Source organism: Pelagicoccus sp. SDUM812002 (assembly GCF_031127835.1).
Classification (GTDB): Bacteria; Verrucomicrobiota; Verrucomicrobiia; order Opitutales; family Opitutaceae; genus Pelagicoccus.
The window spans coordinates 1-49,966 of record NZ_JARXHX010000026.1 but is presented as its reverse complement, the minus strand read 5'-3'; the positions used below and the strand labels follow the sequence as shown (position 1 = coordinate 49,966).

At 54.8% G+C, this 49,966-nt stretch carries 39 protein-coding genes and 1 tRNA gene; 16 read left to right on the top strand and 24 right to left on the bottom strand.

Features of this window, described 5'->3' with window-relative positions; genetic code table 11:
- The 5 genes from QEH53_RS21860 to QEH53_RS21840 form a co-directional block, all read left to right on the top strand.
- A partial coding sequence (locus tag QEH53_RS21860; protein ID WP_309025359.1) for a DUF5597 domain-containing protein occupies positions 1-737 on the top strand: 737 nt, incomplete at its 5' end.
- Between the two features lie 293 nt (positions 738-1,030).
- Entirely contained in the window at positions 1,031-1,282 is a 252-nt protein-coding gene (locus tag QEH53_RS21855; protein ID WP_309025358.1) for a VCBS repeat-containing protein, read from the top strand.
- A 333-nt stretch (positions 1,283-1,615) separates the two neighbouring features.
- Positions 1,616-1,873, top strand: coding sequence for a DUF6880 family protein (locus QEH53_RS24490; protein ID WP_369426451.1), 258 nt, complete (start codon positions 1,616-1,618; stop codon positions 1,871-1,873).
- Positions 1,874-2,298: 425 nt separating this feature from the next.
- Positions 2,299-2,535: a hypothetical protein gene (locus QEH53_RS21845; protein WP_309025356.1), complete on the top strand. Its 237-nt coding sequence runs from the start codon at positions 2,299-2,301 to the stop codon at positions 2,533-2,535.
- Between the two features lie 615 nt (positions 2,536-3,150).
- Complete coding sequence (locus QEH53_RS21840; protein WP_309025355.1) at positions 3,151-6,585, top strand: pyruvate carboxylase; 3,435 nt, start codon at positions 3,151-3,153, stop codon at positions 6,583-6,585.
- Between the two features lie 58 nt (positions 6,586-6,643).
- Here the strand turns inward: QEH53_RS21840 and QEH53_RS21835 are convergent, their stop codons facing one another.
- Together QEH53_RS21835 and QEH53_RS21830 are read right to left on the bottom strand one after the other, a co-directional pair.
- Positions 6,644-8,104 carry an MFS transporter gene (locus tag QEH53_RS21835; RefSeq protein WP_309025354.1) on the bottom strand — a complete coding sequence of 487 codons (1,461 nt, stop codon included), beginning with the start codon at positions 8,102-8,104 and terminating at the stop codon, positions 6,644-6,646.
- A 35-nt stretch (positions 8,105-8,139) separates the two neighbouring features.
- On the bottom strand, positions 8,140-8,391 hold the full coding sequence (locus QEH53_RS21830) for a hypothetical protein (protein WP_309025353.1): 252 nt from the start codon (positions 8,389-8,391) through the stop codon (positions 8,140-8,142).
- A gap of 183 nt (positions 8,392-8,574) precedes the next feature.
- Between QEH53_RS21830 and QEH53_RS21825 the strand changes: the two genes are divergently transcribed.
- Together QEH53_RS21825 and QEH53_RS21820 are read left to right on the top strand one after the other, a co-directional pair.
- Positions 8,575-9,222 carry an SGNH/GDSL hydrolase family protein gene (locus QEH53_RS21825; protein WP_309025352.1) on the top strand — a complete coding sequence of 216 codons (648 nt, stop codon included), beginning with the start codon at positions 8,575-8,577 and terminating at the stop codon, positions 9,220-9,222.
- A 27-nt stretch (positions 9,223-9,249) separates the two neighbouring features.
- On the top strand, positions 9,250-9,633 hold the full coding sequence (locus tag QEH53_RS21820) for a VOC family protein (protein ID WP_309025351.1): 384 nt from the start codon (positions 9,250-9,252) through the stop codon (positions 9,631-9,633).
- A gap of 70 nt (positions 9,634-9,703) precedes the next feature.
- On the opposite strand, the gene QEH53_RS21815 is transcribed toward QEH53_RS21820, so the two are convergent.
- The 6 genes from QEH53_RS21815 to QEH53_RS21790 all read right to left on the bottom strand — a co-directional run bounded on the left by QEH53_RS21815 (position 9,704) and on the right by QEH53_RS21790 (position 21,242).
- Positions 9,704-10,132 (bottom strand): response regulator, encoded by a 429-nt coding sequence (locus QEH53_RS21815; RefSeq protein ID WP_309025350.1) that lies wholly within the window; start codon positions 10,130-10,132, stop codon positions 9,704-9,706.
- Positions 10,133-10,647: 515 nt separating this feature from the next.
- Entirely contained in the window at positions 10,648-11,445 is a 798-nt protein-coding gene (locus QEH53_RS21810; RefSeq protein WP_309025349.1) for a glycerophosphodiester phosphodiesterase, read from the bottom strand.
- 29 nt (positions 11,446-11,474) lie between these two features.
- Positions 11,475-12,494, bottom strand: coding sequence for a LacI family DNA-binding transcriptional regulator (locus tag QEH53_RS21805; protein WP_309025348.1), 1,020 nt, complete (start codon positions 12,492-12,494; stop codon positions 11,475-11,477).
- A gap of 159 nt (positions 12,495-12,653) precedes the next feature.
- Positions 12,654-14,534: a metallophosphoesterase gene (locus QEH53_RS21800; RefSeq protein WP_309025347.1), complete on the bottom strand. Its 1,881-nt coding sequence runs from the start codon at positions 14,532-14,534 to the stop codon at positions 12,654-12,656.
- Between the two features lie 95 nt (positions 14,535-14,629).
- Positions 14,630-18,022 carry a lamin tail domain-containing protein gene (locus QEH53_RS21795; protein ID WP_309025346.1) on the bottom strand — a complete coding sequence of 1,131 codons (3,393 nt, stop codon included), beginning with the start codon at positions 18,020-18,022 and terminating at the stop codon, positions 14,630-14,632.
- Positions 18,023-18,047: 25 nt separating this feature from the next.
- On the bottom strand, positions 18,048-21,242 hold the full coding sequence (locus QEH53_RS21790; protein WP_309025345.1) for a TonB-dependent receptor: 3,195 nt from the start codon (positions 21,240-21,242) through the stop codon (positions 18,048-18,050).
- Between the two features lie 188 nt (positions 21,243-21,430).
- Here QEH53_RS21790 and QEH53_RS21785 point away from each other — a divergent pair, with 188 nt between their 5' ends.
- A complete protein-coding gene (locus tag QEH53_RS21785) occupies positions 21,431-23,209 on the top strand; it encodes a hypothetical protein (RefSeq protein ID WP_309025344.1) in 1,779 nt (592 codons plus the stop codon).
- Positions 23,210-23,347: 138 nt separating this feature from the next.
- Here QEH53_RS21785 and QEH53_RS21780 read toward each other — a convergent pair.
- Positions 23,348-23,419 (bottom strand) — tRNA-Arg (locus QEH53_RS21780).
- Positions 23,420-23,558: 139 nt separating this feature from the next.
- Between QEH53_RS21780 and rpsR the strand changes: the two genes are divergently transcribed.
- Both rpsR and QEH53_RS21770 read left to right on the top strand, forming a co-directional pair.
- Complete coding sequence (gene rpsR, locus QEH53_RS21775) at positions 23,559-23,750, top strand: 30S ribosomal protein S18 (RefSeq protein WP_309025343.1); 192 nt, start codon at positions 23,559-23,561, stop codon at positions 23,748-23,750.
- Between the two features lie 66 nt (positions 23,751-23,816).
- On the top strand, positions 23,817-24,800 hold the full coding sequence (locus QEH53_RS21770) for an L-threonylcarbamoyladenylate synthase (protein ID WP_309025342.1): 984 nt from the start codon (positions 23,817-23,819) through the stop codon (positions 24,798-24,800).
- 33 nt (positions 24,801-24,833) lie between these two features.
- On the opposite strand, the gene QEH53_RS21765 is transcribed toward QEH53_RS21770, so the two are convergent.
- From QEH53_RS21765 to QEH53_RS21745, 5 genes are all read right to left on the bottom strand, one after another.
- Positions 24,834-25,451 (bottom strand): HNH endonuclease, encoded by a 618-nt coding sequence (locus QEH53_RS21765; protein ID WP_309025341.1) that lies wholly within the window; start codon positions 25,449-25,451, stop codon positions 24,834-24,836.
- A gap of 181 nt (positions 25,452-25,632) precedes the next feature.
- Positions 25,633-25,932, bottom strand: a complete 300-nt coding sequence (locus QEH53_RS21760) for a Dabb family protein (RefSeq protein ID WP_309025340.1) — start codon at positions 25,930-25,932, stop codon at positions 25,633-25,635.
- A gap of 24 nt (positions 25,933-25,956) precedes the next feature.
- Positions 25,957-26,553 carry a hypothetical protein gene (locus QEH53_RS21755; protein WP_309025339.1) on the bottom strand — a complete coding sequence of 199 codons (597 nt, stop codon included), beginning with the start codon at positions 26,551-26,553 and terminating at the stop codon, positions 25,957-25,959.
- A gap of 202 nt (positions 26,554-26,755) precedes the next feature.
- Positions 26,756-27,838 carry a phosphoribosylformylglycinamidine cyclo-ligase gene (purM, locus tag QEH53_RS21750; protein WP_309025338.1) on the bottom strand — a complete coding sequence of 361 codons (1,083 nt, stop codon included), beginning with the start codon at positions 27,836-27,838 and terminating at the stop codon, positions 26,756-26,758.
- 39 nt (positions 27,839-27,877) lie between these two features.
- A complete protein-coding gene (locus tag QEH53_RS21745; RefSeq protein WP_309025337.1) occupies positions 27,878-29,794 on the bottom strand; it encodes an amidophosphoribosyltransferase in 1,917 nt (638 codons plus the stop codon).
- A 303-nt stretch (positions 29,795-30,097) separates the two neighbouring features.
- Here QEH53_RS21745 and QEH53_RS21740 point away from each other — a divergent pair, with 303 nt between their 5' ends.
- Positions 30,098-30,637, top strand: a complete 540-nt coding sequence (locus QEH53_RS21740) for a hypothetical protein (protein WP_309025336.1) — start codon at positions 30,098-30,100, stop codon at positions 30,635-30,637.
- 3 nt (positions 30,638-30,640) lie between these two features.
- On the opposite strand, the gene QEH53_RS21735 is transcribed toward QEH53_RS21740, so the two are convergent.
- The 3 genes from QEH53_RS21735 to QEH53_RS21725 all read right to left on the bottom strand — a co-directional run bounded on the left by QEH53_RS21735 (position 30,641) and on the right by QEH53_RS21725 (position 35,559).
- Positions 30,641-31,618, bottom strand: a complete 978-nt coding sequence (locus tag QEH53_RS21735; RefSeq protein WP_309025335.1) for a hypothetical protein — start codon at positions 31,616-31,618, stop codon at positions 30,641-30,643.
- A gap of 120 nt (positions 31,619-31,738) precedes the next feature.
- The gene (gene uvrA / locus QEH53_RS21730) at positions 31,739-34,576 is read right to left on the bottom strand and encodes an excinuclease ABC subunit UvrA (protein WP_309025334.1); all 2,838 of its coding nucleotides are present in this window, start codon (positions 34,574-34,576) and stop codon (positions 31,739-31,741) included.
- 86 nt (positions 34,577-34,662) lie between these two features.
- A complete protein-coding gene (locus QEH53_RS21725; RefSeq protein WP_309025333.1) occupies positions 34,663-35,559 on the bottom strand; it encodes a PfkB family carbohydrate kinase in 897 nt (298 codons plus the stop codon).
- A gap of 77 nt (positions 35,560-35,636) precedes the next feature.
- Between QEH53_RS21725 and QEH53_RS21720 the strand changes: the two genes are divergently transcribed.
- A complete protein-coding gene (locus tag QEH53_RS21720; RefSeq protein WP_309025332.1) occupies positions 35,637-36,161 on the top strand; it encodes a DNA-3-methyladenine glycosylase in 525 nt (174 codons plus the stop codon).
- A gap of 43 nt (positions 36,162-36,204) precedes the next feature.
- Here QEH53_RS21720 and QEH53_RS21715 read toward each other — a convergent pair whose 3' ends face one another.
- The 3 genes from QEH53_RS21715 to QEH53_RS21705 all read right to left on the bottom strand — a co-directional run bounded on the left by QEH53_RS21715 (position 36,205) and on the right by QEH53_RS21705 (position 39,218).
- The gene (locus QEH53_RS21715; RefSeq protein WP_309025331.1) at positions 36,205-36,822 is read right to left on the bottom strand and encodes a thioredoxin family protein; all 618 of its coding nucleotides are present in this window, start codon (positions 36,820-36,822) and stop codon (positions 36,205-36,207) included.
- Positions 36,823-36,911: 89 nt separating this feature from the next.
- Positions 36,912-39,038 (bottom strand): protein-disulfide reductase DsbD domain-containing protein, encoded by a 2,127-nt coding sequence (locus QEH53_RS21710; protein WP_309025330.1) that lies wholly within the window; start codon positions 39,036-39,038, stop codon positions 36,912-36,914.
- 27 nt (positions 39,039-39,065) lie between these two features.
- A complete protein-coding gene (locus QEH53_RS21705) occupies positions 39,066-39,218 on the bottom strand; it encodes a hypothetical protein (RefSeq protein WP_309025329.1) in 153 nt (50 codons plus the stop codon).
- 153 nt (positions 39,219-39,371) lie between these two features.
- On the opposite strand from QEH53_RS21705, the gene fabV reads away from it, so the two are divergent.
- The 3 genes from fabV to QEH53_RS21690 all read left to right on the top strand — a co-directional run bounded on the left by fabV (position 39,372) and on the right by QEH53_RS21690 (position 41,551).
- Entirely contained in the window at positions 39,372-40,559 is a 1,188-nt protein-coding gene (fabV, locus tag QEH53_RS21700; RefSeq protein ID WP_309025328.1) for an enoyl-ACP reductase FabV, read from the top strand.
- Between the two features lie 126 nt (positions 40,560-40,685).
- Positions 40,686-41,138 carry a D-aminoacyl-tRNA deacylase gene (dtd, locus tag QEH53_RS21695; protein WP_309025327.1) on the top strand — a complete coding sequence of 151 codons (453 nt, stop codon included), beginning with the start codon at positions 40,686-40,688 and terminating at the stop codon, positions 41,136-41,138.
- A gap of 2 nt (positions 41,139-41,140) precedes the next feature.
- Positions 41,141-41,551, top strand: coding sequence for a DUF5069 domain-containing protein (locus QEH53_RS21690; RefSeq protein ID WP_309025326.1), 411 nt, complete (start codon positions 41,141-41,143; stop codon positions 41,549-41,551).
- A gap of 79 nt (positions 41,552-41,630) precedes the next feature.
- On the opposite strand, the gene QEH53_RS21685 is transcribed toward QEH53_RS21690, so the two are convergent.
- The 4 genes from QEH53_RS21685 to smc form a co-directional block, all read right to left on the bottom strand.
- Positions 41,631-42,638, bottom strand: coding sequence for a glucose-6-phosphate dehydrogenase assembly protein OpcA (locus tag QEH53_RS21685; protein WP_309025325.1), 1,008 nt, complete (start codon positions 42,636-42,638; stop codon positions 41,631-41,633).
- Between the two features lie 30 nt (positions 42,639-42,668).
- On the bottom strand, positions 42,669-44,210 hold the full coding sequence (zwf, locus tag QEH53_RS21680; RefSeq protein WP_309025324.1) for a glucose-6-phosphate dehydrogenase: 1,542 nt from the start codon (positions 44,208-44,210) through the stop codon (positions 42,669-42,671).
- Positions 44,211-44,376: 166 nt separating this feature from the next.
- Complete coding sequence (locus QEH53_RS21675) at positions 44,377-44,799, bottom strand: YraN family protein (RefSeq protein WP_309025323.1); 423 nt, start codon at positions 44,797-44,799, stop codon at positions 44,377-44,379.
- 193 nt (positions 44,800-44,992) lie between these two features.
- Complete coding sequence (gene smc / locus QEH53_RS21670; protein WP_309025322.1) at positions 44,993-48,874, bottom strand: chromosome segregation protein SMC; 3,882 nt, start codon at positions 48,872-48,874, stop codon at positions 44,993-44,995.
- A gap of 238 nt (positions 48,875-49,112) precedes the next feature.
- On the opposite strand from smc, the gene QEH53_RS21665 reads away from it, so the two are divergent.
- Positions 49,113-49,907 carry a PaaX family transcriptional regulator C-terminal domain-containing protein gene (locus tag QEH53_RS21665; RefSeq protein WP_309025321.1) on the top strand — a complete coding sequence of 265 codons (795 nt, stop codon included), beginning with the start codon at positions 49,113-49,115 and terminating at the stop codon, positions 49,905-49,907.
- The last annotated feature ends 59 nt before the right edge of the window (positions 49,908-49,966 follow it).

Below are 49,966 nucleotides of genomic sequence, written 5' to 3'. Positions count from 1 at the left end.
GCCCGCTTCCTCACCTCATCGACGTCTGGAGAGCGGGAGCTCCTTCCATCGACTTCATCGCCCCCGACATCTACTTTCCAAACTTCACGGAATGGACCGAGCGCTACACCCAAAGCGGCAACCCGCTCTTCATCCCCGAAGCCCTGCGCAGCAACGAAGCCTCCGTCAACGCCCTCTACGCCTTCGCTGAGCACGACGCCATCGGCTTCTGCCCCTTTGGCATCGAGTCCATTTCCGGAACCGCCAAGAACCTGCTCACCGACAGCTACCACATTGCCGCACAGCTCGAGCCCCTAATCCTCGAGCACCAGGGGAAAGACAGCATGCGCGGATTCCTCCAAATCAGCGCCGCTCAGAAAAACCCCCAGCAAATCCGCCTCGGCGGCTATGAGATGCACGTGAAGTTTGAATACGCCGCCCCGCCCTCGCTCGCAGACGGCGTGATCAATGAATCAGGCGACGTCTCTCGCGGCCCCCGCGTCCCCGCGGGCGGATTGGTCATCCAAACGGGCGAGGACGAATTTATCTTTGCCGGTATCGGAATCACCATTACATTCGATTCTCTCGTCGCAGGCGAGGAAGCGGGCATCGTCTACGCAGAAAGCGGCGAATACGTCGACGGCGAATGGGAAAACCGACTCTGGAACAACGGCGACCAAACCCACCAAGGCCGCCACGTCCGCCTCGTCCCTGGCCAATTCGGTATCCAAAAAGTGAAACTCTACCGCTACAGATAAGCACACCACAAAATCGATGCGCAGTTTCACCCCCACGAAGTGCTTGCCTTGCAAGTTCCTTCTCCCTCTCGTACTAGCCGCCATTATACTCCGATCCCCTTTGAAACAACCAATTTGCCTTGCCAACGTCTTTCCCTTCTCAAAACCACCCCTACCCTGACCCTCGCAATAACGCTTGGCCCCCAATGCCAAGCGGGCTTCTGAGATAAAACCGCTATCGTCGGCATCGACGAGTTCGCACGGCACGAGCACCCCATCGACGATTTCGGAGTCCGAGGCGGCACCCAAACATCATGGACTTCGACCAAAATGGATGGCTCGATATCTACATCGTTCGTCACAAGCTCGAGGACCTCATCTACCTAAACGAATCGGAATCCTTCACGAAAATCATCAATCCCCTCGGCTTAGAAACCAACGACGGAGGAAACGTCACAGCTTGGGCGAACGTTGACAACGATAGCGACAAGGATATGATCGTGGGCGTCGCCGACGCACGAGAGCACTTGCTGTATCTGACCGATGTCCGACGGAACATCCACTGAAAACGCGGCCACGCGCGGCCTAGCCCTCCCTCGTTATGAGGGCCTCTCAGCAACCGCGGTAACAGTAGGCGACGTCCCTCGACGTCATCCTCGGCAGCTGGGGAATCGCATTGGAAGAAGAGTAGCAGTACGATCACTACGCACTTTTCCTCAACCGCGGCCCCGAGGAGCCGGGCTACTTCGACAACGTGACCAGCAAAACTACAACCCAAAAAACTTCTGCAAACCTCTCGCTCAAAGAAATAAAAGACCAGTAAAGTAGGGTCCACTTTCCAGCGGTAAGCCACTAGGTTAGAGAGTGACTGCAACACCTACACCGTCCTCAGCTTTCTAATACGGATCGACGAGACTGACCGCGCCGCCGCATTTGCGCAGAGCCACATCGATAAGATCAGCGGTCGCTACTGGGAAATACTGCCGCAATACGCCCGCACGTTCGAAGCGGAGCACCCCTTGGTCGCAACGCTTCTCTATCGGAAGCTGCTCGAGGACGTCCTCGACAATGCCCGCAGCAAAGCCTACCACCACGCGGCCGACTACTGGCACACCCTCGCAAAACTCGCCCCCGCATCGACTTCCCGGATACACTAGAAAGCGAATCCACCTACAAGGCCCGCCTTGCAGAAGGCCACAAGCGCAAGTCTGCCTTCCAAAAAGCCCTTACAGTTCACTTTCGCTGAGAGGAAGCTTCAAACAAAAAACGTAGCCCCCATGTCACGGCACAGCTGAAAGCGAAGACGGATCCATGAACGTCTCGACCGTCAGCATCTCCGGTACCGAGGTCAAAGACCCACACAAAACAATCCGTCCAAGCCTCTATGTCTCGGCGTAGTCCCAGACGGAGACGGATCCTTCCAATGGTCGCAGTAGCGGCGAAGCACGCCTTCGTACCGAGCCCGAAGGGCGACATCGCCCAACACTTGTACCGAGCGTAGCGACATCCCCCATCTATCGTACCGAAGCCGCAGGCTGACACTCGAGGAGGAAACTCGACGAGACATACCGAGGGATTGCCCTTGGACAGAATAGACAACTCAGCACTTTTTTCAGAAGACGATGTAGTTGAAGTCTTTATACGTGAAAATCCTGGTGGAACTCGCCAAGAAAACGGTGCGGGCGGAAAATGGGACACTCCTCCCGAAGACTGGTTTGCGGACAAAACCGAGGATTATCTCGATCTGCATCTAATCCCCAAGGATCCTGGCTTGTGGAAGCTAGATCGATTTGAAGATTTTATCGATGCTCGCAAGTAGTTGATCTTACAGTAATTCAAGACAATCCTGACCAACGAATAATTTTGTGCCAACAAAAGATAGCGGGACCGTTTCAATTCGCCCCGCCGTATGATGAGAGCTTAGAGCCCTATCTGTTTTTTGCCAATTCATAGCCAATCGCACCTTTAAGAAAGAGAATTTTGAACTGTTTTGGTCGGCAAAACGGGTATTGAGGGCTCGAATCACTCTCACTCTCTATTGCCAATTCATTGCCAATTTAAAGTTTTTTCGCTTCGTTTTTGGGCATTTATCGACATTTTCAAACCTTCATAAGTTCAAGTACAAAAACACTTTGTGAAGAGTAGTGAATCTGATTTTGCTGTTCGACTCCCCCTGGGCACCACACTCTGAAAGCCCTCGGCCTGACCTGATAGAGCTCTCGAGCGATGCTCTCCTCATTCATCGTTGAGGAAGGGAGGCCCTCCACTGGTACAGGCATGTGCGACTCGCTTTACTGTCAGTATTCAGTAGGACCGCGTTTTTATGAATTGCCGTTGTGCTACGCATTAGGAACGCTTCTATGAGAAGTTCCGGATCAAATTGGATTCCGCCAATCGCTAACCCCTGCCTGGAAAATACCCCGACTTTCCGCCTGTGAAAAAAATTCTAGTCGCAAATCGTAGCGAGATCGCCGTGCGCATCTTCCGCTCAGCCACCGAACTCGGACTACGCACCGTAGCCATCTACTCCCACGACGACCGATTTGGCGTCCACCGCTTCAAGGCCGACGAAGCGTACCTCGTAGGCGAAGGGAAAGGCCCCGTAGCTGCCTACCTCGACATCGAATCCATCATCAAAGTCGCCAAGGAAGCTAACGTTGACGCCATCCACCCCGGCTACGGATTTCTCTCTGAAAACCCCACCTTCGCCCGCGCTTGCCGCGACGCTGGTATCGTCTTCATCGGTCCCGACGCCGAGCTCATCGACAAGATGGGAGACAAGGTCGCCGCGCGCGCCGCTGCCGAAGCCGCCAATGTTCCCACCCTGCCAGGCACCCAAGACGCAATATCCAATCCCAGGCAGGCCGCTCGCCTCGCCAAAAAAATCGGCTTCCCGCTCATCATCAAAGCTGCCTTCGGCGGTGGCGGTCGCGGCATGCGCGTCGTTAAGAAAGAGAAGGACCTAATGCCTCTTCTCGAGGAAGCCCAAAACGAAGCCCACATCGCCTTCGGCAACAACGCCGTCTTCCTCGAGCGCTACATCGAACGAGCCAAGCACATCGAAGTGCAGGTGCTCGGCGACCGTCACGGCAACGTTGTCCATCTGTTCGAGCGCGACTGCTCCGTGCAACGCCGCCACCAGAAAGTTGTGGAGATAGCGCCTTCTATCGGTCTCGATCCAGAGATGCGCCAAGCCCTGTGCGACGCAGCCGTGCGCCTCGCCACAGAAATAGGCTATCAAAACGCCGGAACCGTGGAGTATCTTTACGACTGCGATACCGACGATTGGTTCTTCATCGAGATGAATCCACGTATTCAAGTTGAGCATACGGTCACTGAAATCGTAACCAGCGTCGACATCGTTCGCTCCCAAATCCTCGTCTCCCAAGGCAAAAAAATTCACGGCCCCGAGATCCACATACCGCAACAGGACCAGATCCAGTGCCATGGCTACGCTATCCAAAGCCGCATCACCACCGAGGATCCTGCAAACGGATTTACCCCTGACTACGGGCGCATCGTTAGCTATCGCTCCGCTGCCGGATTCGGCGTTCGCCTCGATGGTGCCATGGGTGACACCGGAGCCATTATCACGCCCTTCTTCGATTCCCTCTTGGTGAAGGTAACAGCCTTCGCTTCAACTTTCGAGAACGCTATCGCTCGCATGGATCGTGCCCTTCGGGAATTCCGTATCCGCGGAGTGAAGACAAACATCCCTTTCATCGAAAACGTAATCCTTCACGAGCAATTCAAGTCCGGCAAGGCAACTACTACGATGATCGACACATCGCCGGAACTTTTCGAATTCAAGCCTCGCAAGGACCGAGCTAGCAAATTGCTCAATTACCTTGGCGACACCATCGTAAATGGAAACGACCAGGTAAAAGGTCGCTCCGTTCCTGGCATGCAGCTTCCGCTGCTGCGCCCTAGCTACGATCCGAACAAACCGAAACCTCAAGGCACTCGAGACCAACTACTAAAGTTGGGAGCCGACGGTTTTTCCCAGTGGTTGCTAAAGCAAAAGCGTCTCATGGTGACGGATACCACTTTCCGCGACGCGCACCAGTCACTCTTCGCAGCTCGTATGCGCACGGTCGATATGCTGAACTGCGCCGACTCGGTTTCGCAAAACCTCTCCAACCTGTTCTCTTTGGAGATGTGGGGAGGCGCTACCTACGACACCTCCATGCGCTTCCTCAAAGAGTGTCCTTACGAGCGACTGCGAGCTTTCCGCGAAAAAACGCCCAACATTCTTTTCCAAATGCTGCTGCGGGGAGCTAACGCGGTCGGGTATTCAAACTATCCCGACAACGTCGTAAGTTCTTTCGTTAAGCACGCTGCTGAGGCAGGCATGGATCTCTTCCGTGTATTCGACTCCCTCAACTACCTTCCAAACCTGAAGGTCGCCATGCAAGCCGTCCGCAAAACTCACGCCCTCTGCGAAGGAACCATTTGCTACACCGGCGACATCGATGACCCAAAGCGAGACAAGTATTCACTCAAGTACTACGTCGATCTGGCAAAAGAACTAGAGAAGATGGGAGCCCACGTGTTGGCCATCAAGGATATGGCAGGGCTCTGCAAGCCTTTCGCAATCCCCAAGCTTGTCAAAGCTCTCAAGCAAGAAATCGGAATCCCAATCCACTTCCACACCCACGACTCCTCTGGTATCGCCTCCGCTTCCGTTATCAAGGCAGCCGAGGCAGGGGTCGACGTGGTGGACCTTGCCATTTCGTCCATGTCGGGACTGACCTCCCAGCCAAATCTCAACTCAATCGTCGCAGCACTCGACGGTCATCCACGTGACACGCAGCTCGACCAGCGAGCGCTCAACGAGCTCTCCCTCTACTGGGAGGCTGTTCGGCAATATTACGAGCCCTTCGACACCGGCCCGAAGTTCGGATCCGCAGAAGTCTACGAACACGAGATGCCCGGAGGACAATACACGAATCTCCGCGAACAAGCCTTCTCTCTCGGCCTCGGCCGACGTTGGCCCGAGGTCGTGCACGCCTACGAGGAAGTCAACCAACTCCTCGGTGACATCGTCAAGGTGACGCCCTCCAGCAAGTGCGTGGGCGACCTCGCCATCTTTCTAGTGACCCGCGGCATAAAGGTTTCCGACGTGGTCAACCTCGAGCCAGGTTCCAGTTTTCCCGCCTCCATCGTCGACATGCTCTCTGGTGGTCTCGGACAGCCCAAAGGCGGCTGGCCCAAAGCGGTGCAAAGGGTCGTGCTTGGCGACGTCAAACCTCGCGCAGGTCGACCCGGCAGCTACGCCAAGAAAATTGACCTCAAGGAAGAACAAACTGTCCTTAGCAAAAAGCTGGGCCGGCCCGCGACCGAGGACGATCTCTTCCGGCATCTGATGTACCCAGACGTTTTCGCCCAATTCTGCGACTTCGAGAAGAGCTACGGCGACGTATCCGTTTTGCCGACACCAGCTTACTTCTACGGACTCAAGCCCAACGAAGAAATAGAGGTCGAAATCGAAAAGGGAAAAGTCCTTTACATCAAGCTGATCAACGTCGGCGACGCCAACGACGAAGGATACCGCCACATAACTTTCGAACTGAATGGTCGCGCCCGCGACATATCCGTATTGGATAAATCTATACAATCAACAGCCAAACCAAAGGAGAAGGCCGCCGCGGGCGACGACAAACAAGTTGGAGCTCCTATCCCTGGGATGGTCTGTAGCATCTCCACTAACGTTGGAGCCAAGGTAAAGCCCGGAGACAAACTTCTCACTATCGAAGCGATGAAGATGCAAACCACCGTCTATGCGCAGACGAGCGGCATCGTAGATCGCATCACCGTCGAAGTCGGCGACAGTATCGACGCTAAGGACCTTCTCGTTTCTTTACGGTAATCCTTCGAGAAGAAAGCTAATTACCTTTCGAAGCCCCGAGCAGCGTTCCGCACTCCCTTCATCTGCTGCAATTTTTCACCCTGGTCGTACGACGCCTCTCGAGCTCGTTGCGCACCTCGAGGGCTTTTTCTTCCGTCAAACGATAGGTCGCGATAATCCAGATTGCGATTCCTGATGTTACCATCGGTACCAGAAAATCGAATACACGCATCAACAATAAAGCTCGCTCTGTTTGATCGCCTTCCAGCTCCACCTCGAAGCCTGTCGCGTTCAGCAAGATGCCTGACAATGCGAGAGCCAAGGCCATGCCCAGTTTCACCACCCACCAAAAGATGGAGCCGAACATCCCTTCCCGCCGCTCGCCCGTTGCAATCTCATCTAAATCGCAAACGTCTGCCACCATCGATCCCATTAAGGTAAATAAGCCCCCCAATCCAAACGCGATTAACGGAGCAGGAAGGAGCAGAAGATTGGGATGGTCTGGATTATAGCAAAACCATTTCAGACCGTAGCCCACGATGGATACGCCGGTCGCGAGAAAGAAGGTCTGTCGCTTTCCGATACGAGTGGAGATCCATGTCACTAGGAAAATAACGCAGAAAGTACTGATCGACGACACCGTGCCGAACCAACCGATGTACTCCGCTCCCAAGTCCTGATCGCCCGAGAATATGTAGTAGATAATTACATACGAAGAAAAAGCTGACACCAGCATGAATCCGTTAAAGACAAGGAAAGTCGCGCCGCAAAGTTTGAGAAACGGCGGAAAGCGGATTGTGATCAAAAAACCTTTCCCAAAATTGAGGGCATTTTTCGCCAAGCCCTCAAGGGGTGATTCTTTGGCAACCGCTCCACGCTCACTCGCTTCCTTGAAACGTTCTTTGCAAAAAAGTGCCGGCAGCACGCCAACAATGGCGACGAAGACTCCGATCGCGATCGCAAGCCCCCTAGCGCCCGCCACCGCATCCTCGAAGAGCGCATCATTCTCCATGATGGCGTAGAACCATGGTACCGCCACCCAAGCGAATTGCCCGATGAAGTTAGCAACCCCCATCAGGCGGGTGCGCTCGTTATAGTCCGGCGTGAGCTCATAGCCCATCGCCACCCATGGAGTGGCAAACACCGTGTAAGCTAGGTAGAAAAGAATCGACCCTCCCAGAAAGTACCAAAAGTAAAAGCTCTCGCTGTGGCCTGCAGGTAGTTGCCAGAGGAAGGCGAAAATCACCCCGGACAATATCGCTCCCGCAAAGATATAAGGCTTGCGGCGCCCCCACCGCGATTTGGTGTGGTCTGAAATGTAGCCCATCAAGGGATCCGTGAGGGCATCCGTGAGCCGTGGAATCGCCATCAACGCGCCAACCACCGCTGGATTCATTTTCAAGCCCGTAATGAGGACTATAGACATCATTCCAATCGCTGCCCCCAATAAGTTATTGGCGAGGGCCCCCATGCCGTAGGTTAGCTTGCGAGAGATGGGTATGCGGTCTTCGTGGGAAGTCTTTAGCGGGGGCTTGGACATCGGGATAAGTAGAATGAATGCTAAGGGCGAGAAGCCTAAACGAGGGGCGACTTCAGGTATCGCCAGGACGAAGTGTCACGTTGCGTCGCCATAATAGCGATACGCGCTTCGACCATCTTCGCAAGGCAGGTAGTCGCTCCTTCGTCGCGATCCGGATGCTGTCCATACCAGTGCCGAAATACGCGACCCCTTTCTGAAGTGCCGCCAGCAAACTGTCGCTGATCTGCTTTCGCCAAAGCTTGTGACGAATCCTCAAGGCCACTAGCGCCACCCAAGGAGAGTGACATCAAATTAGACGCTAGAAGGAAAGCTCGGGGTAAGTAATCCATTTTTCAAAAGCCAGAATTTATTTGATGCAATTTAATGCAACTTTAATGAGTGGAATAAAATTATTTCAAAGGAGCAAACCACGCCGCTCCTTTTACCTCGCTTGACCCTGCGTCTCGCCTCAAACAGTGAACTCCTAGCATATGAGACTACCTCAGCAAACAAAGCTTCTCTTCATCGGCGACTCTATCACCGATGCAGGACGAGACCAGAGCGGCGAGCCGACTCCTTGGTGCAACACCACTGGACTCGGCCATGGCTACGTAAATCTCGTCAACTCCCTGATCCAAAGCAGTGATCCCGCATCCAGAGTTCGGATACTGAACCTCGGCCTCAGCGGCAACACGATCCGCGACCTTGCCGCCCGTTGGAAAAGAGACGTCCTCGACCTAGCTCCTCAATGGCTCTCCGTTAAAATCGGGATCAACGATGTTTGGCGACAATTCGACCAACCGCATCGCATCGAAGCTCACGTCCTCCCGCTGGAATACGAGCAAACCTACCGGAGCCTTCTAGCAAAGACGCGCCCTGCCCTACAAGGGCTCGTCATCATTTCGCCCTATTTTATCGAACCCAACAAAGTAGACCCGATGCGAGCTCGCATGGACGAGTACGGAGCGATCGCTAGGAAAGTCGCCAAGGAATTCGACGCCCTTTTCGTCGACTCCCAAGCCGCTATGGATCAACTAACCGAGCAAACGCATCCCGCTGAAATTGCTTGGGACCGGGTCCACCCTTCCACTGTCGGCCACATGGCAATTGCTCAGGCCTTCATGAATGCAATTGACTGAAGGGCCCTTTCCCTCCCCTAAAGCCCTATGAAAATCGAGCACTTCGCCGTAAACGTCTCCGAGCCAAATGCCGTCGCCAACTGGTACGTCGAAAACTGCGGCATGAGCATCTCCCGCAAGCTGGACCAAGCGCCCTACACCCACTTTCTCAAAGATTCCTCCGGGGACGTGATGGTTGAGATCTATAACAATCCCGTCGACGAAGTTCCGGATTACCGCAGCATGAACGCCTTGATCCTGCATCTCGCTTTCGTCTCGGAAAATCCAGACGCTGACCGAACTCGCCTCGAAGCAGCTGGCGCCACATTCGCCGAAGAAGTTAAGACCGACGACGGATCCCACCTCGTCATGCTTCGCGACCCGTGGGGATTCTGCATCCAGCTCTGTAAACGCGGGATCCCAATGCTCTAAACCGACTAGAGCCCATCCAGGAACCTGATTTCCGCCGGGGCGTTTGCTCTTCGATTCGAGGATCTAAGCCTCAGAGATTCGACACCACGTCCGCCATTCGCTCGGAGACGATAGGTTTGCTGATATAGTGCCCAATTCCTGCCTTTTCACACTCATCGATCACCGAATCCGACAGGAACGCAGACAAGGCGATGAAACATGTATCAGTATTTTCAGGACACTCTTTCCGAATAGTTTCGACGGTCTCGATCCCACTCACAACAGGCATTCGAAGATCCATAAAAACCACATCGTAACGCGTCCCTCTCGCCTTCTCGATTGCCTCAACCCCGGACCCCGCTACGTCCACTTCGCAATTGAGCTCTTCGAGCATTCTGGCTGCAAGAACTCGATTTGCCTCGATATCGTCCACCACTAACGCCCTGCGCTTAACGAGTTTTTTGGGCCGTTCTAAAACGCTCGCCTTAGACTCCGGCTCGCCTTCCTCCGCATGAACCATGGGGAGTCATACCCAGAAGGTCGACCCTGCTATAGGGTTTTTCGTCAAGAACGTATGTGTATTATTTGTTTCAACACTTTTTGGTGTTTTCGAAAGTGTTCTTACAAGAGCCTTTTCGCGTCTTCTCCGCCGCAACGAGGCTGTCTCAAGTTCCGGGATTTGCTGTTACTCGTGTCTTCTCCTTGGAAGATCACACTGTGACGGATTCATTCGGTCACTTATGCTGGAGAAGCGAATACATGCCTCTGGCTGAGAACAATCGACATCATTAAAACACCAAACCAACTCAACGCACCGCAATGCATCCTCAAAAGGACCCAAAGGGCTCCTACATAAGTTGTCGTTTCACTTCTCGCAGACTACCAACGAGACTCGCTGCACTCCCTAAGCTACGATTTCTCCAGTCGCAGCGGAAATCAAGGATTCATCCGATGCCGGTACTCCAGTCGATCTTCCTCCCCGAAACACACGATGTATGAATAAAGAGAATACGACTAATCGCGGGGCTCCACCACTTAACGGCCCAGGGCCGAAAGGATCACATCCGGCTTATTCGTGGTGATCGTTTCCGCGCCTATTTCCAGGAGAGCCAAAGCGTATTGCGGGTCATCGACAGTCCAAACGTGATAGCCAAGTCCCTTCTTCTTGAACAGCGTCACAAAGGCTGAATCCACTACCTCGTTCGCTCGCGTGCTAATGCCATCTACCTTGCTCTTTCTGAGCACACGCATCAATTTCCCCATGCGCGGCTCCAAGCGGCCCCGCTCGTCCCGCTTTACGGACACAAGCCAATTAGCAGTGTGTTGCGGAGCCTCTTTCTTCAATCGCTTTACGACCTTCTCGTTGAAGGAAATAAACGTGACCTGATCTCCCTCTAGCCCGGAAGCCTTCACCTGCTCCAGTAACTCAGGCACGATCTCCGGGCCGCACTTTATTTCCACAAACATCGACTTCCCTGTCGGGACCGTTTCCAGTACCTCGCTCAACGTCGGAATGGAAGTATTGATCCACTTCTCGCCAACCCATTTCCCGAAGTCGTAGCCGCGTAATTCTGCAAGCGTCATGTCCTCCACCCGCTTATCTACGCCCGTATATTTCTTGATCGAGTAATCGTGGATACAAACGATCTCACCATCAGCGGTCAGGTGAAAGTCTCCTTCGATCGCATCGGCATCCAATTCCCAAGCCAACTTGAACGCGGGAAGCGTGTTCTCGGGGGCATACGCCGAGGCCCCTCGGTGAGCAATCACCAAAGCGTCCTTCGCTTGCAGGTTAGCTACAAGAAGCAGCAATAGAATTAATCCGTGTTTCATAATTTCAATACAAAGTGCTCACCTTCAAATCATGCTCCAGATAGGCAAAGAGACTTCTCCAGTTCCGCGGGAACACGCCAGTCCGGAACGATATGATGCAGCTCCATTCGACTTTTCGAACTCAGTGTTTTCGACAATTGCAACAGTTGGATTGCCCTCTCGACGACCAGCTGCTCTCCACAACAAAAGCCTGCGGTCATCCCACTACAATCTTCACCAGATGTTTCTAAGTAGACGACCGGGACGTCCTGAACCTTTAAGTCAGAGAGCAACTCTGAAGGCTGCGAACTCAAACAAACAATTCCATCCAACTTGTATTCGCAGTACCATGACAATATGTCACCCACGCCATTTCGACTTCCAATTCGCGAGCTACCTAGAACCGGAATACCACCCCCCCTTCCTGCAAACAGCTCTCCAAATCTGGAGTCCAAGATTCCTTGCTCCCGTTCTTCCGCACCTAACACGCTCAATCCTATTCGTTTTCTGCCATAGCCTTCCAAGTGCTCCACAGCTATATCAAGCATTCGCCTCCAATCCAAATCGATTGAGCAAACAGGCTGTTCCAAGATCGATCCACAATTGATCACCGCAAATCGTTCCAGTAGATTTGAATCCAGTAAATCGCCCTCTTTGAAACCAAACACCAAAATCTTCTTCGCCCCGCGATACTCCAACATGCGCACCAAGGAAGCATTACTCACGAAATCGTCGAAGAAAACTGCATCCATTTCGTATCCATAATTCATGGATATTTCGCGAGTCGTGTCGATTATTCTTAGCGCTCTCGGCGAACGTTCCCCCAAGAGCACAGTCAGGGTCTCGAGCTCCACCCGCCCTTCCTTCCGCCATCGCTGCGCCGCCAAGCGGGCAATCGTCGGATCCGGGCGATATTCAAGCTCCGCCGCCGCTTTCAGCACTCGATCACGGGTCGCTTTTCCCACATGGGAACAATCTCGCAAGGCCCGAGACACAGTCGACTTGTTCACGCCCGCTAGATGGGCGACATCCGCTAACGTCACGTTTCGATTGAAGGGGTCTGAGTTCATCAAGTGCGCAAACCCTACCCCTCGATATCCCCAACTCCAGAATAAGTGGCCGCCGTAATGGAATCGTAACAGGCCCCGGTACTACCGAAGAATCAGCATCGGACTACAAGGGATTCGCTCCCGAAAACATACCAAGAGCGAATCCCCAAGGACCTACTTCTACCTTCGATAAAAGCTTCCAGACCCTGGAACTGCATCGTCGCGATCCCAGCTCGGATTCCAAAAGATGCGAGCCACCGCGTCCTTCTCCAAATCCTTGTCGTTCAGCAATACGTTCAAGCGGATACCATCCCAATCTCCGCCGCCCTGTTCGTCGAGGTACGCAAGGGGGATGGAAATCTCAACAGCATAGCCGTATCCAGTCCGATTGGCCACGTACTCAGCACCCTCTGGATATCCGCGTGCGCCCCGCGCTCGAGTGGAACCATCGGGCCCGGGCGCCACATTTATCATGAGTGGACCGCGCCCAGACCGATTCGCCCCGCGTAGGGCCCGCGGTCTCGGATCGATCTGCACCGCCACGCTATCCTGAGCCCACAGAGCGTCATCTTCAGAGAGAGCAAGGCTATCGTCGAAAACGTTCACCGCCACAAGGAGCGACTCTCCGTCTTCCGCAACACCGAATTCGAACCGGCTGTCCTCTTCTCCTTCCCAACGACGGTGGTAGTGCCAATCCGCCAATTCTGGCGAGCGATACGGCAGCGATTTCCAGTCATCGAGCTCTCCGTCTACTGTTACCTTCTTTGCCTTTTGGATCGCTAGCTCGCGCACTACGGAGAGAGACTCGGAACCTTGGAAGCGGATCGGTTCTTCTCCCCGCTCAAACGCAAGTTTCCATTCCATCTCCGCCGCAATTCCTTCCGCGAAATCTGAGCTGGCATTCTCAACCTCGTAATCGAGCGTCAAAACCTCGTTGGGTGGGAGGCTCCAGCTTCCAGAGCGCTTCCCTTTGATTGCGATGTTTTCGAGCTGTTTGATCTGCATCTCGAATTCGACTGGATAGTCCGAGTCGTTAGTGAAGCGAAACGAAAGTTCTCCTGTATCGAACTTGTCATTACGAAAGAGAATAGGCTGCAACGCGAGCGACCCGTCATCGATCAACGCGTCTTGTACCTTACGAACTTCTTCATCGCGCACGTCTTCATCCCAAATTCCTTCCAGAATCAGATTCGCGAGAATCGGTCCGTCATCCGTCATAGTCACCCAAACCACATGGTCGAATTCGCCGAAGCGAGGGCCCCGCAAACCGCTATTACCGCCAGTGGTCGCTAGTGTGAAGAATTCCTTACCCTTGCGGCTGTGCTTGACGTACCGGTGATGGTGACCCGCGAAAACCGTGAAGTCGCGGCCCTGCAAAGCCTCCTCGATTTGCGGCCACTTCCCGGTCGGATCGTCCCGATCCCAAAGCGGCGTGTGGATGAAAATCATGGTCCAACGTGGGTCCGGATGCTTCTCGATTTCCTGCAGCGCCCAATCGACTTGCTCCTGCGTCATAGCGTGCGGACGCTCCTCGTCATTCGAGTTCAGTACCAAACAAAAGACGTCGTGGTAAACGAAAGAGTAGTAGCTCGCTCCGTACCGCTCTTTCCAAACCTCCGCCATCACGGGGTTCGTGTAGTCATGGTTTCCCGCCACATAGAAAAACGGCATCTGCAGCTTTTCCACAAAGCCTTCGAACTCATTCCACTCGTAGTCGAGTTGCTTACGGTCCGTGGTGTATCCTTGGATCAAATCCCCCACCGACATCACGAACTCCGGCTGCAGCCAGTTCAACTTGCGAAACGCATCCTCCAGCACTCCCTCACGTCCGCCAGTTGTATTATCGGTAATGATCGCGAACTGGAAATTGCTAGGATCGTTGTTCAGGTCGAGCCCCGTCCACGGGTTTACCGTATCCGACTCCTCGATGATCACCCGTGGAAGTTCTGAAGCCTGACTTGTATTCGAATGGTCGTGACCGGAATGAGCTGCCATTTGACCGACCCCAACAAGGGCGAGCATGCTGAAGACCGACACGTTAAATTGATTTCTAAGTTTCATTAAAATTGTGTTTTTATTCTGATACAGGGCAACCGACGAAGATTCTCCGCCGGTTGCCGTTAGATAAAAGAGACGATATTCTCGCTCTCGTCAGACTACTGCAGGAGGCTTTCCGAGGTCTCGCCTAAGTCAAACAGCTCGAGCAATACGCTTCCGCCAGCTTGAGCTTCGACCTCCGCTGAAAAGGCTCCGTCTTGCGACTCAACGTAGACCGCCGCATCCGCACTGCCCTCAACCAGAGGGCTGATCGCAGCATCGCTGGAGAGCCATGTGAAATCTCCACTCTGCCAATCGTCGTTGCGGGCAATCTCGACACCGGCGGAATCAAACACCGCGAGCTCCGGATCCTCCGCCACCGGATCAACGCGCCAAGTCGCTAGTCCCGGCCCGATGGCACGGACCATATAGCGGCTGTTGTTGCCGCCATCGGCAATGAAATCGAGCGTAGCCGGCTGACCATTGGCATCGATACGCGTCAGACTAGAGACATTACCTAGTCCATGGACGCCTTCACCAGCAGACGGCAAGTAGATCTCCCCGAGAACCTGCCCCGCCCCGACTTGGGTTGACACGACCGCCGTGTAAATGCCCGGCTCGAGCGAAGCCTGGGTCGCGGCATCCATGCTAGAATCGACCAGAGCAGACGCTCCCAGCTCGGCCATCGCCGGAGCCAAGGAGAGATCCCAATTATCGTTTGAGGAGATCGGCTCATAGCTTCCGTATTCTGTTTGTCGATACAGGTCGATCCTCGGGTCGATGTCGCTGGAGCTCTCGCTTACAGCTCTGAGCAAGACCGGAACTGCCTGTTCTCCTTGAAGCTCGAATCCTAATACCATCGATCCAGATGGCGTAGCGGAAACAGAGCCACCCGCGCCAGCGTAGACGAAACGAGCAGGCGTGAACGGTTCGGCCACCTTACTCTTGCTGCTGACAGCGTCAGCTTGTTTCTCGTCCGCTTCCGCTACTGGTTCCTCCGGAATCTCCGCGTCGCCATTTCCAGCATACGCCTCGCCCATGAACGTCAAGCCGGGCGAGTAGACGATGAATTCGCCTTGCGTCGCTTCTAGGTGGAGCGTCAATTCCCCATCCAATTCTGGAGCGCGCGTGATCGCCATCGCTTGGTTTCCAATATCCGACTCGTATTCAGCGATCGCGACTTGAAATCCTTCGGCGTTGAGCAACTCGATGGTCGTATCCTGATTTCTCTGGATCGACAAACCATTAGCCCGCACGGAACCGTCCGGATTGGCAGCTCCTTGGATCACCGCGTTTCCGAAAGTCGACACACGAGCCGCTAAGGTCTCTTCCGTCACGCGCCCGAACACCACCAAGGCTCCTTGATCGTTCAAGTAAGTCGCTTCTGGAAAGGTGTGAACAATTTCAGGAGCAGATGCGCCAGCCGTTTCGGATACGCGAATCTGCCAGCCAGACATATCTGTCACGAACCCTGACAAATTCACGAACTCGATAAACTTGTCGCCTACCGCTTCTTCCAAGACACCGTTGCGATTGATATCCGCTCCGGTGCCGAGAATCATCGGCATGACTTCGCTGATCACGATATTGAACGGATTCGGCTCGATGTCCTCCACCTTCAAGATAGCCAAGGCTGGCAATATGTCGGGTCCTGAGCGTACCACGATGCGAACATCGCGTACTCCGTCGAGCAGCTCGTCGTCGTACCCACTAATTGGAAACGTAGCAGTGCTCTGCCCTTCTGGAATCATCACCGTGGTGGACTCCAGCGTAATTTCATCCGGCACAATCGCACCGTCACCGTCTACCGTGTATCCATTACTCTCGATATTCACTAGCATCCCGCCAGCTGGAGCAGCCGATTCCAGCGAAACCGTAGCGATGGTAGCCTCGCCGGTTTCGTCTTCACGAATCGCAGTCTTGCTCAGCGAGATCGAAAGCAAGTTTTCCGGAGTGAAGTACGGCTGACCATTCGGCAAGGTTCCTGGAGAGAAGAGCGTATTGTTCGCCCCACTAATTTGCGAGTGGATCGTGAAGTCCGCACCAGCCACTCCTTGGGAGCGGTGTATTGAGCCGCCGTTCGGCTCGACGGGATAGATATCACCATCGATCAAAAGGTCGACCGTCTCCACCAAGCCTCCCAGTCGAGCTACCAAACTGGCGATCTCAGGGCGATTCGAATTGAAAGCCAAGAGGCCCGAGGACGACTTTTGGATGGTCGCTCCACCAAATACTCCCGTGGGATTTCCACCGCCAAAGACCACGATCGCACGGCCCGCTCCGATCACGGAACCTTCCTCGAATTGGTGGCGGATGCCCAAGTCGTCGGAAATCGTCCAGCCGCTGATATCGACCGGATAGTCCTCGAAGTTAACGATCTCCACGAAATCGTCACCGCTTCCGTCGCGGAAACCGTCTCCGTTCGAGTCGCCGATCAAGTCGAGCTCGGTCACTCCTGGATTAACATTCAGTAGTTCCATCATCACTACACGCGGCTGCGGTGTCGTGTTCTCAACTCTGAAGCGAAGCCGCTCGGTCGAGTAGCCTTCCGCTTCGAAATCGACTTCGATAATCTTCATACCCGTGAACTGTCCATCTTGGCGAATTTCAAACGGTAGAGCGACGGAAGTCTGACCTGCGGGGACCTGAAGCGTGTCAGGCAGGTTGACCGTATTGCGAGCGATCTCAGTTAAACCAAGAGAGACCTCCAGTCCACCCGCCGGAGCCGGAGTCGATAGTTGAATCTGCAGCGACGTCTCCAAGGCGGAATCGGCTGGTTCCTGGAAAGTCTCTTGCTCAAGGTTCAGGCCAAAGAAGGAAGCCGCGTTATCGCCGGTCACCCGAACGTTATCGAGATAGTAGTCCTCCGCATCGGCATTCGAGTTGAATGTGACACGCAGGTCCAAGGTGGAGCCGGACATGTTGATCGGCCAATCGAAGTCCACGAATTCAGGCACTAACCGCGGGCTGTCGACACCTGTTAGTGTCGAGGCGCCGCCAACAAAGTAGCGGGCTGGAGCATTGGTGCCACGGCTTCTAAAACCGCCGATGTTGATCCACTCGCCCGAGTCCACGCGAATTTCGATTAGAAGCGTGTTGTTAGGCTCAAAACCTTCTCCACCTTCAGCCACCGCCATGGTCAGCTGTAGATTCCCCAAACCGGAAATATCGATTCCGCTCCAGGTCAGGCGTCCCTCTTGAGCGAGCAAGTCTTGCACGCTCGAGGTGAAGTTAGTCGCATTATCGATGTCGCGGGCGCCGAAAAGCCAATCGCCATCGATGGTTCCACCGGCCGCAACTGTTCCGTTTGAGAACTCCTGACGACGGGCAAAGAAATCCGCGGCACCATCGTCTGCCCCGTTCTCCACGAGATAGCGCGATCCCGCCCCATCCGTTTCGAAACTTTCTTGCAAAGCGGAAACGGTCGCGCCGTTCGCCGCACTCGTCGCTGCCAATAAAGCAGTTCCCAGTAAGCAACGTCGGAAGTTTGAGAAATGTATTCTGTTTTTCATGACAAATGTGGTTTCGTGACCAAAATTAGTAGTTCAATTTCACGCCGAGCGTGTAGATGGGGTTGGAGTAGCGCACTGAGGTGACCCGCGTTTCGTTTCCGCGATACTGGATGAGTGGCTCGTTGGTCAGGTTTGTACCTTCGAAAAAGAGATTGAGCCCGTCGCGAAGCTGGTATCGGGCGATCAGGTCGAGGCGTTCGCTCTCGCCCACATAGGTATCGAGCGCGTAGGCTGGCTCGTCGAGCAACTCCAGCTCCTCGATCACGCCACCCCCCCGGACACTGTTCAAGTAAGCTCCCCGCAAGTTGTAGCTCGCACGAACGAAGAAGCGGTCAGTCTCGTAAGAGAGCGAGAAGTTCGCCGTCTCGTCAGGTTGTCGGAAGAGCGGAACTTCCTCGCCCAGACGCTCGAAAGTAACGAGCTCCACGCTTGAGTCGAAGGTCGCGTAGTTCGCGTCGACCGCCATGTTCTTGAGGAATCCAGGAAGCATGTTCAGGCTGCGGTTGAACGAAAACTCGATACCGCTCAGCTCACCCTCTCCACCGTTAACGCGACGCGTAAAGGTATACGGCGAAACGTTGCGCCCGGTGCTGTTGTAGAGCTCTGCGTAATAGGCGGTCTCATCGTTCGGCCCAATTTCATCGCGACGCTCAATATAGATCGGTCCATCGAGCTCCTTTTCGAAGATCCCGATCGAAGCAGTGCCCAAAGGCTCGAAGTAGTACTCCACCGAAAAGTCGTAGTTACGAGACTCCCACGGACGCAGCTCGAAGTTCGGCAACTCCATGACATTTGTGAACAACGCTCCGCTGATTCCTGGAACCTCGCGCGGTACGAGGTCAGTGAAAGTCGGACGGGAAATCGTTTCCGTAACCGAAGCACGCAAGACCAAGGAATCGCTCACGTCGTAACGCACATGCACTGCAGGGAGCCAATAGTCGTATTCACGCTCCGTCTCCACCACGTTCGAGTAGACCGACTCGTCAAGGAAGCGCCAGTACGCGGGCGAAATAAACTGCCCGTCAGCCGTGCGAGTCGCGATCGCCAAGTTCTCGAATGAGTTCTCCGTATTTTCATAACGCGCACCTGCGATGATCTGCAGATCCCCTCGGCGGATTGTCTGCATGAGGTAGCCGCCCATGATGTCTTCCGTAGCAACGTAATCCGTGGTGACGGAGTCGGTGAAATTCGCATTGATCTCGTTTGGCAGCTGACCGAACTCCGCCCCGAAACTACCGGGGTCGCGCAGGAAGGCCAAAGTGCTGTCCACATCGAAGGTTGGACCATAAAGGAAATTCTCACCGAAATTCTCGACAAAGCTGTCGCTCTCGCCTCCGAAAAAGACTTCATCCGACAGACGTATCCGATTAAGTGGATACATGGTGTCGTCAAAAGCACCTAGCGGACTGCTGTAGTTGTTGTTATTAACATTATAGGCCTTGTCCCGGAAATCGAACGACCCACCCACTTCCGTCTTCATACGAAATCCGAAGAAATCGTAGCTCGTAGATGCGTTCAGCTCGAATCCGTCACGCTTGTCTTCACTGTCCGCAAGGTTGTGGTAAGGCCCCGCCGCAGTATCCTCGGATATCTGGAAAAGCGTGGCATCGTAGAAGGCTCCCTCGGACAGAGATTCGATCAATGGGCGATTCGCATCGCCACCCGATAGAGACTCGACCTGCACTCCCGAACCGGCCAAAACGATGCCACGAGAAACGCGATCTTGCTCAGCATCGGACTGGTAATACTTCCACTCCAGGTCGACGTCATCGAAGAATGTGTGTTCTCCTCCCACTTGAAAGGTGAAGATCTTATCCTCGGTGAGGATGTTTCTAAACTCGTTCGACACCGTACCGCCCCAGCGAGAATAGGTATACTGCTTCAAGTCCGCATCGTAGACGATATCGCCCAACTGAATTGCTTCCGCATACGTCAGCGACCCCTGAGTCGGATCGATCGTGTTGATACGGTCCGCATTAAACGGATCGCTCAGGTCCAAGCCCAATTGCTCCGCGATCGCGGGAGTCAAGCGACGGGTACCGGCGTAAGTGTTGCTATCGCCCGTACGAGCGCCGCGGCCCGACTCGCGATTCGTTTCTTCGTCATCAAACTCGTTGTGCGAAAAGGCGAGGTAGACCTCGTGCGCCTCCGCTAGGTCCAACTCTACACGACCACTGAAGCCCTTGCGTTCTCTGGTGATCTTGAAGTCATTGAAGTTTGTCTCATTCAAAACGTATCCAAGAATCGGATCACCCTGCAGGAGCGGGGCCGGAGAAGGATCCCATCCGGCCGAGAGAGTTTCGGTTGCACGCTGGTCTTCCGACATATTTACCGAAAACTGCACGCCCACCATCTTGTTTCCCAGAAAAGGCAGGTCCTTGTTGCTCAAGACATCGCCAAAGGTGAGGTTGAAGCGATGACTCGCGTCGTCCGCCAAATCGTATTGCGTGAAGGCTGCCTCGACCGAGCCAAACCGTCCACCACGGTCCAAAGCGCTTCGCGTTATTAGATTAACCGTGCCGCCGATCACGCCACCTTTCTGATTTGGTAACCAGGTTTTGGAGACCTCCAAGCGCTCCAGCTGATCTACCGTCACAATATTCAAGCCGGTTTGCCGGCCGTTTTCTTCCGGAGTCGCCACCTCGATACCGTCCAACATGATGTTGCTCAGCTGCGGATCCGCACCGCGTATGATGACGAACTTTCCTTCGCCTTGGCTATCCTCCACTGTGACACCCGGTACACGCTGCAGAGCCTCTGCAGCGTTCCTGTCGACGAATTGCCCCAGGGCGTCCGATGACACTGCGTTTACCAGATTCTGAGAGGACTTTTGGATATTCTGGGCTTTGGCCTCGCCAATCAACGAACCCTTAACCGTGAAGCCCTCGAGTTCCACTACGTCGACGCGAAGTATGAAATTGGCGGTCGCCATATCGTCCGCGTCGTTTAAATCGACCTTCATAACTTCGAGAGGATAGCCCTGCGCTTTCATCTCAAGCGTGTAGGATCCCGCTGCTAAGTCGGATAGGACGAAACGCCCGCCTCTCTCAGTGTATACGGAATCGCCCGTTTCCTTGATCACGACATTAGCGCCCTCGATGAAGAGCGACTGATCATCATCTCGGACGTGACCTTCAATCGTCGCAGCTTGGGCGTTTACTCCCAGAAGGGAAAGCACGCTCACTCCTGCGAGCGACGTTAATTGTTTTGGTAAATTCATGTTGTTTCAGTTCCTTGTTCAAAAAACGAGAAGCCGCCAACGTTCCCCAATCTCCGGGACCTGACGAGAAACGATGTCCACAACACGTTGCAGTCACGTACTTGTCACAATGGCGCAAAACCGTATCATATTTTCAATTACATTTCTGATTGTAATCGAAAGCTAAGGTCCAAACCTTAACCATCTTCATGAGATTCGACTTTCCACCTCCACGCACGCGCCTCCCTTTGATGGCGGCGCTCCTTCTGCTAAACCTGCCGCACGCTCAAGCCGACTTGCACGATTGGTACCGAGCCAATGATCCCGCCAGCTTCCCATTCTCTGCGGGGTCAATCAGCTCCGAAGCCAGCGGCTACTCGCTTAACGCCTCCGCAACCTTTCGGAAGTCTGAGACGAATACGATCGAAAGCAGCTCGCACGCTCGGATCGACGCCTCCGGGAGACTCCTCTGGACCCTCACTTCCGCCACTCCCTCGATCGAGTTTCAAAGCGACTCAGCAAGCCCTGAGCACGCGTTCGCCTATCGCAGCGACGTGCAGCATCTAGAATTGGTGCGAATCAACAGCAGCGACCTCTCCTCATCCTACTCCATTAAATACCCCTTTGCCGCCGAGTCCGCACAAACCGAACTCACCTTTCTGCCAAACTCACGAGTGGGAATTCTGCAAAATCGCGGTAGTTCGCAGCAGTTCGCTGTCTTCGCCCCAGACGGATCCCTCGTATTCGAAAACAAATACACCTCTTCCGGATTCCTTTCCATCGCCCCAGATGCAGACTCCTCGCAATCCGCCAGGCTCCACAGCACCTCGGGAGGCGACCACTACTACCTGACCATCCACAAATCCCTGCGAAACCAAAGCAAGAGCACCTTCAACAACACATTCTTCGTCCTCAGCATCAACAACTCAGGAACCCTCAACTGGTCACGCGCATTCGCCATCGAAACCGTCAGCCGAACGATCGATCTCTCCTGCGTCGTCGACGACGACCTGCTCGTCGCCCTTCCTGACACTACCGTTGGCGTTCCCGGCCAACCCTTCAGCAGCGTTCCCTCCACTCACCTCGCTTGCCTTTCGAGCAGCGGCTCATTGAGCTTCACACAGACCCTGGAAGGCTTTTCCTACGGAGGCTCACCTGTCATCAGGGACGGCAACTCCCTTCTGCTCGCCGGCTCCAGCCCGAACTCCGGAGTCCTCTTCGCCACCGACGCAGCCCTCGCACGCCTTTCCACCGCCGACGGTTCCCTCACTCAGCAAGCAGGCTTCGACGCCCTCGAGACCGAAACACTGCAACTGGTAGGAATAAACGCGCAACGCTGCTTCGCCACGCTGACGAGCCAAGCCCAAGGTGCCGAGCCAAAGATCCATCTAAGCCTCGACTCCAGCCTGCAAGCCACCGCCGCCAAAAGCGCTTCCGGAAGCGTCCTTCAGCTCGATGCCCAGTCCCAAGCCTACCTCAGCACCTACCTCCCATCTCGCGCAGCCGTCGGAGCCATCGAGCTGGACTCCAGTCTCACGCCCCCTTCCGCGACCGAGATTGATCTCGCCGAAGCCACCATCACCCCCGTCGATCCAAATATCCACGCTGCCAACCTTGGCATCGACCTGCTCGAGCTGAACGTCAGCACCCAAGCGTCGACCACCGCCACCACGACTGCCAATCTCAACTACGCCCCGCTCTCGCTGGAGCACTACCGCGGCCATCCTGAAACCATTTCATCTCCAATCGCCGCCGCCATGACCGTCCACGAAGACTCGAGCCTATCACTGTCGTTCGATTCCGAATACGGATTCGATTATCATCTGCAAAGGGGCGACTCCCCAGACGGCAGCTTCAGCACCATCGATTCCCTTAGCGGAACTGGCGAACCCATCAGGTTCAGCACAACGACCCAATTTGATTCTCCCATTTTCTACCGCATTCTTAAAAGTGATCCCCACAACGAGATCAGATTTTCGACGGACTGACCCTAAGAATAAGCGATTGAGAGTGACCCTTCGCTGATTGGACGGATCGTAAACGAAAACTAACGCAACGACGAAGCCGCCGCAAAACGCCATTCCACATCCGGAACACCTATTTACGAAGCCCAAGCATCCCGCCACTAGGACCACCGGGAATCGAACCCAGATCTAAGGTTTAGGAAACCCTTGTTCTATCCGTTGAACTATGATCCCAGGGATGCCAGCCGTCGAAATGGCTGGAGAGGCAAATTTCTGCAGGAACTGACTCTTTCTGTAAAGAAATTGCTGCCAAGAAAATCTAGCTTTCCGTTATTGACAAGGGGTCGCGAAGGCCTAGTTTCCGCCGTTCCTTATGAGCACAGAGAAAAAATCACAGAGCCTCACGCCACAAGAGCTGGACCACCACCACGCTCACATCCTCGCACGCTACGTGACCGAGACTGGCAAGATCATCCCTGCCAAGATGAACCGCATCAACGCGAAGCAGCAGCGTAAGATCACCAAGGCAATCAAGCGCGCTCGCAACTTGTGCTTGATGAAGTAGCCGGCGTTTTAAGCGTTCTACTTTCACACACGCGGGACCCGGTTGGCCCGCTCGCTCTCTATACATATGGCGAACATACTCCAACCCACCGAAAAAAACTTACGCGAATTGCGTAAGTTTTTATTTTTAGGAGGCATCGTCGGCGTCCCGACTGAGACTGTCTATGGGCTCGCGGCAAACGCTTTCGACCCCGAAGCCTGCTCCAAGATCTTCGAAGCCAAGCGACGCCCGGCCAACGATCCGCTGATCTGCCACATATCCGGCGTCGAGGCTCTCGAACAGATTTGCCATTCCAACGCGTTGGCAATTCGGCTCGCAAATCGTTTCTGGCCAGGCCCTCTCACCTTCGTCCTACCCAAGAAGGAAAAAATCCCGGGCCTCGTAACTGCCGGACTCGATTCGGTAGGTGTACGCTGCTCGGCCCACCCGGTATTTCAGAAGCTGGTAGCCCTGTGCGACTTCCCTTTGGCAGCTCCAAGCGCCAACCCTTTCGCCTACATCAGTCCGACCACTGCACAGCACGTGAAAGCTGGACTCGGCTCGAAAATCGAGTACATTCTCGACGGTGGCCCCTGCGCTTACGGCGTGGAGTCAACCATCGTCGACCTGCGAGACGAAAGCCAACCCCGCATCCTCCGCTACGGCGCCCTCCCGACTGAGAAAATCGAAGCTGAACTCGGCCGCTCAATCGAAAAGCCAGTCGCCACTACAGCCGACGAGTCCGTGCAGCATTTGGCTCCTGGGGCCTTGCCAAAGCACTACAGCCCCCGCACTCCTCTCGATCTACGCGGAGGGATCGCACCCGAGGAAATCCAAAACCTTTCCCCAGACACCGCAGCCTTGCTCCTCTCCAAGCCAACCCAAAAAGTCTCAGCAAACGTGCACTGGCTATCAGAGAACGGAAAACTCGACGAAATCGCGGCCAATCTTTTCGCCAAACTCCGAGCCTTGGACGAGTCCGGCTACCACAGAATCATTGCAGAGGAGGCCCCCGAGCTAGGACTCGGGCTCGCGATCAACGACCGTCTCCGACGCGCCTCTTTCAGGTAAGAGCAAGCCGGAGCGCGAGCCAATCCGTACTAGCTACTTCTCAAGCTCTACATTCCAGTAGGCAATATCGAGAAAGTGCTTCCAGGCATCCTGCTTTTTCCCCCGAGCCACGAGGTTGATCACCGGACGCCACTTCGGAGTGCTGGGCTTGCGGATCAGGTGCATCTTGGCCTCGTGCGGCAGGCGGTTCGCCTTGCGTGAATTGCATGAGACGCAGGAGCAAACGATATTCTCCCAAGTCGTCTTTCCGCCGTAGTGACGCGGAATCACGTGGTCCAAATTCAACTCCTCAGATGGCATCTTCTTCGAACAATACTGGCAGGTATGCTTGTCGCGTTCGAAAACGTTGTGCCGCGTGAGTTTCACCTCCTTGCGTGGCATGCGATCAAAGACCGAGAGTAAGATGACGCGTGGAACGCGAACTGGGAACCTAACGGTGTGGACGAGCTCCAGCTCGCTAGCAGGTGGATTGTGCCGAGAAAAATCGACCCAGTCCATCATGTTGAAGACTTCGAAACTCTCGTCTTCCGCATGAACAATTTGAGCGTGTCCGCTTGCGAGAAGCGAAAAGGCACGCTTGGCGGCGATTACGTTCACCGCCTGCCATAACCGATTCAATACCAAAACCGGTTCCATAAGGGCAGCTTCCATGGAGAAGTACCTTCTACCCAAAGCGATCAAGCTGTCAAGGTACGAAGAAACGCTCCGGTTTCTTGTTACCAGAGCGTCACGTATTCAGTTTTTGGATTTTTCGCAGAGAGGAGCATAAGCCCCATCTCGAAGAATCGATCCTGCAATGCGAACGCCGACTTAAAGCACCGCACTACGGAATTTACTCGCCGTCGAAGACGCGTACTTGCCCGAAGAACTGCTTTTGGTTGGCGATAAAGGCATGGTGGGTTGGATGATCTTGGTAGATATCATGGTCCGCAACATTCTCAACAATCACCGTCAGCATATAGTCCCAGTCCGTCTGAACCACAGGGCGCTTGTTCGTACCTGCTACCTTGCCGATGTAACATGCCTTCGCCACGTCGATGGTGGCCAAGGTCCGAAGATCCTTTTCAAATGCAGCGACTTGTTCGTCGCTCATGCCGGGAGTGAGGTTAAAGAGAACTGTGTGAACGAGCATAATATATGGGTTATAAGTTAAAGACTATTGTTCGCCAATCGACGTGAACCGGTCAAGTGCCGCGTCGATACGAGCTCGGTTTTCCTCGTAAAAAGCGAAGGCACCGGCTTTTCGATTAATCGAAATAACTCCCAGAATCATGCGAATCGAATCCGCGGTTTCGAAGAGTTCCGGCTTCGCGTCGTCTCCCTGCAAGCGCTGCTCTAGCCACAAAAGATTCTCTCGCATGTCCTGCTCCATCCCTTCCTCCGCAGAAGCGAACTCGCTGAGAAAGGTGAGCTTGAGGTTCGCCGCAATGACATCGCGGCCCAGCAATCCAGCTTCGCTCCAAACCTTGCCCGGAGCTGCGACGACGGAGGGGTCTTCTTCGTAGGCAATCTCCGACCAAAGCTGAGAATGCTTTTCCGCAGCCGTCTCCAGCAATGGCAATGCTGATTCAAAATAGGCAAGCTCGTCTTCAGTTAGCGGATACGCGAGGACGTCGTACATGTTTCCGCCTTCCTCCGCAGCCAGCCATTTAGCTCCTGCTATTTGGCTTTCCGGTTCGGGGTCCGGCTTTGACGAACAAGCGAAAAGGAAGAGAAGCAGTAACGATAGCAATAGTTTGCGGTAGGTTTTCATCGGCTCCAAAAGAACATGCCTTCTATCACAGCGGACGCTACCACAATCTGGGCGAATTGGTACCATAGAGCCGCGCGTTGGCCCGCGACAACGCTGAAGGCACCCTACAACTGCGGCTGGTGGCTGAAGCTGAGCGATCTAAAATAACCGCAGCCCTTATGACTGCGGTCGTTTTAAAATCTAAAATCGGAATCGAGCCAGACTACTTTTTGAGCTGCACCTTGCCGGCGCCTTTCACGGCCTGACCGATCCTGACCGCCTTACAGCCGTTGGCGTGGCAGAAAGCGAGAACCTCGTCCGCCTGCTTACCGTCGACCATGAGCGTCATGCCGATACCCATATTGAAGACTTCGTACATTTCGTCGAAGTCGATGCCACCCTTCTCGCCGATTAGTTTGAAGATAGGAAGCGGCTCCCAAGCCGATGTCTCAATCTCGACGTCCACCGTCTCAGGAAGGATACGCGGAATGTTGCCGGTGAAACCGCCGCCCGTAATATGGGCGATGCCAAATACCGCGTTGTCCTTGCGGAACTTCGAAGAGCGACCTTGGTTAAACTTAGCAAGCAAAGGTTGCAGGAGCGGAGCATAGTTGGTGTGAGGAGCCATGAGGGCCTTCTCGATGCTTTGCTTGGTGCCGGGCACCTTGTCCTTCAAAGTGAGCTTTGCTTTATCGAAAATGACCTTGCGAGCGAGCGTGTACCCGTTGGTGTGCAATCCGCTGGAGGGAAGGCCAATCACCACATCTCCGGGACGAATGGTGGACCCAGAAAGCATCTTCTTCTTTTCGGCGATACCGACGATCACACCAGCAATATCGTACTCACCTTTTGTATACATATCCGGCAACTGAGCGGTCTCGCCCCCGATCAATGCGCAATTCGCGCCGGCACAGGCTTCCGAAATACCGGAAAGAATTTGCTTAAAAACCTTAGGCTCGAGCTTCCCGAGACCCAGGTAGTCGAGGAAAAACAGCGGCTCCGCTCCGATGACCGAGATATCGTCGATACAGTGGTTTACGATATCAAGTCCCACACTCTTATGCTTACCGGACTCGAAGGCGATTTTGAGCTTTGTACCCACTCCGTCGATACTGCTTACGAGGACTGGCTCCTTGTACCTAGACTTGGACAGATCGAACAAGCCGCCGAAACCGCCTACCGCTCCTAGAACTTCGGGCCGGGACGCGCTCTTGAGCGATTGCTTGAGGCCGCCTTTCATGCGGTCAGCCAGGTCGATGTTTACGCCTACTTCAGCGTACGCTTTTGTTTTTTTCTTAGCAGCCATCTTTGTGAGTGGGGATTTGAAACAGTTGGTCGGAGGTTCCTAGTAGGCACGGCCCTTGGCTTTTTCGTAGTAGTTGATGAAGGCCCGATTCACCACCTGGAAACCACCCGGGGTCGGGTAGTTGCCAGTGAAGTACCAATCCCCATCGTGGCCATCGAGAGCCTTGTGGAGGTTTTCCACCGTTTGATAGATCACCTGCAATTCGCCTTTCCAGTCCGTATCATATGGATACACGAGCTGGGCAATCTTGGCGGAGATCTCTTCGTCGGTGAAGGACTTGTAGATTTCCTGCACGTAATTGACCGTGTTGGGAGCCTCACCGCTCTCAGCGTCGAGACACTTGCGGTAGACTTCAGAAATCACCTCTTTCTTGCCGCGCTCCTTCAGCAGCTCGATGGCCGCTTCGAAAGCGATAAACTTGCCCAACTCAGACATATCGATGCCGTAACAATCCGGGAAGCGAATCTGCGGAGCGGTTGAAGCAATGATGATTTTTTTCGGCTCGAGACTGCCGAGGATCTTGAGGACGGACTTCCGAAGCGTGGTGCCGCGAACAATGGAGTCGTCAACGCAAACGAGGTTATCGTTTTCGGTCACGATCCCATAAGTCACGTCGTAGACGTGGGAAGCCATCTCGTTGCGCGAATCCTCGGAAGAGATAAAGGTACGAAGCTTCTGGTCCTTGTGGGCAATCTTTTCGCCACGCGGCCAATTCTTCATCACGAGCTCGTCCAGCTTCTCTGCATTGAGCTCGCCCTTCTCTGCAGCTTCTAGGATTTGCGTCTTCACTTCGCGGCGACGGATCAAGCGGAGTTGTTCCAACACCCCGAAGTAGGCAACCTCAGACGTGTTCGGCACAAAGCTGATCACCGTGTTCTCAAGATCGCGATCGATCCCTTCCATGATCTGCTCGCAAAGTCCCGCGCCAAGCGCCTTGCGCTCCTTATATATATCGGCGTCATTCCCGCGGGAGAAATAGATGCGCTCGAAGGAACATTGCTTCGGTTCGGCCGCTGGCTCGCGGAATACCTCTTGGGTAACTTCGCCTGCCTTGTTGATAACGATGATGTGGCCGGGCGGCACCTCGCTGATATCTTCGATCTTCTTATCGAAGATGGTCATCAGCGGAGCGCGCTCCGAAGCGGCCGCAAAGACTTCGTCGTCTTCGAAATAGTGGGCCGGCCGGATACCAAGCGGGTCCCGAAGGATGAAGCTGTCACCGTTTCCGATCCCGCCGATCAAGGCGTAGCCGCCGTCCCAAGACTCTGCCGACTTGCGGAAGACCTTGGCGAGATCGATGCCAGTGAGGATCTTTTGTGCAATCTCGTCGTTGGTATGCCCCTCGTCGCGCAAGTACCTGTAGAGGTTGTCGTGGGCCTCATCGAGATGGAAGCCGACCTTTTCGAGCAGAGCCTGAGTATCGGTAGCGAAAATCGGATGCTGACCCATGGCGATGAGGCTCTCGTTGAGCTCCGTCGTGTTGGTCATATTAAAATTGCCCGCCAAGATGAGGTTCTTGGTCGGCCAGCTGCTACGACGGAAAAAAGGATGGCAGACACTCAAGGAGTAACCGCCCGACGTCCCGTATCGAAGATGCCCCATGTAGAGCTCGGCCGCGAAGTCGAAGTTCTTCTTTATGGAAGGAACGTAGTCCGGAAGCACCTCTCCGTTTCGGATCAGTTTTTGATAGCCCTTGAGCGTTCCCTTGAAGATGCGGTCCAAGGCATTCGACTTAACGCTCCGCTCGCGAAACATATAAGGCTCACCCGCAGGCATATCGAATTTGACCGCTGCTACCCCGGCTCCATCTTGGCCGCGATTGCGCTGCTTCTCCATGAGGAGGAAGAGCTTATAGAAGCCCCAAAGAGGGGTGCCATACTTCTCCTGATAGTACTCAAGCGGTTTCTTGAGTCGCACTTGGGCGATTCCGCACTCGTGTTTAATCGGGTCGCTCATCGATTAGGCTGAGGGTTTTAGGTAAGTCCAATCGTGAGACTGGAGGAAATCCGGAACGATCTTCGTCGGCATGGCAAAGATGAAAATGTGTCTGGGAGCGTGTAGCGTATTCTGTCGACGGGTTGGTCAGTCCTTGGGACCGAGGCTTGTTTGAAAAGCCACCACCTACGGAGATAATTAACACCCTTGCAACAAATCATTGCTTCTTTTCGCGAGAGATTGTCGATTCAGCGATAGCCTTAGTCGGAAACCTTCCTGTAACACCGAGTTTGCGCGAATGGCGAAACCGGAAAACTCCCAACAATGCAACCGCAACCCAGCCTTCGCCGCCTACCTCAGCTCCCAAATCCGGAAACCGGAATGAGCTGGCGATCGCTCAATCAATTTCGGGCGGGCGATCGAGGGGCAGACTTTTACTTAGCTTGCCTTCAATATGGGCAACATCTTTGGCTGCAGGGACTTCCAGCTCGAGCAATCCTCTGCCTCGACAGAGCATGGGGTGCGGACCTTAGCGGAGACGAGCCCGTGCTGCAAGATTGGCCCCTTCCTTACGTTGCCTTGGTATCCTTGCTTCAACAGGCTCCTCAAGACGCATTTCTAGGCAATCCGCGCGTGCACTTCCAGCACTACGCGGACCGGGTAGGCGAGCCGCGACGAGATCAACGCAAGTGGCGGTCTTGGGCGTGCTGGGCTCTCTCGAAAGCCACCTTGCCAGAACTTCCCGGCGATCCTAAACACGCTGTGGAGGAACCCACTCTCGAGCTCATCGAGAAGGCTCTTTCGAAGCATGGTCATCAAGGTGAAGTTGATCTTTGGAAAGACGCCTTCCCCGGCAAACCCTGAGCCTCACATTTCGCGCAAAGTGCCACCAAATCGCTTCGCCAATCGACCTAAGCCTTCCCGTTCCAGATCTCCCAATTCGAAGCCGACCACATGCAACCGGGGCCGAGCGCCGGTCTGCAAGACTTGTTTGTCAGCGAAAGACAAAAGCTGTTCGAAGGATATTTTCGGATACGAATACCCACCTCCTTTCTTCGGAGCGCGACGATTCAAGGATCCATCTGTCACCAGAAAAACGAGGTCAGGCTGCAGAGCCATCGCTCCTGCCAGAGCTGCTTCGTGACCTACCAAGGCGTCATCTTCGATCTTCGGGTTTCCCTTTAACTCGCGATGGATCCACTCGCGCGCCTCCCGCTTGTTTCGAACCAGCCCGGGCGCCATGTATTCAGAAAACGACTTCGTCCCTTGGCTAAACTGTACGATTCCAAACAAGGTTCCACTATCTAATCCATCCACCAGACGCGCCGCTTCTTCCTGCAATTGCTCTATACTCACCCCGCGAGCGGCAGCCTTCCGCACCACGGAAGCAGAGGTGTTCACCACGATCACGATACGGCGACCGCTGTCCTTCACCCCAAAAAATTGAGCCGCAGATTCGCTCCCGCTCAGCGAGCCCGCCAATTCCATCAAGCCAGAACCCGCCAACGAAGAGTGAGCATCCGAAAGAAAAGAATCCTCCATGCTGTCGAGATCTAGAGTATCCTGCGGCAAAGCTGGGATCGCAGGCAGATCGCTCTGAAACTCTTGCTCGACTGCGAGACGCTGAAAACTCCGCGGCTTCGACATGCGACGATTCAGCTCCCGCACCCGATCCATTCGCTTCTTTTCAGGCCGTTCGACCGTCACCACACGTTCGCCCGAAAAGGCCGGCGGCTCCACCACCGCATCCTCCCGCACAATAACGAAAAAAGACACCAGCAAGACCGCAACCTGCACCGCTAAAGCGATCAACAGGGTACTGCGGCCGCGGGAGCGAGGATTCAATGGCTCAGCGACTCGGGAGGGTAACAAAACAGGAAAACGCTAAGCGGCTTTCGCGGTCCCTCAATCTCAAAAATGCAAAACCGTGGCCTTGTGAATTCTCACGCCCAATCCGCCTTTCGACTAACGCAACGCCGCCCCCGTCTCCGAGCGCTTGCACTTGGCCAATCCATCGACCGGGCCTGAATACACGATCTCGCCGCCCCGGCTGCCACCTCCTGGTCCGAGGTCGATCGCCCAGTCTGCGAGCTTGATAAAGTCGAGGTGATGCTCGATTACAACCACCGTATTGCCCTGATCTCGCAATCGGAAGAGCAAGTCGCTCAACCGCTGGATGTCTGCCCAGTGCAAGCCGGTCGTCGGCTCATCGAGTATGTAGAGATTCTTGCCGCTGTTGCGCTTCGAGAGCTCCAGTGAAAGCTTCAAGCGCTGAGCTTCACCACCGCTCAGCGTATTGGCCGCCTGACCGAGTTTAAGGTAGCCTAGGCCCACCTGTTCCAGCGTATTCAGTTTTTCGATAATACGGGGGACGTTCTTAAACTTCTCGCAGGCTTCGTCCACCGAAAGGTCGAGCGCTTCTGCGATGTTGATGCCGCTATACTTCGCTTCCAAGGTTTCTCGATTGTAGCGTTTTCCATTGCAACTCGGACATTCGATATACGCATCGCTCATGAAAAGCATGTCGAGTTTGATAGACCCCTGTCCTTGACAACGCTCGCATCGACCACCGCGAGCATTGAAGCTAAAGCGCCCTGCCTTGTATCCACGCGTTCGTGACAGAGGAACTTTCGTGTACAAATCTCGCAGGGCATCGAACAGCTTAGTGTAAGTCGCCGGATTCGAACGCGGGCTCTGCCCTATCGGCTCTTGGCTCACCCGCACCACTCGCTCGAAGTGCTCCAATCCGTCGATTCCCTTGTGAACACCCGGGATGTCTTTGGCGCGATTCAACTTCCTTGCTGCCGCCTTGGCTAGAATCTGGTTTACCAACGTCGACTTTCCCGATCCGGAGACGCCCGTCACGCAAGTCAAAAGACCTACGGGAATTTGGGCGGTCACACTTTTCAAGTTGTGGTGCGAAGCCTCCTTTATCTCGATCCATTTTGCCGCAGGTTCAAGCCGCTTCGCCGAGCGGGAAAGCATTTGCTCCCCCGACAAATATGCTCCCGTCGAACGCACGTCTCCACTCACCGCTACGCACTCCTCAGGTTTCCCTTCGTATAATACCTCGCCCCCGTAAAGTCCGGCTCCAGGACCGATTTCGATCAGGTGATCCGCAGCCCTCATCATCTCCTCGTCATGTTCGACTACGACAACCGAATTCCCAACGTCCCGCAGTTCCTTGAGCGTCTCGACCAACTTCTTGTTGTCCTTGGCATGTAAACCGATACTCGGCTCATCAAGCACGTACACAACCCCCATTAAGCTCATACCCAATTGCGTGGCTAGACGCACCCGCTGCGACTCTCCGCCGCTAAGCGTGCTGTATCCACGATTCAATGTCAAATAGTCCAACCCCACCTCCTTCAGGAAGCGTAGCCGAAATTCGATACCCTCGATCACCTCGCCATAGGTCGAAACATCGCTCCCGGAGCGATCTAGGCCCGCTACAAAAGCGTAGGCCTTCTCGATATCCATGGCCAAAAACTCGGGCATGCTCACTCCATCCACGAAGACGTTCGCGCTGCGTGGACTAAACCGGTGGCCATGGCAGCAGGGACAATCCTGCTCGGTCTGATACGTCATCAATCGGGCCCGATACCCGTCGCTCTTCGTCTCGCGAGCGGCCTTTGTCAGAATCGGCACAACCCCCTCGAAAGGTGCAGGCGGAGTCTTGGTTTTGCGACGCGTTAGCTTAAACTCGAACTCCCGGTCCGGTACGCCATGTAACAACTGATGACGCGTTTCCTTGGGCAACTCCTTCCAAGGCGTGGTAGGGTCAAACGGCAACTGCTCTGCTAGCTGCCGCAGCAACGCATTGTGGCGGATGATCAGTTGCTTGCCGCCGATACGAAGTGGCTTCAGGGCTCCCCCCTTCACGCTCTTCGATGGATCCGGTACCACAAGCTCGTCCAAAAAACGACGCGTCTCGCCCAAGCCACCACACTCTGGGCAAGAGCCTTCCGCCGTATTGAACGAGAAATGACGTGGCGTTACCGGCTCGTAAACCGTGCCGCACTCCCCACAGGAAAAATTACGGCTCAAGGACAGCTCTTCCCAGCTCCCGTCCTTGCTTTCCTGATACAAAACCAAAGCCCGATCCTTACCTTCGCTGAATGCAAGCTCGAGCGAGTCCGCCAAACGGCTGCGCTGCTCAGGCCCAATCACCAAACGATCCACCACGATTTCCATTTGAACCGAGCTCCGCCCCTTCGCAGCTGCGTCCGGACTATCCACATCCACGATCTCGCCATCGATGCGCACCCGTTGAAATCCTTTCTGTCGCAGGCGAGGCAACTCCTCCCGCAAAACCGCCGGCTTAGCGTTCATGTAGGGAGCGAGGATCATAGCTCGGGCTCTTTCAGGAAGTTGCAAGGCTTGATCGACCGCGTCGTCCAAAGTCTGACGCTGAATAATCCCGCCGTCTTTCGGACAGCGCTGTTCCCCTCGAATCACCCAAAGCAGTCGAGCATAGTCGGAAATCTCAGTCACCGTTGCCACCGTACTGCGAGGCGAAGCGTTGGAAGCCCGTTGCTCAATTGCGAGGACTGGGGAAAGACCATGAATGAAATCTACATCCGGACGCTTCAGCTGGTCCATGGCCTGCCGGGCCTGAGTCGAAAGAGACTCCACATACTTGCGGTGCCCCTCCGCATAAAGCGTGTCGAAGGCTAGCGAGGATTTACCCGAGCCGGAAACGCCCGTGATGACGACTAGCTTATTCCGCGGAATCTTAACCTCAATATTCTTAAGATTATGCTCTCGCGCCCCTTTGATATGAATGTACTCGCTCTGACTCAAACTAGCGGAATTGAAAAAGTAAGCTCTTTAAAATAGCAACCTAAGTTGTGAACGCACTGAGGGGAAGGTAGCCTTGCGCCACGATATCACAGATCGAACTCGGCGATGCCAGGCATGGCGGCGCTGCGAGAGGCATAGTCGCTGGCTAACCGAGCCGCCTCTAGAAGACTGTATCCACTTCGATTGTACAAACAGTCGATCAGGGTCGCGAAGACGATGTCGCCGCAACCCACAGGGGAAACGCACTTCACCTTTTCCGGCTCAAAACTCACCGCCTCACCCTCTCCATCAAGGACCCAAATCGTTTCCGCCCCATTCGTGACCACCCAACGATCACAAGAGAATCGGGTCCGCGCCTTCTTGAGTAGCGTCGGAGTTTTGAGTTTTCGCTCGGTCCCTTCAAACAGCAGCTCCAATTCATCTCGATTAAACTTCACCAGCTCTGGCATTTGACGAGCAAACCAAGGTAGGCTCGCTCCATAATTGTCTACCACTAAGGTAACGTCTTCACCACGGTCCTCGACCCAATCGCGAAAACAATCCCAGATCGGGTTCTCCCATCCTTGAACCGATCCGCAAACCGCGAAAACGAAGGGCTCCTCGATCGCATCCAGTTCCGCCACAGCCTCGCGTATGGCGTCCTCGGAGACCACCGAATCCACTCCCAAAAATGTCGTCTCATCCTGCCCGCCAGACCGGATCACACTTCCCGAGCGAGCCACACATCCTTCATGGAAGGCCATCGTCTCGATCTCCTGCTCCGCTAGCCAACGCTCGCAGGCAGGTCCAAAATCTCCGCCCGGAAAACAAAGAGCCTGATTGTCCGCGCCGAGCTTGTTGAGCATTTTACTCACATTAATACCCTTTCCCCCGACTTGGAAGAATTCGGTTTTGGCGCGCTGCGTCTTCCCTTCAGTCCAACGGGAAAATTCGTAGGTCGTCTCTGCGAGCAAGTTCGCGGTGAAAGTCACAGTTCTGGGCATGCTCTGAAGTTGAGCAGTCCCATCCGCGCAAGCAACGATTGCCTTAGGGCACCACCCATATTTTTCTAAGCCTCAACATGGCCAAACACCTGTCAGCCGATTACTTCCATTCGAGCGATACCGTAGCACTAGCCCGCAATCTAATCGGCAAGACTCTCGTCGTCGTCAACGCAGACGGAAGCGGATCCCGTTTCCAGATCACCGAAACGGAAGCCTACGACGGGCCGGAAGACCTCGCTTGCCACGCCAGCAAAGGCCGCACCGCTCGCACCGAAGTCATGTTTGGCCCTGCAGGAAGGTGGTACGTCTACCTCATCTACGGCATGCACGAGATGCTCAACCTCGTCACGGGTCCGGAAGACTATCCGGCCGCGATCCTCATCAGAGGCCTAGAGGGGATGAGCGGTCCTGGGAGATTGAGCAAACGCCTTGGCATCGACCGCAGATTCAACGCCTTGCCAGCGACCCCGCAAACGGGCCTCTACTTGGAGGACGGTGCAAAGATTCCGGACGGGCAGGTCAGCGCAACGCCGCGAATCGGTGTCGACTACGCCGGACCCGATTGGTCACAACGCCCTTATCGTTTCGTAGTGAAAACGTAAATACGCTCCCGATCCGACCGGGAGCGTAAACCTGACGTGCTTCTCAGCTATCGCTAGCGTACTTGATGCCGCAACCGTAAGGCTTCGCCTTAGAGACGGCGACCGGTTTTCCAGCCATCACGGCATCGAGTGCCGCCATCACATAATTGTCCGCCTTCTCGATGTCACTGACTCTTCCGGATGGAATACTGTCGATGGCACCGTCGTAAACCAACGTTCCATCGGCATCGATCACGAACATGTGAGGCGTCACTTTCGCGCCGTATAGACGGCCAACTTCACCGCTTTCGTCGATCAAAACGGCAGACGACTTGACGCCTTTTTCAGTGGTGGCTGCCTGCCATTCGCTGGCGCTCATGTGTCCCTGAGTACCGGGAGCGGACGAACAGATAGAGAGCCAAACCACTTCCTCCCCTTTCGCCTTGTCTTGCAGAGCTTGCATATTTCCCGAGTTGTAGTGCTTCTTCACAAACGGGCAGCCGTAGTTGGTCCACTCGAGGACCACGATTTTTCCAGCAAAGTCGGATAGGCGGTGAGTCTGACCATCAATGTCGGTCAGCGTGAACTGCGGGGCTGATTTCCCCACATCGGCAGCGGAAGTCGATCCGATGAACAAACTTGCAGCTAGGGCTGCGACGAAGATTCGAAGTTTCGCAATCATGGTAGTGTCAGGTCTAAGTTGGCTAAGTTGAATTGGCCGAACCGCAAAGGCACAGCGATTCGTTTCCTGAGAAACGGGCCAGTCGCCCCTTAGATTTCGTCGAGCGATTTCAAAAACGTATCAGGGCTCAAGACTTGCGGTAGAACCTTCGGCTCCGATCCCGGTTTACCGTCATAGAGCAAATAAAGGGGCACGCTGGAGCGCCCATACTTCGCAAGAGCTTGCGTGATCACCGCGTCCTTCTTAGTCCAGTCGCCCTGCACTAGTTGAACGTCCCTATTCTTGATCTCCTGCAGCACTTCTTCCGAGCGAAAGAGTCGCAGTTCGTTAGCCTTGCACGTGAGGCACCAGTCCGCCGTGAAATCCACGAAGACCGGCTTGCCCGAACCACTGAGTTCGTCGACAAGGGCTGGGGAATAAGACTGCCAAGCAATCTCTTCCTCCCCTTCTACCTGTTCCCTCGGCATCATCATCCAGATGCCACCCAAAACCGTCAAAACGGCCAAAACGGAGGCGAAGCGTTGGGTTGCCTTTTTCCGCATCGGGGTCGACCAGCGGCCGTAGATCCAAGCGCCCAGCGCCACAACGAGCAGTCCGCCCAATACGAAGGGTAGCCCATCGTTTCCGACATGCCCTCCGAGCAGCCAAATCAACCAAATACAGGTAGCGAACATGGGGAAGGACATGACCTGCTTGAAAGTCTCCATCCAAGCCCCGGGCCGCGGGAGCTTGTTGATCAAAGCCGGATTCGCCGAGAGCACCAAATAAGGTGTCGCCATTCCCAGTGCCAAGAAAGTGAATACAGTGAGAGACTGGAACGCGGAAAGCGTCAGGGCGTAACCGAGAGCTTGTCCCATGAACGGTCCCGTACAAGGTGTCGCCACCGCAGTTGCAATCACACCCGAGAAAAACGAGCCCCCAAGTCCGTTGCCTTTGACTTTGCCCTGTAGGCTAATAGCCGAAGTCCCCATCTCGAAAACCCCAGCCATGCTGAGACCGAACAAAAACATGACCACCAGCATCACTACTACAAACTCCGGTTGCTGTAACTGAAAGCCCCAACCGAGGCCCTCGCCCGCGGAGCGAAGGGCTATCAAGGTACCAGCCAGCACCCAAAAAGAGGCAAGGACTCCAACCGTGAAGGCCAATCCGTGCTTGAGCACCTTTCCTTTATCCTCGCCCGACTGCTGGACAAATCCAAGCACCTTGATCGAAAGCACCGGAAAAACGCAGGGCATCAGGTTGAGGATCATTCCACCTAAGAAAGCGTACAACAAGGCTTCTCCTAATCCGATATCGAAAGCCGATCCCGCAGCCGCCACCGGAGCGGCAATGCCCATGGCAGCCAACTCGCCTTGCACATGAAAACGAACCGCATTAACGCCGCCCGCCGCTTCAAATCCATTTTCGGAATACAAGAGGCCGGTGTATCCAGATTCCACCGCCTCGAAATACTCCGTTTTGGGAACCGCCACTCGCAAGGTGTCTCCGGCGAGGTCGAAACTCTGCTCCTTAGCGGAATCCGAGACCGACTCCTGCTCTACATAAAAATAAGGGTCCTTCAGTTCCGCCCCTTCGAGGCCATCCCAACGCAGATTGAATACCAAGGTATCGCCCAAATCCTCGACCGCGATTTCGCCGCCCGCCGCGTCCACCGGCAAGGCTGCCCGCGTCTCTGCAATTTCATCCGCGTACTCAGCCGGGGACAACGACGCGCCAGATTCCGTCACCGGTAGTTCGAGCGCCAGATCCGCGTTTCCGGGAATGCACGCCTCTTCGCAGACCAGCCAATTGGAAGCCGCATTGATGCGGACTACGGTACCTGCTTCCAGGGACTCCGGCGCTCTCGCCTTGGCGATTAGGAAGATCTCACCTTCGTATCCGTAAGAAACAAGCGGCTCGAACGGAATACGCTCCGGGGTCGGAAATTCGAACGGACCTACTTCGAAGCCATCAGGAAGTTCCCACTGCACTTCCGGCATGAAGCCCACGTCTCCGGGATTGATCCAATACACATGCCAATGCGGGTCCATTTTCAGCCTAAGAGCTAGCTGGAACTCCTGCCCCGGGCGAATAGCTGTCACATCGGCCACCAGTTCCGCCTCGACCTCGCCGGTGTCGACCGGCCCGAGATTGTAATCGCTCTGGGCGCTTAGGGTACCGCAGCAGCAAAGGGCAGCCAACAGTAAGAGCTTTACTCTAAGAAATACGTTCATAGTCACAATATACTGAGCGATAAAGATTTAAGAATATTCCAACAAATCTGAAAAGCAATGCTCCTCAAAACCACCAAACAGGAACGCCGCGTCATATGCATAATAGCTGCGCTTATCCTGCTCGGAATAGCCGGCACCATTCTCCTGTAGCGCTTCAATCAGCAAGAACGCCTTGCCCATATCCACGATTGCGTAACAAGTCCGGCGGCCACTCGTCCCCCTCCCCATAACCTAGCCTCCGAAACCCAAATAAAACTGGCCTTGCCCATCAATCTCCGGCAAACACAGCCCTTTTCCCTCAAGCGGAACTGCGTAACCCAATTCACACCTTCCATGATCGTTACACCTAAGATAAAAGGCTTCATCTGCATTACAGCCCACCCGACTGGCTGCGCCGCAAACGTCCAGGAACAAATCGACTACGTCAAAAGCCAGCCCGCTGTAGAGAATGGCCCAAAGAACGTGCTCGTGGTCGGCGCTTCCCAAGGCTACGGCCTCGCCTCTCGCATTTCCGCCGCCTTCGGTTCCGGAGCCAACACCCTCGGCGTCTTTTTCGAGCGCCCTTCCGAACGCGGACGCTGCGCCTCCGCTGGTTGGTACAACTCGATCGCTTTCGAAAAGCAGGCCAAAGCCGACGGACTTTACGCCAAGTCCCTAAATGGCGATGCCTTCTCAGACGAGCTCAAGACCCAAGCCATCGAACGCATCAAGGAAGACATGGGCGGAAAAATCGACCTTCTCGTCTACTCGATCGGCGCTCCTCGCCGCACCGATCCCAAGACCGGAGAGGTCTATAAATCCGCCATCAAGCCCATCGGAAAACCCTTCTCCAACAAGTACCTCGACACTGACAAAAAGACGATCCAAGTCGCTACCCTCGAGCCCGGTACCGACGAGGAAATTCAAGGTACCGTTAAAGTCATGGGCGGCGAAGACTGGGAGCTCTGGATCGACGCCCTCAGCCAAGCTGGCGTGCTCGCCGAAGGAATTAAATGCGTCGCCTACGACTACATTGGACCACAATTCACTTGGCCCATCTATAAGGACGGCGCCCTCGGCCAAGCTAAACTCGACGTTCGGCGCGCCAAGGCCGCCATCAACGAGAAACTCGCCCCAATCGGCGGAACGGCCTTCGTGTCAGTCAACAAAGCGCTCGTTACCCAATCCTCTTCCGCCATCCCTGGCGTAAACCTTTACATCACAGCCCTCTACAAGGTGATGAAGGAAAAGGGCAACCACGAAGGCTGCATCGAGCAGATGTACCGCCTCTTCTCCGACCGCCTCTACAAGGGTGGCGACGTACCCACCGATGAGCTCGACCTCATCCGTCTCGACGACTGGGAAATGAAGCCCGAGATCCAAGGCGAAATTGCCGAAAACTGGCCAAAGATCGAAACCGAAACGATCGACAAATACACCGACTTCGAAGGCTACCAGGAGGAATTCCTACGCCTCTTTGGCTTCGGCGTGAAAGGCGTCGACTACGACGAGGACGTGGAAATCGACCTCCAGTTCGAGTAACAAGCACAGATTCTCACATAAAGGCGGGCCAATGGTCCGCCTTTTTGCTGCCCACGAAGGACACAGAGAATTCGAAGCAAACCTGAAGACTTCGCGCCCCTTCGTGGGCAAAAAATAAACTTCATCATGAAAGCCGTCATCCAACGCGTCTCCCGCGCATCTGTCACCATTGGTGGAAACGTTCACTGCTCAATCGGTCCCGGCTCACTCGTTCTTCTCGGAATCCACAAGGACGATACGCCGGAGGACATTGAGTGGATCGCCCGCAAGATCGCCAACCTCCGCATCTTCGAGGACGCGGACGGACGCATGAACCAATCCCTCGCAGACATCGACGGCGAGCTCCTCGTCATCAGCCAGTTCACCCTCATCGCCAGCAACAAGAAAGGCAATCGTCCCAGCTTCAACGACGCCGCTCCACCCGCAAAAGGCAAAGCCGACTACGCATACGTCTGCTCCGAACTTGATAAGCTGACCACCAAACCCGTAAAAACAGGAGTTTTCGCGGCGGACATGCAAGTCGATCTCCTCAACGACGGTCCTGTCACCATCCTCTTCGACACACGCAATAAGGAATAAGCATGAAACTCCGACTCCCTTCCGAAAAGCTTGGTGGTGCCTACCACCTCGCCCGTGTCATCGACAAAATCCGTTTACAAAACCTGGGCGAATTACCCGAGGAATACCAGTCGTCCTACTGCAATCCGGCCGGTCTAGACGGACTCTTCCTCAAAGCCTTCAAACTGGAAGCAGACACACTCGTCCAGACGATTACGAAGAGCAGTAGCGACCAAGAGATTGTAGAGTGGTTCAAATCTCAAACCACCCAAGAACAATGCGAAAAGTGGAACGCCTTCGCTCTCGAACTCGGTCGGCCCGGTACGGCTCTCGGAGAACGTTTCAAACAAGTTCGCGCCATCAAGTATCCAGAACTCCCCAGCGAGTGGGAAGGTACCGTCTTCGAAGCCATCGCTTTAGACGAATCAAAATAGAGGTAATCAGGAGGGACGACTTCCGCGTCGTCCACCCTGCAGGATCAAATCAATCCGAGACACTGTGCTAGGCTACACCCTACCCGTGAAACAAAGCTTCAGCCAACGCCGTCTCGGGATCAAGCAAACGTACGCCAGTCGTTAAGGACTGCTTGCCATTGCCCAAGTCAGCTTCCACGCGAGCCTCGCTCTTAGCTAGATCCATCGTGAATGTCACGTAGTTATCGTTAGAATACACGAAACTCATGATCGGCACTGCGCGGTCATCTCCCGCTTCCTGCTGATCGAACCGCAGCGCTTCCTTCGCGTCTTCAGGACTTTGGTAGCACTTCATCAGAGCACTCGCAACCCAACTCATGAGGGCACGACCTTCACACTTGAAATTCGCGCTGGAGCTCAAGGTCACTTCAGCAAGGCCGTCCACTATCGCTTCCTTCGGAAACGCGCTCAGAAACTGTCCCACGCTCTGACGAATGGGCAACAGCCGTGAATACGACAAGTCATGTACCTTATCGGGCTGGGGCACATCCACTTGATCGATGAGGAAACACTCGCGAGACGAGTCAAAAATCACACGCTCCGCCTGCTTGAAGAAGAACTTGTAGTCGGACAAGAGCTCAGCTGATCCAAAACGAGTCGGCCAATAATAGGTCGGCAAATCCGCCTCCAGAAAAACTGAAACCTGGTTTTCCAAATACCGGCGATCGCTCAGCGTGTATCCAAGAATCAATACCTCGCAGCAGCTCATTCCACCCGCGCCTTCTCCGAAAACGCATTCGGAGAAGATCTTACAACCCATATCCGTCTTGGAGTCCCAAGAATCAGGCTGCGGGCAAAGAACTATCATGCGACAGGGATAGCGATGCGAAAAGCTGATGACGGTTTGGAACAACTCCTTCGCCTCTTTCATACTCGCCTCGAAACCGATGTGCACAATCAGGTTCATGCGGGAAGCCCGATATTCGTTGTCCTTTCGCTTTCCAGATTCATCGACTGGCGACCACATCGCAGTCAGCTCCTTTAGAGCATTCCCAAGGGGTACTTTTAGGCCAGGCAAGGCCTCGTATACGGTACTGTTCGCGCTCATGACTCGTGCTCTATTCGATGTCTCCGCAGATTAAGGACGGCGCCACTCGTGGTTTTTCTCCCAGAGCATACGGTCGGAGGCATTAGGCCCCCACGAGCCGGAAGAGTAAGACTCGATCCCTCGCTGACCTTCACTCTTCCAGAAATCGTGCAGAGGAGTGATGAGATTCCATGAAGCTTCGGTTTCGTCACCGCGGATGAAAAGCGTGCCATCGCCGATCATCGCATCGAGCACCAGGCGCTCGTAGGCTTCGGGCGTATTCGAACCAAACGTCGTGGAGTAGCGGAAATGCATCTTAACCGGCTGGGTGCGCGTCTGCAAGCCTGGGATCTTGCCGTTGAGCAAGATGGTCGAACCTTCGTCCGGCTGGATCTGGAAAACCAGCGAATTGTTGGCAAGATTGATCATCTCATTTTCGCTGAAAAGGGACGATGGCGGACGTTTGAACTGGATCGCAATCTCCGTCACGCGACGGGCCATACGCTTGCCAGACCGGAGGTAGAATGGCACGCCCTCCCAGCGCCAGTTATTGATGGCGAGCTTCAAAGCCGCGTAGGTTTCGGTCTCCGACTGACCAGAAACGCCTTCCTCGTCGCGATAGCCCTGAACCTTTTGGCCATCGATTAGGCCTTCCATGTACTGGGCACGCACCACTTCCGGATTTTCGTATCCAAGTTTCAATGGTTTGATTGCCTTGAGCAGCTTCACCTTTTCGTTACGGATGGCCTCCGCATCGAGGGAAGCGGGAGCTTCCATCGCCATAAGGGCGAGCAACTGCATGGTGTGGTTCTGGATCATATCGCGGGTCGCCCCGCTTTGCTCGTAGTAGCCGCCCCGAGTCCCGACGCCCAAGCTTTCCGCAACGGTTATCTGCACGTTGTCTACGTAGTTGCGGTTCCACAGCGGTTCGAAAATCGAATTGGCGAAGCGCTGGACCAACAGGTCCTGTACCGTTTCTTTGCCGAGGTAGTGATCGATTCGATACACCTGTCGCTCCTGGAAAACTCCTTGAATGGCGCGGTTCAAGTTGCGAGCGGATTCGAGATCCTTGCCAAATGGCTTTTCGATTACGACCTTTGTGTGCTTGTCAGTTTCCTGGTACTTGGTGGCGAGGCCCACCTTGCCGAGGTTCTTGACGATCGGGTCGAAAACAGACGGCGGAGTGGATACGTAAAAGACACTCTGCATTTCGCGGCCCGCATCCTTCTCGATCGAGCTGATCTTGTCGCTCAGCTTTTGGAAGCCCTCCTCCTCGTCATAGCCTCCAGAACAGTAATAAGTGTTTTTCTCGATACGGTCCCAGATCTCCTTGTTGAGGGGGCGGCGGGAAAACTTGGATATAGATTCAGAGGCAAGTTCGCGAAACTCGTCGTCTGGAATCGGCTTGCGTCCGAAGCCGATCAAGTAGAAGTCGGCTGGCAAGAGGTTGTCCACCGCAAGGTTGTAAATCGCTGGCACGAGCTTGCGGGCGCAGAGGTCGCCGGAAGCTCCGAAGATGGTAATAATCGTTGGCTGCACGCCGCGGTGCTTGCTGAGACCTTGGAGAAATGGGTGTCTGTTATCCTGTGACATGATACGTAAAAGCCGTTGGTAAGGAACCGTAGAAATTGACGTCCATTACTCCTATGTAAAGGGCGGAACCGGACTAATTTACCCACCAAAAGCCCTCCTATGAATCTCTCTGGAGCAATACCAGAAAAGATTTGATAGAAAGCACCTACTCATGGGGCAAACGGTCTCAGCTACCGCGATTTGCGGATTTTGAGAAAAGCGGAACGTCCGAGAAGTGACGAGCCGTAGTGATCGCGCCTTCCTCATGCTCCACCTCTACAACGTCGAACCGCAAGGTCAGCGGCTTGGGCTTCATGATGCTGAAATAGGAGCGGCACACCCGCTTCAAGGCCTCGCGTTTGCGACGGTTGATGGAGTCGTACCCGCTCACCAAGGCACCTGCAGATCGAGTGCGGACTTCAACAAACACCACCGCTTTACCTTGCAGGCAAATCAGGTCAATCTCGTCGCGACCGCTGCGCCAGTTACGTGCTAGGATTTGGTAGCCCTTCGTCTTCAAGATCTTCTCGGCCTCCCGCTCTCCGCGACGCCCTATAGCGGCGGACTCTGGCTCGGTCCGACCGAACAAGCGTTTGAGGTAAGAAAACATTCCACGTTACAAGCGGGTTACAGGACACGGGTCAAGGTGGGAAATACAGCTCCCGAGAAAGTGGACAAGCAAGGGGCGTCTACAGGAACTACCTAAGATCAACCTAACTCCACCCCACCGAAAACCAAGGCTTCAAATCATTAAGAGTGCCTCGCCTCTACTGAGGGGCGAGACGCAAGGTCGGCAACAACGGTCAAGCCAAGACTGCCTCAGTCGGCTTGTCCAAATCGAGCTTCACCATGTCGGGATCCTCGTGCTCGCTGTGGAACTTCATGCTCACCACCTTGGAAACGCCCTTTTCTTCCATGGTAACGCCATAGATGGCCTGAGCGGCGGCGATCGTGCGCTTGTTGTGCGTGATGATGATAAACTGCGACTGCTTGGTGAACTGCTTGAGCAAGGTCGTAAAGCGGCCGATGTTTGACTCATCCAAAGGAGCGTCGAGCTCGTCGAGCAGACAGAACGGTGACGGCTTCACCATATAAATCGCAAACAGCAAACCAACCGCGGTCATGGTCTTCTGACCACCCGACAAGAGGCTAACACCCTTGAGCTTGGTGCCCGGAGGCTGGGCCACGATTTCGATGCCGCTTTCCAAAACGTCATCCGTTTCGATGAGCTGCAAGTCCGCCTTACCTCCGTGAAAGAGCGTAGAAAAGGTGTGCTTAAAGTTTTCGCGGATCTTCACGAATGTATCCGTAAATTGCTCACGCGACTTGGTGTTGATTTCGTCGATCGCCTCTTCGAGCTTTTCCTTCGAAGAAACCAAATCGTCGTATTGCCCCTTCAAGAATCCATGGCGTTCACGTAACTCTCCGTACTCGGCGATCGCGTCCGTATTCACGGTACCCATACTTTGTATACGCTTGCGAAGCGTTTCTACTTCGCGTTTCACAGCTGCCCAATTGGTCTTTTCGAGCTCTTCGCGCTCTGCTTCGGTCGGTGCCCGTTGCTTGGATAGCGGCTCGACCGCTTCCGGTTCGGACTCCTCCTCGTCCGTTGCCTCCGCTTCCGGAGTCTCCGCATCGGCTTCTGGCTCCGCTTCTTCAGAACTCTCTGCATCCTCTTCTTCCTGAGGCTCGGCATCCGGATCTGGCAAAGCCACTACGGTTGAGGTTTCTTCCTCTTCGTCGTCATCGTCGAGCACCGGCAAGTCTTCTACTGGCTGGCGGGCTTTCCAAAGCTGCCACTTCCAATCGGTCTTGGTCAGGTCCTGCCCATACTCGCGGGTGATTTCTTCTTGGATGTATTCGAGACGGGAGCGCTTCTCGGCGATCTGCACCTGCTGGCTGCCTAAATTGTTGCGCAGGTCGTCGACACGGATGCGCAACCCGTTTTGCTCACGCTCCAGCACACCGATCCTCTCCTCGATCGAAACCAAGGCTTCGCGGGTGGTGTTGACCAAAATCTTCGCTTCTTCGAGCTCTGCATCCACAGAACCACTACGTTCTTCAGCTTGGGCGATCTCGCTCTTCAGAGACTCGGATTGCTCCTCCCAATTTTCGATGTCACGCGTTTTGGTTTCGATCAGCCGCGTTAGCTCGTTACGACGCTGCTCCATCTCCACCATGCCGCGGGTGATCACATCCAGCTTGGCCTTCTTTTCCTGCAAATCGTATTTTGCCTGGCTCAGCCCTTCGCGCTTCTCGTCGCGCTCGCCTCGAATGTCGCCGATCCCTTCTTCGGTTTCTTCGAGCTGACGGCGGCTGCTCTCAAGCCGTTCCATCTCCTTGGCCAACATAGCCTTGGCCGCTTCAAGACGCTCGGTCGAGGCCGCTTGCACTTCCTCTAGTCCGATGCGCTCACGCTCCAAGCGCTCTGCTCGCATCTTTTGCTCTTGCACCAACTTTTGCGCATTACGCTCTTCCGCTTGGAGGGAGGAAAGTTCGTGATTCGTTTCGGCGATTTCGTGGCGTTTGCTTTCCACTGCTTCTTCCGCAGCTTCCAATTCCTTGTTCACCTTATCCGCTTCTGCCCGTGACGCTTCTAGAGCTTTTTGTTCTTCTTCGAGCTCCTTTTGGGTCTGCTTCAGCTCGACCTCGCGCTGCAGGATACTGCTGTTCTTGACCTTGCCCTTGAAACCGCCCGTCACCAATCCGCGAGCATCAAGCGTCTCGCCCTTCTGAGAGGCGACTTGCAAGAAGCGAAATTCCGTCTGGCCTTCGCGCCATTTGAGGAAATCGGCCATGCTATCGACGATGTAGCTGGAAGCCAAAACCGCTCGAAGCGAGTCGTGGCTAGCGTCATCCTTGAGCGAAACGAATTCCGTCGCTGGCTTGAGCCAGTCCGGCAAGTCGGTAGCGGGTCCGCTTGCCGCTGTTGCCTTTTGCAACTGAACACAAGCTCGCCCTATCTTGCCGTCCTCGAGCTGTTGAAAAATTTCAATCGCCGTATCCGCATCGTCCACCGCGACGGCCTCCATGGCAGAACCAAGTAAAGCTTCCACCGCAGGACCGTACCCATCTTTTACCGACAGGTCACTAGTCAATGGAGCAAAAGCTTTGCCTTCGAGCACGCCTCCTAGCTTGCCCTTGAGCAGGGCTTTGGCACCTTCGCCGTACCCCTCGAGCTTCTCTTGCAATTGCTGGAGAAGCTTCACACGAGCCGACTTTTGAGCGACGTTGCGATCGATTTCCTGGATACTAATCTGAGCGGACTTAAAGGCGTCGCGCTTTTCCGAAACTCCATCGCGTGCTGATTCGAGATCTGCTTGCAACTGCTCCTGCATGCTGCGGGTCGCCAAGAGTCGCTCCTGAAAGTCGCTTAAGGATTGAGCAGCCTCAGCTTGGCCTTCGCTTTGCTCGGCGAGTTCCTCCTCGAGACGCATCAAGCGGTTGCGACTGGTGCCAGCTTCGACTTCGATAGCTGAGAGTGCTTCACGGCAACGCGAGCTGGCACGTTCCGCGTCTTGAGCGGCAACACGAAGCTGCTGTATTTGCGTCTCCGATACACGAAGGCGTTCTTCAATCTCCTCCAAGTCGCGATTACGCTCCTGGAAGATTTCGTCGGAATTGCCCAGGACGTCGAGGTGCATCTGCTTGTCGGAATTATGCTCGTCGACCTTGCTCGCGATTTCACCTAGCTGAGCCTCGAAGGACGCGATTTCCTGGGTGGCCTGCTCCATGCGCTCGCCCAGAGAGGCGATCTTAATTTGAGCCATATCGGCCGCGTTGCTGGCCTGCTCCTTCATGCTGCGCAGATCGAAGACGGACTGCTGCGAATCCTGGACCTTCTGGATCAGGGTTTGGCGCTCTTCCTTGTAGACGATGAGGCTGCCTTCCTTGCTTTCCAAGTCTTTGGCTAGGCCATCGAGCTCTGTCTGCAATTCGCTGGAGGACTGGTCGACCGAGTCGAGCGTGGCGCTCATGGTCTGGTATTGGTAAGCGCTGTAGCCGATGTCGAGATGGCGAAGCTTGTGGCTAATCTTCTTGTAGCGGATCGCCTTGGTGGCTTGGCGCTTGAGGCTGCCGATCTGACGACCGATCTCGGCCACGACATCGGTCACGCGAGCGAGATTCGTCTCCACGTGCGCGAGCTTGTTGAGCGTCTCTTTGCGCTGCGCCTTGTAGCGAGAGATCCCAGCTGCCTCCTCGAAGACCGCCCGACGCTCTTCCGGCTTGGAGGAGAGGATCTGGTCAATCTGGCCCTGAGCCATGATCGAGTAGGAGGTGCGGCCAATGCCCGTGTCCATGAAGAGGCGCTGTATGTCCTTTAGGCGACAGGCCTTGCCGTTGATGTAATAGTTGCTGCCACCATCGCGGTGGACCTTGCGAGCGATCTCGACTTCATTGAAGTCGCTGCCAAGCTCCTTTTCGCAGTCGGTCAACGTGATCGCCACCTCACAGATGTTCAGCGGCTTACGCTTGTCCGACCCCTCGAAAATGACGTCCTGCATCTTGCCGCCACGCAACGCCTTGGCGCTTTGCTCTCCCAGAACCCAGCGGATGGAATCGGCGATATTGCTCTTTCCGCAGCCATTCGGCCCCACGACGGCAGTGACGCCTCTGTTGAATTTCAGGAGGGTGTGGTCGGCAAAGCTCTTGAAGCCGTTAACTTTGAGGGCGCTGAGATACATAAAAGCCCGAAATTCAATGGCGCCCTAACTTGCTGACAACTCCAAACCCCGATTGTGAATAAGTCGAAGAACAAGGCGCGAACAACTTTGGCAATAAGTCTCCCAACTCACCCCCCAACTCACCCCCCAACTCATCCGCACCCACTCATCCATCGACTGCAAAATTCCGCCGCCCAACTCGTCACGTTTAAACTCCAACGTTGAAGTTTAAACGTGACGGAGTATCTGTAGTTTCACAATGTTGAAGGGACCGAGGTCATTGGAACTTATAACGATTCTTGCGGATCTGAGCGCTTACGGGGTTACTCTGGCCTCCGGCCAATTGGCAAAGATTTGCCTGGAAGCGTACGGAGGATCCAACCGAGCCTACCTCAACCTTCTAAGGCGGCTGGAGAAGAGCGGACACATCAGCGTCGAAAGCCGATCAAACGCCGGAGACTCCGCATGGGTCCCCAACTTGACAGCAGCCGGAGAGTCGGCCACCAGATCGCCCAGCCCGTTCGCGGCGTGGGAATCGGCGTGGGACGGGAAATGGCGATTGCTCACGTTCGACCTGCCGAGCCACGCTTCCAACGCCCGTTTCGAGCTGAGGGATTGGCTAAAAACGCTTCGATTCGGAAAGCTCCAGGGCAGCGTTTGGATTTCGCACCGAGCGCTTCCAGAAGTGGAATCGTCCTTTGCCGCGCTGCGAGTGTCGGCGGATTCTGTCGTTTGCATGGAGGGCATCTTCTGGAGTTGCGGAGACGATGCATCCTACGTAGTAAAGGCGTGGCCCCTCTACAAGATACAAGCAGCCTACTCGGACTATCTCAGTTTTTTGGATACAAAAATTGAATTGAGCAGAACGCTCACCGCCTACCAAGCTTGGCGAGCTCGCGAGCGATCGCTGTGGGATGCGGCTCTAAAAAACGACCCACTCCTCCCCAAAGAGCTCTGGCCCACGAAACGCCTCGGGGCAAACCTAGCCCTCGAAGCAGAGGCGAGACGAGAGGATGCGGTAAGAAACTGGCTGGAGGCTGCCCAAAACTGGTAATCTCGAGCCAAAAGCCGCAGACAGTGAAAATCCGCCTTGAGGCGTCACGTTTAGACTCC

Bases quoted from the DNA above. Each gene is read 5' to 3' on its own strand.
- QEH53_RS21725 (WP_309025333.1), bottom strand. From the start codon at position 35,559: ATGCCCAGAACTGTGACTTTCACCGCGAACTTGCTCGCAGAGACGACC.
- QEH53_RS21815 (WP_309025350.1), bottom strand. From the start codon at position 10,132: ATGGTTCATGCGGAGGAAGGCGAGCCGGAGTCTAAGGCGAGCGTTTTA.
- QEH53_RS21705 (WP_309025329.1), bottom strand. From the start codon at position 39,218: ATGGGCAAGGCGTTCTTGCTGATTGAAGCGCTACAGGAGAATGGTGCC.
- QEH53_RS21715 (WP_309025331.1), bottom strand. From the start codon at position 36,822: ATGATTGCGAAACTTCGAATCTTCGTCGCAGCCCTAGCTGCAAGTTTG.
- QEH53_RS21665 (WP_309025321.1), top strand. From the start codon at position 49,113: ATGTTGAAGGGACCGAGGTCATTGGAACTTATAACGATTCTTGCGGAT.
- QEH53_RS21800 (WP_309025347.1), bottom strand. From the start codon at position 14,534: ATGAAACTTAGAAATCAATTTAACGTGTCGGTCTTCAGCATGCTCGCC.
- QEH53_RS21830 (WP_309025353.1), bottom strand. From the start codon at position 8,391: ATGTCACTCTCCTTGGGTGGCGCTAGTGGCCTTGAGGATTCGTCACAA.
- QEH53_RS21820 (WP_309025351.1), top strand. From the start codon at position 9,250: ATGAAAATCGAGCACTTCGCCGTAAACGTCTCCGAGCCAAATGCCGTC.
- QEH53_RS21710 (WP_309025330.1), bottom strand. From the start codon at position 39,038: ATGAACGTATTTCTTAGAGTAAAGCTCTTACTGTTGGCTGCCCTTTGC.
- QEH53_RS21740 (WP_309025336.1), top strand. From the start codon at position 30,098: ATGCAACCGCAACCCAGCCTTCGCCGCCTACCTCAGCTCCCAAATCCG.
- QEH53_RS21810 (WP_309025349.1), bottom strand. From the start codon at position 11,445: ATGAAACACGGATTAATTCTATTGCTGCTTCTTGTAGCTAACCTGCAA.
- QEH53_RS21825 (WP_309025352.1), top strand. From the start codon at position 8,575: ATGAGACTACCTCAGCAAACAAAGCTTCTCTTCATCGGCGACTCTATC.
- QEH53_RS21855 (WP_309025358.1), top strand. From the start codon at position 1,031: ATGGACTTCGACCAAAATGGATGGCTCGATATCTACATCGTTCGTCAC.
- QEH53_RS21805 (WP_309025348.1), bottom strand. From the start codon at position 12,494: ATGAACTCAGACCCCTTCAATCGAAACGTGACGTTAGCGGATGTCGCC.
- purM (WP_309025338.1), bottom strand. From the start codon at position 27,838: ATGGCTGCTAAGAAAAAAACAAAAGCGTACGCTGAAGTAGGCGTAAAC.
- QEH53_RS21755 (WP_309025339.1), bottom strand. From the start codon at position 26,553: ATGAAAACCTACCGCAAACTATTGCTATCGTTACTGCTTCTCTTCCTT.
- rpsR (WP_309025343.1), top strand. From the start codon at position 23,559: ATGAGCACAGAGAAAAAATCACAGAGCCTCACGCCACAAGAGCTGGAC.
- QEH53_RS21690 (WP_309025326.1), top strand. From the start codon at position 41,141: ATGAAACTCCGACTCCCTTCCGAAAAGCTTGGTGGTGCCTACCACCTC.
- QEH53_RS21795 (WP_309025346.1), bottom strand. From the start codon at position 18,022: ATGAAAAACAGAATACATTTCTCAAACTTCCGACGTTGCTTACTGGGA.
- QEH53_RS21835 (WP_309025354.1), bottom strand. From the start codon at position 8,104: ATGTCCAAGCCCCCGCTAAAGACTTCCCACGAAGACCGCATACCCATC.
- QEH53_RS21675 (WP_309025323.1), bottom strand. From the start codon at position 44,799: ATGTTTTCTTACCTCAAACGCTTGTTCGGTCGGACCGAGCCAGAGTCC.
- smc (WP_309025322.1), bottom strand. From the start codon at position 48,874: ATGTATCTCAGCGCCCTCAAAGTTAACGGCTTCAAGAGCTTTGCCGAC.
- QEH53_RS21720 (WP_309025332.1), top strand. From the start codon at position 35,637: ATGGCCAAACACCTGTCAGCCGATTACTTCCATTCGAGCGATACCGTA.
- fabV (WP_309025328.1), top strand. From the start codon at position 39,372: ATGATCGTTACACCTAAGATAAAAGGCTTCATCTGCATTACAGCCCAC.
- QEH53_RS21790 (WP_309025345.1), bottom strand. From the start codon at position 21,242: ATGAATTTACCAAAACAATTAACGTCGCTCGCAGGAGTGAGCGTGCTT.
- QEH53_RS21770 (WP_309025342.1), top strand. From the start codon at position 23,817: ATGGCGAACATACTCCAACCCACCGAAAAAAACTTACGCGAATTGCGT.
- QEH53_RS21765 (WP_309025341.1), bottom strand. From the start codon at position 25,451: ATGGAAGCTGCCCTTATGGAACCGGTTTTGGTATTGAATCGGTTATGG.
- zwf (WP_309025324.1), bottom strand. From the start codon at position 44,210: ATGTCACAGGATAACAGACACCCATTTCTCCAAGGTCTCAGCAAGCAC.
- dtd (WP_309025327.1), top strand. From the start codon at position 40,686: ATGAAAGCCGTCATCCAACGCGTCTCCCGCGCATCTGTCACCATTGGT.
- QEH53_RS21785 (WP_309025344.1), top strand. From the start codon at position 21,431: ATGAGATTCGACTTTCCACCTCCACGCACGCGCCTCCCTTTGATGGCG.
- QEH53_RS21745 (WP_309025337.1), bottom strand. From the start codon at position 29,794: ATGAGCGACCCGATTAAACACGAGTGCGGAATCGCCCAAGTGCGACTC.
- QEH53_RS21760 (WP_309025340.1), bottom strand. From the start codon at position 25,932: ATGCTCGTTCACACAGTTCTCTTTAACCTCACTCCCGGCATGAGCGAC.
- QEH53_RS21685 (WP_309025325.1), bottom strand. From the start codon at position 42,638: ATGAGCGCGAACAGTACCGTATACGAGGCCTTGCCTGGCCTAAAAGTA.